Consider the following 57,671-nt stretch of genomic DNA (forward strand, 5'->3'; position numbering starts at 1 on the left):
TGAAATATTGAATACGGAGTAATAATCTTCAAATTTATATGAAGATATTTTTTCATTATTAGTTTTAGCCCAAATGTTTGGAATTCCATATGCATCTGCAACTATTAGAGGATGCATTGCAGTTGAAATAAGAGCTCTACTTTGAGTTAGTTTCTTTATGAAGTAAATAGGATCAGCTTTGACATCGATAATAATACTATTAGGTATGTTTTTCTTAATTTCTAAAATTAAATCTGAAGAGCTATCAAAAAAGTGAGCTACTATTGCTAAATCATATTTTTTTGTTTTACTTCCTTTAACCATTCTATTAAGTAATAACCCAGGATCTCCAAGTGGAAATGTATCCGGCAGTTGTTTTCCTGAAATTTTTTCCATCCGAGCTTTTGATGTTTTTCCCCTTAAAGCTAAGAGGTTCACATCACGGATTAATTGTTCAGGTATTACAGTATCTGGTTGCTCGATATGCTTTCCTGATTCAAAGTGAATACCTGAGCCCCAAACATCGATTGGCTCGGAGGAAAAGAATGTTTCATTTTTTGTATGAGCACCTTGGAATAACCTCTCTAAAACTGAGCCAAGCGCTAAAATATCGGCAGTGTTACTTTGACTGTAATTTGTGTTTACTCCAAAAGCTTTAAAGATATATGGATTTAAAGCGTCTCCAAAGTTATCAGAATCCCACCATGCTAAGTTCTTTGTATTCATGTTTTCCCTAATATAAGTTGCTTTGGTTGTCTTGGTTTGTAATTTATACAATGATATTAACTAAATATTTTACAATTTAAATAGTGTGTTATTGGCTTTGCAATAACAGCTAGTCAGGTAACTTTACATCAACCACTTGCCCAGTATAGTTTGAAGCTAGAACCGCTAATGACTTTTCTCCAACCATTTGAGAGCTTAGTAAGCTATTGTCAGGTTCATTGCCAAAATTTGCTATACGCATTGGTGTTTTAGTACGTTGTGGGTTTATGCAGTTAATTTTAATACCTTTATGTGCCCATTCTTCAGCCATTGCCTGAGTAAAATTAACAACGGCAGCCTTACTAGATGAATATAGGGAATAATGCGCTCTTCCGCGAGTGTATGAACTAGATGTGAAAAGTAATAAACTACCTTTGGATTCCTCTAAGTATGATTCTGAAGCTTTGGCAATGTTCACAACCCCTAAATAGTTAACATTGAGTGAATCTAATACTTCTTTGTGAGACATACTTTGTAAAGGTTTTTTGATTAGAATCGCTGCAGTATTGATAATATAATCAATTTTTCCTGTTTCATCATAAACCTGTTTTAAAGCTTTCGTAACTGAAGAAGAATTTTCAATGTTTGTATTCGTAGTGCTGCGACTAAAAGAAAATACCTTAGCGCCAAATTTTTCTGCGATAGTGGCACAATCATTACCTATGCCATAACTTCCCCCAAAAACCACCAGAACTTTACCAGCAAAAAACTTATGGTTAAACTCATCAGATCTCGTGTTGTTCTCTTGTATGGTTTGTAATTGAAATAGACGGTCAGCAAGAAAGATATCTTGTTCGTGAGTTATTTTAATATTTTCTTCTTTACCACGAACCACATAAATTGGCTCATCTGGTAGGTACTTAAATACTACTCCACAGTCATCTGTAGTTGTAAAGTTTTCATCTAATATGGCAAGTTGATAAGCACTTTTAATGGTTTTTAATTTAAAACCTTGAGGCGTTTGCCCCCTTCTTAAATTACTGCGTACAGGAATGTTGGTGATTAAATCGTTTTCGCATTGAATTATTGTGTCTGCGGTATCAATGGCAACATCTATAGCGTTGTAATGGCTTAGTGCATCAACGCATCGTTGAATAATAATATCATCAACAAAAGGGCGTACGGCATCATGAAATAAAATATTGTAATTGCCTGAATCTTTTTCTAATGATAAAGCGTTGATTGCAGCTAAAGAAGAGTCGCTGCGCTCTTTACCACCCAGTAGTATTTTTGAAACTTTATGAAAAGCCTGCTTGTTGGTAATTTCTTCTATTTGAGTTTCATAACCATCTTTAATAATTATGATTATTTCATCAATATAATCTGAATCATTGAATGCTTTTATTGTATGGTCTATTACGTTGAGACCGGCTAACTTTGCAAATTGTTTCGGTTGGTTTTGACCGAAACGAGCTCCCATGCCTCCAGCTAAAATAACGGCAATTGTTTTCATTTTTTACTTCCTTTTGCTAATTCTAGGTATTCTAATGTGACTAAATGCCAAGAATATTTATTATGTATCAACGATTTTAAGTTTTTTGAATATGTTGATGTATCTAGTTTCTCATAGTCTTTAAAAAGCGCATACCATGAATTAATATCGTTTGGGTTTATTAACACACCTGTTTTTTTATGTTCAATAAATTCAGGAATCCCCCCAGTATTATGAGCACAAACCGGAACGTTGACAAAACCCGCTTCTAATAAAACGATGCCAAAAGGCTCTTCTCTAGAGGGTAATACGAAAAGTTGTGCATTACTAATTGTTGCCATCGTATGTTGGTGCGGTACGTTAGTAAATATTTTAATATAGCTCTGGGCATTGTGTTTGCTTATTTGTGCTTCTAACTGGGTCAAATAGCTTGTATCTCTTCCTATTAATACAAGGGAAAGAGGGCTTTCAGGTTGACTTTGTCTATATTGGATAAAGGCATCAATTAATATATCTTGCCCTTTTTTATGCTCAAAAGTAGCGACATTTACAATATAAGGGGTGGATTCTGTAAATACCGACTTTCCAGATAATAACTCAGATTGAAGTATGTCAGCATCAATAGCATTGTGGATGTAGGTAGACTTATTGGCACTATATGGAAAGTGTTGCAAGAATTTTGATTTTAAGTAATGAGAACAACTAACAATATGATCGGCTTGTTCAAAAAAGCATCCCCAAGATGGATTACCCTTGTTGTCTATGATGTCTTTAACATCTAAACCGTGAAGAGAGATAATGAGTGATATTTTGTCACCAAATATTTTTTTTAACGTGCTAAAAAAGGTGGAGGAACCTGTCGGGTAATGCACATTAATGACCGTGATGTTGTGTTTTTTAATATAAAAAAACCATGTTAATAACATTTTAGGGTATTGAAATAAATAATATTTTATTTTTGATAAAAAATTATTTGGCTTTTCGATTAATGGTGATATTAGTTGAGGGTATTCCTCAGTAGAAGCGCATTTGTGCCAAATATTGTTGTGCAAAACAGGTTGAATGCCTTCTACTTTAGATAGTTGACACAACAAATTTTTGACCACTTCATTTACTCCGCCTGCATGAGTTAATTGCCAAGGCAGAGATATTAAATAGCCACTTTTTTTTCTACTTCTGTTCCGCATTGTTGCCGGGTAACCTTAATTTTGATTGTAGTAGTGTGATAAATTTATCAAATAGTTTTCTTTCTGCGGAGTCTGGTTTGCCAGAAAATATCCACAATAGTATTAGCGTACTTACATAAATAAATATGCCTAATATAGTGTAGAAAAAAGTATATCCAATTAAAGGTAGGGTATCAATTTCAAACCAATTGATGTGCTCGTTCATCCCAAATTTGAGACCAAAAAACATTAATAAGCTTGAGAGTAATGGCCGTATAATTATTTTTGGATAATGAGTTATTTTTAGGTTCATTTGTTTACAGGCAACAGTTACCCCTAGAATAAACATAACGCTAGTAATGCAAAGTTGAGCATATACAGCACCAACTAAACCAAAGTGTTGCAGGAAAACAAATAACAAAGGGATATAGAGTATCAGTCTGAAGGTGAATAGTGCTGTAGTGATACGTGGCTTATTTAATGCCATATATACATAACCGTTGTTGGTGTTTAAGGCACCAGTGATACTCGAAATGGCCATAAACTGAATTAATATCACAGTAGCTTGCCATTGTTCTCCTAGCATTAATGGCACCAGTAAAGGAGCTAATATAGATATGCCAACACCAGCTGGAATAGCTAACAATGCGATTGATGATACAATGTTTAGATATAAGCCCTGTAATTTACTCTTATCAGAAGATACTTTTGCATAACCAGGGAAGGTTGCTCTGTTTATAGGGGCAATTAATTCTGTAGTCGTTAATGTGGCAACTTCCCGGCTGACTGTGAAGGTACCAACTGCTTGAGGATTGATCATTTTACCTACAATTAAATCTTGCAGTCGACCATTTAAGAAAAAAAGTAAATTATTGATAAGTAACCACTTTGAAAATCTAAAAATCTTCTTCCATTTAATTAATGAAAAACGAGGTCGGTAATCACACATCAAATAGGATAAGACTAAACTCATTAATTTAGATGACAACATGCCTATAATTAGAGCCCAATAAGACTTTAAATATAGGGCCAATGAAATAGTTATTATAGTGCTTATGATCTTGCTGATTAGCTGGTATTTAAACTCAGATTTAAAGTGAAAGTTCTTCCTGAAATTAACAATACCTATATTATTAAACGATTGAATTAAAAATAATAATGCAAGCACACAAATTAAATTAAAGAGCCTTTCGTCCTGAAAGTAATTAGCAACGGGCATTGCAGAGGAGAGCATTAGTATGGTGGCAATGATGCCAAATATTACTTGGATTGACCAAGCCGAGTTGTAATCATCATCTGTCGATTTTTGGTTTTGTATTAGGGCCATATCAAACCCAAATGCATTTAATAACTCAAAAAAAGCAAAAATTGTCATTGCTATTGCAACTAGGCCGAAATCCTCTGGAACGAGAACTCTTGCCAAAATCATAGTGCTAAATAAGCCAATAAACTTGATTGTAAGGCGAAGTAGAACCATTAAGATAGCGCCTGAAAATACTTTTGTTCCTGTTGTTTCAGGCATAGGGGTCCATTTGAGTTATTTTGTAGCAGTATTTTGGCTAAATTCTATCATGTTATTTAGCCATGAGATAGAAAGTAAAAAGTGTGAGCATAAATAAAATCACTGTAATTATTGTTAAATACAGTAAAATAAAAATAAAGCCTAAATGTTTCTTGTGTAAGTTATGATTGTTAAACAGTACTTCTCAAATCAATTAAAAAGATATTTGTTTATTTCGGGAGTATTCTTGCATATAGCTATTGCAGTTTTAGGAGCTTTTAGTTTAAAGACGATTCTTGATTCAAACCTACCGTTACCTCTGTTTGCTGAAAAAACCTATGCAAAGATAAATAAAAACAACCCTAATATTGCCCCTTTCTTAAACCCATTACTCACTTCTGTTTCAGATTGGAAAAAAAATATTAATTATAGCTATGTTGTAGAGCCTTTGAATTGGCAAGGTGTAGGCGCAAACACTATTGAGAGGGATGTTGAGATAGACTCAACAATAAAAGTCTTTTCTACAAAAATGTTACTCAAAGCGTTAGCGGCAGCACAACCAGGTGATGTAATAGAGTTATTGCCGGGTGAATATTCGATAAAACAGTCACGAATAAAAATACAGAATGTTGGTTTGCAAAATGCGCCAATTAAATTAATCGCTAAAAAGCTAGGAGAGGTAACACTGAAATTGCGAGGAGAAGGTTTTTTAGTTACCTCACCTTTTTGGCACTTTCAAAATCTTCATTTAGTGGGTGAATGTGTAAAACATTCTGATTGTGAACATGCTTTTCATGTGGTTGGCGATGGGCATCATGTAACTTTTGAAAATAATATATTTCAGGACTTTAATGCGGCGATTAAAATCAATGGCTTAAAAGGCAGTTATCCGGATCATGGTAAAGTTTTAAATAATACTTTTTACAACACTAGTGCTCGCCGTACTGCTAATCCTGTAACACCTATAGATTTAATGCATGCGGATTACTGGCAAGTTCATGAAAACTTTATTTTTGACTTTATTAAGGCTAAAGGTAACAGAGTGAGTTACGGCGCTTTTTTTAAAGGAGGCTCAAAATACGGTGAATTTTCTCGAAATTTAGTTATGTGTAATGCCAACTTACAGGAAAAAAGTATCGCTATCGGTTTATCTTTAGGTGGTGGTGGGTCTGCTAGAGCAATACATAGAGACAATAATGCTTTTGAACATGCTTATGGGGTTATCAATAATAATATTATTATGAACTGCGCAAATGATGTGGGGGTTTATCTAAATAAGGCCGCTAAATCTAGCATTGTTAATAATACTTTATATAATTCAGTGGGCATTGATGTTCGATTTAAAGAGAGCTCAGCTATAATAAATAGAAATGTTATTTCTGGCCGAATAGCTAAAAGAAATGATGGTGAAATAATTGAAAGCCAAAATAACATTGTATTACCTTTGAAATGGTTAACCGCAGATGACGGCCTAAATGATTATTTTTATGCGCCGGCAAATGGTGATTTTACTTGGATAAATTCAGCCACTAGTTCAAATAAAACTGAACTAGAAAAACAAAGCGTCGGTTTGCCTGAAAAGGACTTTTGTTTGAAAGTGAATATTGAACCCTATATTGGAGCATTTGCAGAGAGAGCCTTTTGTAAGGGCAAAGTTAACTTAACCAATCCTAATCGTAAATTTAAATTTATGGGTAAAAGTGAGTAGTTATATGAAAGCAAAACTATTTAACTACTTTGTTTATACTGGGGTTGTTGCGAATACATTACTTATATGCTTTTTTATTTGGCAACCTAGTATTTTAAGTAAAATTGCCGCGTTACCTGTAAATTATTATTACAACAAATCAGCAGAAATGGAGTTAGAAAAATTTTCTACGGTAACAACTAAACAACAAGTAGCAGACATTATAAAACCATGGAAATCTTTTGAAAACCCCTCTAAAAAACACCAACAAGTAGCCGTAAATGGCATTAATTTTTCTTCGGTAGAGTTGGCTATTAAGTCGTTAAAATCAGGTGACGAACTTCAGTTTTATGATGGGACTTACACTCACCCTTTCGCAATAGATAAAAATGATATAACTATTATTGGTTTTGGACATGTGGTTTTTGAAAAAGCGGCACACAAAGGTAAAGGGTTTATTGTTAGCCAAGGGAATAACTTAACGATTAAGAATATAGAATGTCGTTTCGTTGCTGTAAAAGATAAAAATGGTGCTTGTGTTCGCCAAGAAGGAGTAGGACTTACGTTAGAGCATGTATATTTTCACCATAGTGAGAATGGTATCCTTGAAACAGCTAAAACCGAAGGCTCTATTTATATTAGTGATAGCCGATTTGAGCAACTTGGCAAAGCCGGGAGAGCTCATGGGATCTACAGTAATAAAGCAAGACTATATATACAGAACAGCCTTTTTTTAGCCACTAAAGATGAAGGTCATGCTATAAAAAACCGAGGACAAGAAACTTATATTGCCAATTCTTTGATTAGCTCAATGGAAGAAAATGATAGCAGGCTAATTGATATTTCAAATGGTGGTTTACTGACAGTCCATCACTCTTTTTTACATCAGGGGCACTTATCTGTAAATGGACAAGCGATAGGTTATGGTTTGGAAGGTATTAAGCATGAAGAAAATAAAGTTGTATTAACTGACAATATTATGCTTTTGGAAAGAATTAAAAAAAATATATTGCTAGCAGCAGGTGATATGCAGACAGAGGTAGAAATTAAAAATAACCTGATCGTTAATAAAGACTCAGGTATAGAAGAAGAACAAAATTATTATTTTTCTTCCCGTAGCGAAGCCGAAATGCCGGAATTCCCCTTCTTCCCAGCCTCAATTTGTCAATGGATAACCCCTTGCCCATTACTTAATCACTAGTAATGGTTTTACTGGATTATATTGCTTGTAATAATGATACATAACTCCTTCGTATTGTCCCGTCCACTGCAACCATTTTCCATAGGGTTTAACACCACCTATACCTGATTCAACATAGTTTTTAGCATGTTTAGCATATTTGAGTTGGCTTGTTTCCATTGCAAACCAAATAATGGGGTCAACCAAAGTGAGTGCAGTTCCAGATGCCTTAGTAGGCACCTTGTTATTGGTGGCAGACTTGTAGTAGCTGAATTGACCATATTGATAATTCCATTCAACATAGTTTCTTATAATATTTAGCGTGCTTATATTGTTAGGAAACTCAGTGTATATATCAATGAATGATCTCAATAAAAAACCTAGCTGATAGCCCGCTATTTTTCCTTTAAAACCTCTAACTTGGTGTGGTGGTGATAAATATTTAGCGTGCACTTTTTGAATATAGTTTTCTAAATAATGCTTTAACGATTTATTACCCGTGTATTTGTAGGCTGCCATAGCAATGGCTATCGCTTGACCTTCAGCCCTATGGCTTCTGTCGGGGAAAGGGTCTCTTTCACTGAGATAAATTTTCTTGAATTCACTCATAAATTGGTACCAATCTTTAATCCATTTATTACCTGACATTAAATAAGCATGTTCCATATGATAAAACCAAGCATGTTGATCGTCTCTTGGTCGCGCTGATTGCTTTGTGCCTTCGATGTATTTTCTAGTTGTGGTTGAGTAATTGTGCCCACGAAATTGTCGCCATGAATTACCGCCATATGGGTTGGTCGAAAGTTGCAGTAATTCATAGTGCGTGTTGTCTTGGTAACCAGATAGCCATTGAGGTCGTATATTTAATTCAGCTTTCGCGAAATTTTGCGCGTTATAGTAGTGAGCAGGGTTGCCACTGATAAAAAACTGTTGTTTTGAATACGGCCAACCACCAGTACCATTAGTTTTATGCTTTCTATTTAAATCAATCCCAAAGTTATCCATACCAAATTTATAACTATTAGAGTCATAGTCAGCTTTTGTGTAATGTGGAGTTCTTGATTTACTTTTAGCTATGGAAATTTCTGGAAAAGCTCCATTAAAGGCCAATGATGCTTTAGTTTTCGCGTAATGTTGTTGCGGGATCACTGCTACAGGAGGGTACTGAAACGTTTTGGCTAAATTTGTAGCCATTTCTTTAGTTTGATTTTTGGCAAAGTCGAATAATACTTCCTTGTAAACCTGCTTCATATCATCAAGCCAGTATATATCTGCCTCAACAAACTTATCATTGAAAAATTGCTTTGACCATGAGGGCCATAACTCTACTTTTAGTTGGTTAGCGCTATCTACGGCAAGGCCATTGGGGAATCTTTGCCAAAAATCTTTTAATATTACTGTTGCATTAACCCCTTGAATAACGCCTAAAGGTAATTGGTCAATATTGGTTTTAGGTATGATGTCAGTTTTAATTTCTTGTGGCTCTTTACTGATAAAATTATCCAGTGACAGTGTATGGCCGCTGAAATATAAAGGAGCTGATTTTGAAGTGTTTAGGGCAGAATTTTGTAGTTGAAAATCCATTTTTACTATTGATGAATTGGCATAACTATATATTCTTAAGGCCCAGCCATGTTTAATATCGGTAGGATTATTGTATCGTGTTAAAGCGGATATTTTTAATACGGTGCGCATAGGACCATTTTCTTCAACAGTAAAGCTGATGTTCTCATGGTTGAATGAATGATCTATTGTGTTATTTTCTCTTTGAAAAATTGATTTTAATTTACCTGCGGGAGTCATAATCTCTAATGGATATTTTGATATCTCTATACGGGTAATGTCATTATTTATTATGATCTTATTAGTAGTATCCTTAATGGATACAGGGTGTTTTGGTAATAGGTTTTTTAATTCAATTTTTTTATTTGTTGCAGGTTCACTATTCGAGTACAAACCGTATTCATTGATGCCTGAATTAGGTTTACCAGTAACAAAAGGTTTTATAGTTACATTTAGGTTGACTAATAAATGACGAATAGAATTGTCTTTACCCCACCACCTATTTAAAACTTCAAACTGCGCAGGAATAATATTACCCAACGCATCTAATAGGTAGAAAGAGTCTGTTTTATGGTGTTTCCCATAAGTTACGGGTATAACTGCAGAAATGGGGTAGCTATTTGCTCCCACACTTGCAGACTCTTTAACCTCAAAAGTAGTTAATAGGTTTTTTATAGGGAATAGATTGTTCTTTTTCTTTATTGGAGCAAGTGTTTCGCCATGCCCTTTTGTGGAGGGCATGTTTTTACTATTTATATGTTTGCTAGCCGGAGCGATATTAATAGCATTGGGTGGTGATTTAAAATAATCAGGGCAGTTATTTAGGCTTCTACATTGCTCAAAGATACGTTGAAGAACTGACTTACTGGTTGAAAACACTTCTTTGTTAGCTAGAGTGCTAACCGAGACAGTAAGTAATATAAGAAAAGTGAGATATTTATTCATCAAATTTAACACGACACATCATTTCATCCTTGCTTAATTTTTTATTAACGCAGTTATAATCACACACAGGTGAAAGTAATATAGTGGAAAAGCTTTGTTCTTTTAATGAATATTATTTAAGATGTACGCGTAATTGAAATTATAGCATTTAGTGAGTAATAAAGATCAAATATCAACTCAAGAAATGAGAGATTACATTAGTTTGTTTAATAAGGATAGATAATGAAGGTTACCGTATTTGGTATAGGTTATGTTGGTTTAGTTCAAGCTGCAGTATTAGCGTCAGTTGGCCATGATGTAGTTTGTGTTGATATTGATGACGCTAAAGTTGAAGAGCTAAAAAAAGGTAATATTCCAATTTACGAGCCTGGGCTAACACCTTTAGTGCAAGAAACTTATAAAAATGGGCTGTTAAAGTTTACCACTGATGCTGCTGAAGGCGTAAAACATGGTGCAGTTCAGTTTATCGCGGTAGGAACACCGCCAGATGAAGATGGCTCTGCTGATTTAAAATATGTGTTAGCTGTAGCAGAAACTATTGCTACTCATATGGATGAAGCTAAAATTATCATTGATAAATCAACTGTACCAGTAGGTACTGCCGATAAGGTAACTGATAAAGTTGCTTCAGTGCTTTCTTCAAGAAATCTTGATCTTGATTTTGATGTAGTTTCAAACCCCGAATTTTTAAAGGAAGGCGCTGCAGTTAATGACTGTATGAAGCCGGATCGTATCGTTGTTGGTACGAGCAAAGAAAGCTCTCGCGCTATAATGCGTGAATTATATGCCCCATTTAATCGTAATCATGATCGCATGATTTTTATGGATGTACGCTCTGCAGAATTAACTAAATATGCAGCTAACTGTATGCTAGCCACTAAAATTTCATTTATGAATGAAATGTCTAACTTAGCTGAGTTGTTAGGTGCTGACATTGAAGCCGTACGTCATGGTATCGGCTCAGATTCCCGTATTGGTTATCAATTTATTTATCCAGGTTGTGGTTACGGTGGCTCTTGTTTTCCAAAAGATGTACAGGCATTAGTGCGTACAGCTCATGGTATTGATTATACTCCAGCATTATTGGAAGCCGTTGAAACGGTTAACTATGCTCAAAAACAAAAACTATTTAATAATTTAAATGATTATTTTAAAGGTGATTTAGCCGGTAAAACTGTGGCTGTTTGGGGCTTGTCATTTAAACCACAAACAGATGATATGCGTGAAGCATCGTCTATGGTGTTAATGGAATCTTTATGGAAAGCTGGCGCTAAAGTGCAAGCTTATGACCCTGAAGCAATGGAAGAGTGTCAACGAATTTATGGTGTAAGAGATGACCTATCACTAGTTGGTACTAAAGAGTCTGCGTTAAGTGGCGCTGATGCTCTCGTTGTTTGTACCGAGTGGAGCCAATTTAGAGCGCCTGATTTTGACTTGATAGCTAAAGCGTTATCCCATCAAGTGATTGTTGATGGACGTAATTTATATGATCCTGAGTTATTAAAGCAACGTGGCTTTGCTTATTACGCTATTGGTCGTGGTGAAAGCGTTAAAAAAGTATAATTATTAAGGTATAACAATGAAGTTTTTAGTGACAGGTGCAGCAGGATTTATTGGTTTCTATGTTGCGCAACGACTATGTGAGCAAGGTCACGAAGTTGTTGGTATTGACAACCTTAATGATTATTACGATGTAAATTTAAAGCTAGCACGACTAGATGAACTCGCTAACTTGCCATTATTTACTTTTGTTAAAATGGACTTGGCTGATCGCGAAGGTATAGCTAACTTATTTGCTACAGAGCAGTTTAACCGTGTTATTCATCTTGCCGCGCAAGCTGGTGTTCGTTATTCCATTGATAATCCATTAGCTTACGCTGATTCTAACTTGGTAGGACATTTAACCATTCTTGAAGGGTGTCGTCATAACAAGGTTGAGCATTTAGTTTATGCTTCTTCTAGCTCTGTTTATGGTTTGAATAATAAGGTTCCATTTGCGACAACAGATAGTGTCGATCATCCTATCTCTTTATACGCAGCGACAAAAAAATCTAATGAGTTAATGTCTCATACCTATTCTCACCTTTATGATGTTCCGACAACAGGGTTAAGGTTTTTTACCGTGTATGGTCCTTGGGGACGTCCTGATATGGCATTGTTTAAGTTCACCAAAGCCATCGTTGAAGGTAATCCCATAGACGTATATAACAATGGCGACATGCGCCGAGACTTCACTTATATTGATGATATTGTTGAAGGTATAATGCGCATACAAGATGTTATTCCTAACAAGAACCCTGATTGGCAAGTAGAATCTGGCAGTGCAGCGCAAAGCTCTGCCCCGTATCGAGTTTTTAATATTGGTAATGGCAATCCGGTTAAACTAATGTCTTTCATTGAAGCTTTAGAGAATTCATTAGAGTTAACAGCCAATAAAAATATGATGTCAATGCAGGCGGGTGATGTTTATCAAACCTATGCTGAAGTAGAAGACTTATTTGAAGCGACTTCATATCGTCCTAGTATGGGCGTTGAGAAAGGCGTTGATAACTTTGTTAAATGGTATAGAGAATTCTATAAACAAAAATAATTAGATTAAAAGAGATGGATATGACAAATCGAATTACAAAAGCTGTTATCCCTGTTGCTGGTTTAGGTACAAGAATGTTACCAGCAACAAAAGCAATTCCGAAAGAAATGTTACCTATAGTTGATAAACCATTAATTCAGTATATTGTTAATGAGTGTGTTAACGCAGGTATTAAAGAGATTGTACTTGTTACGCATTCTTCAAAAAATGCTATTGAAAATCATTTTGATAAATCTTTCGAGTTAGAAACAACTTTAGAAAACCGTGTAAAACGCCAATTACTTGATGAGATTCAGGCTATTTGTCCAAAAGATGTCACCATCATTCATGTTCGTCAAGGTGAAGCTAAAGGTTTGGGTCATGCGGTATTAAAAGCTCGTCCAATTATAGGTGATAAGCCTTTTGCTGTTGTGTTACCTGATGTTATTTTAGATGATGCTAGCTACCAATTAAAAACTGAAAATTTAGCGGCTATGCTGGCCCGATTTGAAGATACAGCTTGTAGTCAGATCATGGTTGAGCCAGTCGAAATGGAACAAGTGAGTAATTACGGTGTTGTCGATTGTGGTGGGAAAACTATTGAAGCAGGGGAATCAGCAGCGATGACTGCTGTTGTTGAAAAACCTCCTGTTGATGAAGCGCCATCAAATCTGGCTGTTGTTGGTCGGTACGTATTATCTGCACCTATTTGGGATTTATTAGAGTTTACGCCACCAGGTGCTGGTAACGAAATACAACTTACCGATGCTATTGCCAGTTTAATGAAAATAGAAACAGTTGAAGCCTTTAATATGACCGGAAAGTCGCATGATTGTGGCTCTAAAATGGGTTATATGAAAGCCAATGTTGAATATGCACTACGTCATAATGACTTAGGTGCAGAATTTAAAGAATACCTCAAATCACTGTCACTCTAATTCATTATAAATATGAGTTTTTATTACGCAAAATTACCTTTAAGTGTTTTTGTAAAAGCAGTTAATGGTAATGATGCGTCTATTACTCTTTTTGAGTTAACACCTGCTTGGTTGGCAGCTACTGCCAAATATATGTGTACCAGTAACGAGCAAGTGTTGGTGCATGTTTTAATTGCTGTCAACGAAGATACAAAAGCGAAAACCCTGTTCGCTTGGCCGCTTCTTCATAAAGAAACACCTTATCTTAAAAGTATTAACTCTTTAACAAGCTTTTATTCCTCGGTTACTTCTCCTATTGTTTTTCAAGATGATGTAGCAAATGGCTTGAATGACCTCGTTGATGTTGAGCTGTTGGCAGGTTTTGAAAGTTGTGATGACGAGACCATGGCTACCCCTTTAGATTATTTTTCGCTGCTATTTTCAGCAATTAAACAAAATAATGCTTGGCAGAAAATGCTATTAGGGCCTATTGAAGAGAGTCTTGCAGAGATGATTGCTAACCTGAGTCGTCATCATCAGACTTATGCTATTGCAGAAAATTGGTACAGTGCAAACATAGAAGATTTTCAACACTATGACTCTCAAAGGCCAAGCCAGCTTAAAAACACCATTACACGTAAAGAAAAAAAACTAGCCAAAGCACATGCGTACGAGCTTAAGCTTGTTTCTGAAACTGCAGATTTTGAACGATATTTTTCTGATTATAAACGCGTGTATCAACTTAGTTGGAAAGGTGAAGAAGCCAGTTATGACTTTATTAAACAAGTATGCATTGATGCCTGCAATCAAAATAAAATGCGAATGGGACTGTTATTAATTGATGGTCAAGTTGCGGCTGTGCAATTATGGTTCTTACAAAGTAGTACCGCCTCTATTTTTAAGTTAGCTTATGATCCCGCATACGCATCTTTTTCTGTCGGCTCTATCTTGTCGATGTTTTTAACAAAACATGTTATCGATGATGATAAAGTGACTTGTATCGAATTTGGTATGGGCAATGAAACTTACAAACAAGATTGGATGGATAAAAAGCGTCAACGAGCGACAATGCAGATATATAATGAGCGAAGTTTTACCGGAGCTTTGTTAGCTTTGTATAATAAGCTAGGTGTTAAAGTTAAGCGATTGCTCACAAAAACAGATGAAGGAAAATAATGTCAATACAGCAAGAAACGAAAAGTATTCTAAAAACAGCACTGCAACTAGACGAGGTTGATAGTTGGTGCGATGAAACTGAAATATTAGGCGCTATCCCAGAGTTTGACTCTATGGCTATTGTGGGTGTTTTGACCTTGATTGAAGAGCATTATGGCTTGATCATTGAAGATGATGAAGTGAGTGCTGAGGTTTTTGAGACTTTTGGCAGCTTAACTCATTTTATTCAGCAAAAAGTAGCGTAAATTAATGCTTGCTGGCCATTTTATTACAAGTTCACAGGGGCGAGTATTTTTAACTCAGTTTGGTGACGTGAGAGGCGACACTGCAATATTGTGTCTACCTTCGATTACCGAAGAAATGAATTATTCTCGTGCTGTGGTAGCCAAACAAGCACAACGTTTTGCTAGACAAGCTTTGCCATGCTTTATTCTTGACTATTATGGTACTGGTGATAGTGAAGGGGAATTTGAGCAAACAAATACCGATATTTGGCTTGAGAATATTATTGAGGCTGGCCGGTTTATACAAGAGCAAGGTGTATCAAAAATTATCTTGTGGGGCGTTCGTTTTGGTGCCTTGTTATTATTAAACCATCAAGAGAGACTACACCAGAATTTACCGATAATTAAACAGTTGTTATGGAAACCTGTCACCAACGGTAAATTGTTTGCTGGACAATTCTTACGGCTCAAGCAAGCAAAAAGCATTATGACTAGCCCAACAGAAAAAATTAATTGGCGAGAGCAAATTTTGGAAGGTGAAAATGTTGAAATTGCAGGGTATTTACTCACAAAGGCAATGTTAAATTCAATTGAGTTATTGCAAGTTAAGTCAGGCTTTCAGCCTATCACTGATATTGATTTGTTTGAGTTAGCAGCCAATGAACCTACGCCAGCAATACAACGTCTCATTTCAAGCTGGGATAATGAAAAAATTAATCTTCATTGTGTTGATTGCCCCCCTTTTTGGCAGGTGCCTGAAATTTTCTCCTTACCTGAATTAGAACGATTAACGATGGAAGCGTTATGTTAACAATGCCAGAAACAGCATTAAGTTTTTCAGTTAATGAGCAAGAGCTACTAGCTATTTGCCATGAGGGAGGAAAAGAAATTTCTACTGGGGTACTCATTGTTGTTGGTGGTCCACAGTATAGAGTGGGAAGCCATAGACAGTTTTTACAACTTTCTCGTACTTTAGCCCAGCAAGGTATAAGTTCTTTTCGTTTTGATCATACCGGTATGGGTGATAGTTGTGGTCAGAAAAAAGCTTTTGATGACATAAGTATTGATATTAAAGCCGCAATAGATGCTTTTTTCAATGCCCTGCCGCATTTGCAAAAGGTCGTTATTTGGGGTCTTTGTGATGCGGCGTCTGCAGCATTAATTTATGCTAATCAAGATGCTCGTGTTAGTGGCTTAGTATTACTCAACCCATGGCTAAGAAGTGAAAAGGCGATGGGGAAGACTATGTTGAAATACTATTACCTTCAGCGCCTGAAATCGAAAAGTTTCTGGAAAAAACTTTTAAAAGGTAAAGTGAAACTATCTGAAAGTGCACGTGAAGCAAAAAGCTTTGCAAAAGATAGTAGGCAAATCACAACGCATGAAGCGACAAGCTATCAAAGTCGCATGTTATCAGGGCTAAAAACCTTTCAAGGAAAAAGCTGTTTAATTTTAAGTGGTGCAGATTTAACGGCGAGAGAATTTGATCAGCATACTAAAACTGATAAAGCGTGGAAAAAGCTAAGAAATAAAAGCAATGAAGTACATCGATTAATTGAAGCTGATCATACTTTTTCATCGCATGAGTTTAAAAATCAAGTAGCAAAAATAACTTCTCAATTTATTCAGCGCCTATCAGAATAAATTAGAACACTCCATTTGCAGATTAATACGGTTGATCAAAAATTATTGAAGTGAATGTGGTGTTGTATTCTCTTTTACTTCACGGTTCCAATATAACTTGTCTTAGCTTATTATTGTGCCATTACGTTTTTATCTATATTTAATGGAATATCAATGAGTCAATCGGCATCTTCAGTACAAATTTCACCTGTCATCATGTGTGGTGGCAGTGGTACACGTTTATGGCCACTATCTCGTTCTCAATTCCCTAAACAGTTTTTACCATTGGTTAATGATACCAGTATGCTGCAAGACACTGTGGCGCGTTTACCTGTTAATCATCAATCGCCTATGTTTATTTGTAATGAAGATCATCGATTTTTAGTCGCGGAACAAGTGAAGCAAGTTGACTGTCAACAGGCGAGCATTCTCCTCGAGCCCCAAGGTAGAAATACGGCTCCGGCTGTAGCACTTGCTGCAATTAATGCATTAGCCAGTAATGATGATGCCTTGTTATTAGTTTTGGCGGCTGATCATGTCATTAAAGACACAGAAAAGTTTCATCAATCAGTAAATATAGCCACTGCAGCAGCTCAACAAGGTAAATTAGTTACTTTTGGTATTGTGCCAACCCATGCAGAAACGGGGTATGGTTATATCAAACAAGGTGACACTAAAGGTAATGGTGTTTATCAAGTTGCTCAGTTTGTTGAAAAGCCTAATGCGGAAAAGGCTCAAAATTACATAGAGTCGGGTGATTATTTATGGAATAGCGGCATGTTTTTATTTAAAGCAAGTCGTTATCTTGAAGAGTTAGAAAAATTTAGACCTGATATCCTAAAGTCTTGCCAAGATGCGATGGCAAAGGTAAGTAAAGATTTAGACTTTACTCGCCCCGATAGTGAAGCTTTTTTACAATGTGCTGATGAGTCTATTGATTATGCGGTAATGGAAAAAACTGAAGATGCGGTAGTAGTTCCACTTGATGCGGGTTGGAGTGATGTAGGCTCTTACTCTGCGCTTTGGGAAGTATGTGAGCAAAATTCAGATAATAACGTCATTAAAGGGGATGTTATTGCCCATAATACTAGCAACAGTTATATCCATAGCCAAAATAAATTAATTACTACCTTAGGTGTCGATAATCTTGTGGTCATTGATACACCAGATGCGGTGCTTATTGCAAATAAAGATAAAGTACAAGATGTGAAGGGGATCGTAAACGAGCTGAAAGCAAATAAACGCTCGGAATCTACATTACATCGTGAAGTCTATCGCCCTTGGGGTAAGTATGACAGTGTTGATAATGGCGAACGTTTTCAAGTTAAACGTATTACTGTTAATCCAGGAGCAAAATTATCGGTGCAAATGCATCATCATAGAGCTGAACATTGGATAATTGTTTCAGGTACTGCCAAAGTCACTCTAGATGATGAAACCATTTTACTAAGTGAGAATCAGTCTACTTACATCCCTATCGGTGTTGTCCATGCATTAGAAAACCCAGGTAAGCTTCCACTTGAAATGATTGAAGTGCAATCAGGTAGTTATTTGGGTGAAGATGATATTGTGCGCTTTGAAGATAGGTACGGAAGAGTTAAGTAAGTGAGTTACTATAAACTACCAAGGAGAGTCTTTTGTTTTTAGGATATATTCATTCTTTCAGAGCTCTCGCTATTTTGTTTATTGTCGCAGGTCATGCTATTGATTTTTTTATCTGGCCTGAGTCTAAACATGATACAGAAAGACTTTTACGAATATTTGTAAGTAATGGCTCGGTTTTATTCGTGTTTATTGCGGGTTACTTATTTCAGCATTTAATGGGTAAATATCAAACTAAAAAATACTTTATCGCAAAATTAAAAAATGTAATAACGCCATATTTATTAGTGTCTATTCCCGCCATTATGGTGTTTGTATTTTTTATAACGAGAGATACGGTTTGGAATGGTTTTTATAATAATCCCCAATGGCTGCAAATTGTTTATTTTTATTTAACAGGTTTACATTTAGCGCCTCTATGGTTTATACCAATGATTTGCATATTTTATTGTATTGCTCCATTTCTTGTAAAAGCGGATAAATATAAATACTTTTATTGGTTATTACCTTTCGTAATATTGCTTTCTTGTTTCGTTGGTAGAGGGTTACCAGCTCAGAGTTTTATCCATTTCTTTTCTGTTTATCTACTAGGTATGTTTTGCAGTCATTATAAAGCCAATGTTAATGTCATATTGAGCCGAAATAATATTCTATTATTACTTGCCGCCGCTATATTGATTTTCGCTGTTTGTGAGTATAAATATATGGTTGGCACTATGACTTACCTTAATTATTTACAAAAAATAACTATGTCGCTTTTCTTTCTTGGTTTACTCGTACGTATTGGAGAGAAGTTAGACTATAAACTTATTCACATTATCGCAGATACCAGCTTTGGTGTATTTTTTATCCATTCGTATATCTTAACTGCTAGCAAAATTACTATTGAACATTTTTGGGGTAGTAAGGTGGCTGGAAATGTTATTATGTATGGTTTTTCGGCAATATTATTTTTATTATTTAGCGTTGGCATTATTTATATAATGCAAAGGCTTTTAGGTGCTAAAAGTCGTTACCTAGTTGGTAGTTAATAAACAAAATTCAATTTTAGAGAAGTGTTACATGAATGATTTAAATTTAACCTGCTTCAAAGCCTACGATATTCGCGGAAAGCTTGGCGAAGAATTAAATGCCGATATCGCATATCGTATAGGACGTGCTTTTGCACAACATACCCAAGCTAAGCGAGTAGTCGTTGGCGGTGATATTCGCTTAACGAGTGAAGAACTTAAGCTGGCACTCGCTAACGGGTTAATGGATGGTGGTACTAACGTTATTGATCTAGGCCTATGTGGCACAGAGCATATTTACTTTGCTACTAGTCACCTAAACTGTGATGGTGGTATTGTGGTTACTGCGAGCCATAATCCTATCGATTATAATGGCATGAAATTAGTACGTGAAAACTCTAAACCCATCAGTGGTGATACCGGCTTGTTTGATATTAAAGCGCTAGCTGAGCTCAATGAGTTTGTTGATGTGGCTGAAAAGGGAAAAATGTCAACTCATGACATTAGTCAGGCTTACACTGAGCATTTGTTAACTTATGTAGATGTTAAGAATATAACGCCTCTTAAATTAGTTGTTAATGCAGGTAATGGCGCAGCAGGTCCCGCACTTGATGCTATTGAATCTGCTTTTAAGCAGCTGAATGTGCCGATTGAATTTATAAAAATTCATCATAATCCTGATGGCAACTTTCCTAATGGTATTCCTAATCCTTTATTAGTAGAAAATAGAGCGGCAACTCGTGATGCCGTTATCGAGTACAAAGCTGATATGGGCATTGCTTGGGATGGCGATTTCGACCGTTGTTTTTTGTTTGATGAACAAGGTGAATTTATTGAAGGGTACTATATTGTTGGTTTATTAGCTGAAAATTTCTTGGATAAAAGTGCGGGGAGTAAAATTATTCACGACCCGCGTTTAACTTGGAATACTATCGATATTGTTGAAAAATCTGGTGGTGAAGCTATTCAAAGCAAAACAGGTCATGCGTTTATTAAAGAGCGAATGCGCAGCGAAGATGCAATATACGGTGGAGAAATGAGTGCTCATCACTACTTCCGTGATTTCTTCTATTGTGATAGTGGCATGATCCCATGGTTATTAATTGCTGAATTAGTCTGTTTACGTAATAAGCCACTGTCCAACTTAGTTGCAGAGCGTATTAAAGCCTACCCATCGTCGGGAGAAATAAACAATAAGATAGCTAACCCAAAAGCGGCTATTGAGCGAGTATTCGAATTTTACCAATCCACAGCTCAAGTTATAGATGAAACTGATGGCATAAGCATGGAGTTTGACACGTGGCGATTTAACCTTCGTAGTAGTAACACTGAACCAGTGGTGAGGTTAAATGTTGAGTCTAAAGGTGATGAGTTGTTGATGAAAGATAAAACACGTGAAGTACTTGATTTGTTACTTCAATCGTAGATAACTTTAATCCCTTTTATATTAAGCGGTTCTAAGCGAGACGAGCTCAATATAAAGGGGAATCCCTACCTGAGTCTATTGAATAGCAACTAAAGCATAGCTTGCTATAAATTTATAAATCAAAAGTTTTAATTTCTCTCCTAGAAAGTTATTCGTACAATAAAAAACTACTGCAAAAATCATTTCATCACAGTACACTGTAACTATTGTAAATTTATTGTTTAAAATAGTTTTAAGGACTTAATAATGAAAATAGGGATTATCGTTGGCACCCGCCCGGAAATCATCAAAATGGCGCCAGTTATACGTGAGTGCCAAAATCGAGCCATACCTTATTTTATCATCCATTCGAATCAACATTATTCCGAAGAAATGGATAGTATTTTTTTTAAAGAATTACAGCTACCGACACCACATTATAATCTAGGTGTTGGCTCGGGTTTACATAGTAATCAAACGGGTAATATCTTAATTAAAATGGAGCCTATTTTAATTGAGGAGCAACCCGATGTTGTTTTGGTTCAAGGTGATACTAATACTGTATTAGCTGGAGCTCTTGCCGCATCTAAATTAGATATTAAAGTGGGTCATATAGAAGCCGGTTTGCGTAGTTATGATCGTACTATGCCAGAAGAAACGAACCGAATCATGACAGACCACATTAGTGAGTTTCTATTCGCTGTAGGTCCTAATCAGCATGCGATTTTAGCAAAAGAAGGTATCGATGCGGATAAAATTTACACGGTTGGCAATACCGTTTCAGATTCATTATTTCAGCATTTAGACATTTCAGCCAATACCAGTACGATTCTTGATGATTTAGGTGTTAAATCAGGTGAATTCTTTTTAGTGACTGCACACAGAGCTTCTAATGTCGATGTGATGTCTAATTTGTTAGAGTTACTGGCATTATTTGATAAATTGCACTCCAAATATAGTCAGGCTATTGTCTGGCCGATTCACCCAAGAACACAGGCTAAGCTTAAAGAGTTTAGTATTGAAGTGCCGAGTTATTTAAAGCTAATTCCACCTATTGGTTATTTAGATTTTATTCAACTACAAAAGCATGCCCAGTTAATCCTAACTGATTCAGGCGGTATTCAAGAAGAGGCGTGCTTACTAGGTGTGCCTTGTATTACGTTGAGAGAAAATACTGAGCGTCCAGAGTCAATTGAAGTGGGAGCAAATGTTTTGGTTGGTCGTGATGCTGATAAAGCTATAGCAGCGGCTGATAAATGGTTATCTACAAGTAATGCTAACTTTAACTGGAAAAACCCTTTCGGCGATGGTCATGTTGCAGAATTAATTTTAGATATTATTACAAATACGCAACCAAGCAGTGTTGATCAACCTATTGAAGCAAAAAATGAAACCCTTTGTGTGGTTGGTATGGGCTATATGGGATTACCAATAGCTAGCTTGTTAGCGCAGGCAGGTTATAGTGTTACTGGTATAGATCTTAATAAAGATAAAGTAGATGCAATTAACCGTGGTGAATGTCCATTTGATGAAGCAGGGCTTCCTGAGTTAATTCAACAAGTTGTCAGTCAAGGCTTTTTAACTGCCAGCACACAAATTCCTTCTAGTGAAACCTATTTAGTCGCCGTGCCAACGCCACATAAAGATAATAGTTGTGATCGCTCTTATGTGTTTAGTGCGGTAGATGCCATTGCCAAAGTAGCCAAAAATGGCCAGACTGTGATTGTAGAATCAACGATTTCACCACAAACCAGTTTAGCGGTAGAGCAAAGATTTAAAGACGCAGGTCTGAATATCGATGTAGTTCACTGTCCTGAACGTGCCATTCCTGGCCAAACATTACATGAACTAGTTCACAATGATCGCATTATAGGGGCAAGTAGTGAATCTGCTCAGTTGAAGGTTAAAGCCGTTTATCAGAGCTTCGTTAAAGGGGAAGTATTCTTAACTAACTTAACTACTGCAGAGTGTATCAAGCTGGTAGAAAATACCTCTCGTGATGTCGGTATTGCATTTGCTAATGAACTATCACTGATATGCCAAGAGTTAAATGTTGATGTTTATGAAGTGATACGTTTAGCTAATCGCCATCCTAGAGTTAACGTTTTAACACCGGGGCCAGGAGTTGGTGGACATTGTATTCCAATTGACCCTTGGTTCTTAGTTGAAAATACTCAAGCAGGTGAGTTTGTACGTTTAGCTCGTGCCATTAACGATAAACGCCCAAGTATTGTTGCTCAACAAGCACTAGATATCTTGGGGAAAGATGTTAAAAATAAGAAAGTGGGTATTTTAGGTGTGGCATATAAAGCCAATGTGGATGACTGTCGAGAATCGCCAGCTGAAGCTATTTTGACTCACTTTAATCAGGCAGGTGTTCAAACGAGCTATCACGACCCTTACGTTGAGCAGTGGGATTGCCCTCGCATTAATACCATTGAAGAGATGGATAAGTGGGCTGATGTCATCATTTTAGTCACTGATCATGAGTGCTATAGTAATTTATCTCTCACTACCGATTTACTAAATACTAGAGCCTAATTGAATAAAGCCCATAGTTGAATGGGCTTTTTTCGTTTAGGAAGCGCTCTAAAGACATGAATAAGAATAAACCGTTAAGGAAAATAATAATGAAATTTGTTAAAGCCACAGCTTGTTTAAGTGTTTTATTAGCATTAGGCGCTTGTAGTGAAAAAGAAACGGCAGACTCTCATCTGACCAAAGCAAAATTATATAGTGAAGAAAAGAAAACAAATGAAGCGGTAATAGAGCTGAAAAATGCGATTCGAGCTGATGTGAAAAGTGGCGAAGCGAGGTTCTTATTAGGGAAAACTTACCTGAAACAGGGAAATGGTGTCGATGCGGTAAAAGAGTTAGAGCGTGCTCAAAGTTTAAAATATGATAATGAACAATTAATTCCACTGTTAGCACGTGCCTATATTTTAACTGATGCAGATGACGATGTTATTTCTTTAGCAGAGCCGGCAAAGAAATTAACAAAAGATGCAGCAAGCCAGTATTTAGCCTATAAAACACTAGCCGCATTACGTAGTGAGCAAGTGGAAATTGCCCAAGAGAGTGTAAAACAGGCTAAAGCTAGCAATCCTAAAGGTATTTATAGCCAGTTAGCTGATGCTTATTTAGTGTTTTCTGAAAATAACTTCGAGCAGGCTATTGCTTTAGTGAAAGTAATTTTGGCTGCTTCCCCTCAAAACGCAGATGCTTTAATGTTACAGGGCCAAGTATCAACTGCAATGAAAGATTATCAGCAAGCGGCTATTAGCTTTAAAGCTTATTTAGCCATACAACCTAAATCAGGCATTGTTCAGTTGCTGTTGGCGGACTCTTTATTGAAGTCACAACAATATGATGAAGCCGAGCAATATGCCGACGCAATTTTAGCATCGGTAAGTACGCAACCATTCGCTCATTACATCAAAGCAATGGTGCGTTTTCAAGCCCAGGATTATAAGAAAGCCAGTGAGCATGCCGAAGCTGCTTTATCGGCTAACTTTAACCAATTTAATTTAAAGCTAGTAGCAGGTGCCAGCGCCTTTCACATGAAAAACTGGGAGCAAACGAACCATCATTTAAGTGCTATCGTGAAATATTTACCGGCTGAGCATCAAGCGCGCAGAATGTTAGCCGTAAGTCAGCTTGAGCTAGGTTTGGTAGATAATATTAGTGATACTTTGCATGACTTTTCTGCAACTAATGAGTCAGATTCAGAGTTTATAGCCTCATTAAGTTATAAACTTCTAGAGCTTGGTGCAGTTGATGAAGCTAAAAAATTAGTAGAGCAAAGTGGTGAAATTGTTAACCCGAACGCGAAACAAAATGCTCGCCAAGGGATCTTGAAATTAATGATGAATGATCCATCAGGCATGCAAGATTTACAAGATGCCGTTAAGCTTAATCCTGAGCTGATAGAAGCCGAATTAGCGTTAGCATTTTCTGCCGTACAAACGGGTGATATTGAGCAAGCAACAGCGATAGCGCAAAAGTGGGAAAAGCAGTACCCTGAAAAAGCAGGTGCCTATAATTTAATGGCGACTATCCATATAAAACAAGAAGAATTTGAAAAAGCGGAAAGTGCTTTAGATAAAAGTCTTACTGTTGAGCCAGATAATGCTTTCGCCTTAATTGAACGAACTAGGTTAGCAGCATTTCAAAAAAATGAACCGCTGGCGAAGGAGAGAGCTGATTATCTTATCAAGCTTTACCCAAATAATAATAAGGCGCTTAGGTTATATTTTGGCCTACATAGAAATGAAGCCGCTTTGCAAACACTAATGACGTCATATCAACTTGATAAAAGTGATTTGTCAAAAGGCTTGTTAGTAAGTGAAGCGTTAGTTCATTTAAATCAAATGGATAAAGCTTTACAAGTTTTAGGCTCTTTTGAGAAAAATTCGAAATTACCTAAACGTTATTGGCAGTTATTAGCAATGATTTATAAGCGCCAACAAGATGCAACTAATGTACAGTTAACATTAGAAAATTGGCGGAAAATAAGCCCGTTTCATTTAGAGCCTGTTGTACTACTTGCTGATTTTCATACGAATAAACGCAATTATGAGAGAGCATTAGCGGTTGTTAATAGTGGTTTTCAGAATCATCCAAACAACCTGACATTACAATTAGTGAAAATGCAATTACTCTTGAGTGATAAAGAAGTATATCAAGCGAAGGAACTATATAGAACGTTGGCTGAACGAGATATAGATGAAGCGCTAAAAGATGGCTTGAAAGGTCGTATTTTCTTACTTGAGAAGAAGTACAAACTAGCTATCCCTAAGTTAGAAACGTTATATAACACTTACCAGAGTAGTCAAAATGCACTGTATTTAGCCTCGGCGCATCAAGGTGATGATAACATCGCTGAGTCTATTAGTATTTTAGAGAAATATTTATCAAAGCATGACAAAGATGATCGAGTAAGAGCTATTTTAGCAGGTATGTATGTATCTAATGACAAGAACAAAGCCATTGAAAGCTATGTAAAAATAGCAGAGACGCAGCCAAATAGCGTAGTAGTCAATAATAATTTAGCCTGGCTCTATATGGATAATAATGATTTAGATAACGCACTAATTTATGCTGAGAAAGCTTTTGAATTAGCTCCAGAGGTAGCAAATGTCGTAGATACTTATAGCCAAGTATTGTTGAAGAAAGGTGATAAACGCGACGCGTTGAAAAAAGCCAGTAAAGCTTCTGAGTTAGCCGAAGGTAAAGATATCGATATCCAACTAAATTATATTGAAGTACTTATTGCTAACGCACGTAAAAATGAAGCCAGAACATTACTAGAGCAAACAGAGCCTTCTACTGAAGAACAAACCACTAAGAAATCACAATTAGCAAAGTTATTGTAAACAGGGAATAGAGATGAACAAAACAACAATTATAGCATCAGCTGTTGCTTTAGCTCTTGGGTTAAGTGCTTGTAGCGAACAAAAATCATTAGAGCAGTTATTAGCATCGGCCAATGAGTTTAGCGCACAACGAGACTTTGGAAGCGCGGTTATTGAATTAAAAAATGCAGTTAGGATTGCGCCGAAAAGTGCTCAGGCACGACTGGCGTTAGGTAAAGCTTATCTTGAGCAAGGAAATTATATCTTTGCTGAAAAAGAGCTAGAAAAGTCGCAACAGTTAGGCGTTGAACAAGCAAATGTTCTTCCTTTTTTAGCGCAGGTAAAAGCAAAATTATTTAAACCTGAAGAAGTTTACCAATTAGTTGAAGTGAGCTCAGATCTTAATGACGACGATTATATTATTGTATTAACTTATGCGGGTATAGCCGCGTTAGCTGATGGCGATACAAATAAAGGGCAAGATTATATTGGTCAAGCTATCGCTATCAGTGAGAATTCTACTTATAGCCAAATAGGTAAGGCATATTTAGCTCGCTCTGAGCAAGATTACAGTCAAAGTTTAGTCGATATTGAAGATATTTTACTGACTAATCCCAACCTTTCAGAAGCACTCCTTTTAAAAGCTCATTTACTTTTTGCATTAACTGACTATGAACAAGCTGCGGGCTCATTTGCGAGTTATTTAACGCAACATCCAATGGACTATAGTGTTAGGTACTTCGAAATCAATAGCTTAATTAAGGCTGGGTTATTTGAACAGGCAGAAGTTATTACGGATAAGTTATTAGAAAAGTTTGAGAATGCACCTCTAGCGTTACAATATAAAGCGCAATTACAATATCAAAAGAAAAACTTTAAAGAGTCCCAAAGCTATGCGGAAAGGGCAATTCAAGCAGGTTCTACAACAGCAAAGTCTAAATTAATTGCGGGAGCGAGTGCTTTTCAGTTACAAGAGTATGAGCAAGCCTACCATCAACTTAAAAGTATTGAAGCATATTTAACACCTGAACATCCTGCTACAAAAATGCTCGCAATTGTTAATCTAAAATTAGGGTATATATCAGCTGCTACAGAATCATTTTCTGCATTAGATGGAGAAAGCGCTGAAGAACTTACCTTATTAAAAGCGGCAAGTTTTGAATTATCTCACATACAACAATATGAAGCTGCGGAAAAACTATTAATACAAGCAGAAAAATCAAACCCAAAAGATGCCAAGCTAATAGCTCAAAAAGGTTTGTTGCAGTTACAGCAAAATGATGTCGCTGGTGTTAATTCATTAGAAAGTGCATTAGCTTTAGATGGCAGTTTAATGGATGTTGAATTGACATTGGCAATGCAGTATTTACGTACAGGAGAAGACGATAAATCGCAGGATATTGCAACGAAAGCTATTAATTCTAATGAATATAAAGCCGCAGGCTATTTGCTGCAAGGAATCATTGCTACTAAACAGGATAAGGTTGAACAAGCAAAAAGCAATTTTAATCAAGTATTAACGTTAGAGCCTAATAATGTTTCAGCCCTGTTTAATTTAGCCGTTTTTGAAGAAAATGAAAATGACATTGCATCGGCTAGTGAATATTATCAACAGGCTTTAACGGCAAACCCAAATCATACTGAGAGTTTAAATCGTTTTACTGCGATGCTATTGACTGAAAATAAGATAGAAAAAGCAGTTAGTTTTTTAACGGAATTATTAGCATTAAATCAAGAATCTCTTAATACTCGCCTAACTTTAGCGAACTTATTACGTAAAACTGGTGATGGTCAACAAGCGATAGCTGTAATTGAACAACATCCAGAAAAGGAACTTAAAACAGGTTTATATTGGGTGATGCTAGGTGATAATTACTTAAGCTCAGGTAATAATTTAAGAGCTAGTGAGGCATATAATAGAGGGCTTAATAAGCACCCCAATTATTACTTACTACATTTAAGAAGTATAGGGTTACTTGGTCAGGACAAAGATTATGTTAATGCTTTATCTGCAACAGAGAATGCATATTCATTATTCGTCGGAGATGTACGCTTACAAATGTTACTTGCGCATTATCTTTTATTAAATGGTAATGAGATAGATGCGAAATTGCATGTTGAACAATTGCAAGCAAAAGGTGTGAATCATCCTTTATTAACATCTGTTTTGGCTGATTTAGCTATGACAAGAAAGGATTACACGGCAGCTCGAGAATTCTATAACGAAATGTATGAGCAACAGCCAGAAGACAAAACAGCGATTGATCTTGCTAGGGCATTGAAGTTTGATGGTCAATCGGAACAAGCAGAAAAACTACTTGAAACACATTTGCATATTACTTCGAACAAACAAGCAATTCGTTTAGTATTAGCGAGCTTATATAATATTGAAAAACCAGAAAAAGCATTACAACAATATCAATTATTAGTGGATGAAATTCCTGATAATGCAGTGTTATTAAATAATCTAGCTTGGGCACAATATAAAGCTGGTAAGCACTCTGTGGCGTTAACAAATATTGAACGTGCTTTTCAACTTGATAGCGAACAGTTAGCTATTATTGAGAGCTATGGTGTGATTTTAGCTTCGAATAAAGAATATGGACAAGCTGTTGATATTTTAGAGTTAGCAATCGCAAAAGGATCATCGGATATTCAAGTAGAAGAAAGTTTAATTAATGCAAAGATAGAAATTAATCAGTAACTGATTTTGCAACTTATAGTTATTTTAAAGATATCAAATACAAGTTTTGAAGTGTCATTATTAACCTTATGATTACTCAAAGCTTGTTTAATAGCTATATCTCCAAGAATAGGGTTTAATTCTACTTAAATCCTATTCGAGTAGTGACCTTTATAATTATTATTGTATTCGGGTTAATCTTCATACTGTTTAGTTGAAATAACCAAATTTGTATCCGTACTCCCCCTCTTAAGTCTTTTATATATTTACCTTAGTTAGCTCCGTTACTGTTATATTTTTCAGTGTATAAAATTCTGACATTGATAATACAATGGTATTGTTAGTAATAAACAACAAGCATAAAAAAACCACTTCAAAGGAAGTGGTTTTTAGGTAACTTAACAATTCAGCTATCCTTGCTTATTATCTCTGATAAATAACAAAGAAGTCTCTTTGTTATTAAGACTTACGCTTACGAGCGCCAGCGAAACCTAATAGACCTAAACCAAGTAGTGCGATAGTTGAAGGCTCTGGAATAGAATCAGCATTGAAACGAGCACTACCAGTAGCAGTTGGTGTGTCAATGTTAAATCCTAAAGACATGTCAGCGAATTCACCTGTTCCGTTAACTTCTTTTGTTTTCAAGTTATAGAAGTTACCTGTTGCAAGTGCCGCTGGATCATCAATAACATTTAAGAAAGCGCTAGCTGAAGCAAAGCTACCACCAATAGTACCAAAGCTTGTTGCTTCAACACCACCACCAAGGTCAAAACCTTCAAGTGCAAGCCATAAATCGCCACCAGTTTCTATAGCGTTATGTTGATCAATTGAGCTACCTAAAGATAAGGCCGCATCAAAATCACCGTCGTCGACAACCCAAAAATCAATTGAAGCGTTTCTAAAGAAAGCTTGAATTATATCACCTGGGTTAGTACCAGTACCTGTGATTGGAACAGTTAGAGAAGGATCAAAGTCATATGAATAAGTAAAAACTAATTCACAATTACTTGAATCACAAAAATCAGTGCTGCCATTTATTTTTGTAATTTCACCCATACCAGTTGTTGTAGATGGAACTGAGAAATCAGTAATTGGCTGTGTAATAACAAAGTCAGAAGACGCAAACCAATCACTAAATGTTCCTGTAGCTTCTGGATCCCAAACTACGCCACCAACATTAATGTCAGAAGCTTGTACTGACATCGACATTGCAAGTGCTGCTGCACCTGCGAATAAACCTTTTTTAAATGTATTCATTGTAATACTCCAATTATAAATTTGTTTGTTAAGTTTCCGTGCTCAGACTAATGCAGAGCTTGTGCCAACATGCATAAATAATTATAAGTCATTGTTATTTATTGTATTTTGATTTGTTTGTGATTGTTGGTTTATTGAGTGAATCATGGAGTGTAAAAAAAGGTGACACTTATTTTATCCAGCTTTTTCAATATAATGATCTTCAAGGATCTATATGGATCTTATCATGTGATGATATTGAGAGGCTTTGAAAGTATACGAGTGAGCGGCATGTGCCCATTCTTTAATAATACTCAGTTAATTAGTATTATTAAAGGTTAAGATAAAGGGAAATATGTTCAGCGTTTCACATAATTTCCAAGTGTTAAACGTTCGCAGTATTGAACAGATAAGTTAGAAATATAACTCGATTGAGCAAGTTACTTAGTAAATGAACTTGCTATACGCCTATTAGTTCTATGCTCAACAGGCTTGTTATAACCTATACGTAAAAACATCAAGCCATAATGGTTAGTAGAGTAAGCTTTTTCATTAACTAAGCTATGCATTTGTTTGGCTATTGCTTCTAACTGAGGATTAAACTCATGCTCACAAGCGATATAGCCTAATGAAAAGATTCCCGGTGCAGCATAAGGTTGAACAGATAAACCTTGCTGGCTAGCTTGTAACCATACTCTTTGTATAGCTCTACCAGCTTTGATCACACTAAGACGATCTTTATTTGGCATAGTGATCAATACTAGCGCAGGAGAAAATAAAATAGGAATACGAACGGAGCGAAAACCTAGCATGGCTGCGCCACCTATTTTATTTACAAAGCTCATCACCGACCATTTCTTCATTTGTTTAAAAAGAGGTTGTGCTGGTTTTTCAATTGCCAATACAGAAATTGGCATACCTTCTTTTGCGTTAGCATCATCAAAATTTACAGTAGAAAATAGCTCTTGGTGGAGAGTTTTACTTTTAAAGCGAATAGTTTCAGCTTGTTGAATAATAGGAAGCACGCTTTTAATGGATTTTTTACAAGTGTAAGTTAGTAAATCACATTCATGCTCTTTAGCAGCATCAGCTAATGCTTCGATAGATTCAGGTTTTAATGGCCCTTTAAAGGGAAAGCGTCTATCAGTGCAACGCTTGGGAATTTCATTAGCGAGATTATTGGTGTCATTTACCACGTGATCAGCAGGTAAAAAGTAAATACTGGCAACAAATAACTCTGTTTGAGTTTCGTCAGGAAAGTAATCTATTTGGGTCGATAGCGGTAAACTTTCAGCACAAATAGAGATATTTTCTATGACTGCACCAAGTGCAATATCTGATAGAACATAGCGATTATCTGAGGCTTTACCTGAACGTTCTGGATCAATCCATAACTCAAGAGTATTGTCATTCTGCCAATGGTATTGAAAAGGTTGGCTATTATCTGCAGACGGGGCAAGGATAGCCGCATCAATTAAACGTTGCTTTTGAGATTCTGATAACATAATTAATTTCTACTTAAGTGATGCCCATTCTTTTTTTTCCAATACTAAAAGCAAGCTTTTGAATCAGATTGTTATTGCCACCAGGACGCCAAGTTTTTTTAAACTTATTACAGTAAGCATCAAAGTGTAATCCCCAAGGTACATTAAGTACATCTCCGCGATTAAGAAATATCTTTACTACTTGAGCAGCAGCAACGCCGCCGGCAAGTTGGCAGCCCATTATGGTTGATGGACCTTTTTTATTAGCTAAATCTAATCGGGAAGGGTCAACTAAATATGCTTGCTGTAAAGCTGCGGGAGTTAACCCCAGAAAAAACTTTAAATATTGTTCGTTTTCAGAACATCCCTCTAAACGAAAGTACTCTTCGAAAGTCATTTTTCCGGGTAAAAAGTTTAGATAAGCGGTACCCATGCCTATTGGGGCTGCAGTGGTTGCAGCGATAGATTTTTCAGCACATTTTTGAAAAACCAGTCTGCGAGCATTCATTACAAAGAAGTCTAGGGAATCAACGTAACAGTCTACATCGTGCAAAAACTCATCCGTATTCTCTGCATTGATACCAAGGGGAAAAGTATTGATTTCAAGCTCTGGATTGATGGCTAGTGCCATATCAACCATGGCATCGAGTTTTTTCACGCCATATGTATGCGTTGTTGCACCTGCCTGTCTGTTGGTGTTTTCACACGCATACTCATCAAAATCAGCCAAATTAAATTTAGCAATACCAAGGCGAACTAAAGTCAGTAAATGCGTACTACCTACACCACCTAAACCAGCGATTGCTACGCGTTTGGTTTTGAGTAAACGTTGTTCTTGTTCCGTAACCCAGCCAATATTTCTAGAAAAAGCTAGGTCGTAGTCAAATGTAGTGGTCATGATTATTTGCCTATACCGTAGGAAAGGTATTATTTGTCAGTTGTATTTGTATGTGGAACTAATACGATCTGCTTGAATAAATCATCGTAAATTAAATTATAAAGCTCAGCCAGTTCAGGTTTTAAGTTTGCACTAAAATCTTCTCTAGATAAGAAAAACATTGCTCTAAGGCCGTGATAATCCATTTCATCACCAATTTGTTGAAAATTGAGACCAAAGCGATTCAACCGACGATTTAACCTCGGCTCCATCATAACAAAAGCACCCATATGATTGCATATTTGAGCTAAGGCCACTGCGGCTATATATAAACCCATGGCAATATTTGGGAAACTTCTTCGCTCTACTTCAGTAAAGACTGTTTCAGGGTTTATCTGATTAAGTACAAATGGGACATTTTTTTCTTTTTCACGTCTCCTGAATGAAGACAATACAGCTAAGCGAGAAATTTCTCCGAAACTCCCTCTTGAGAGTTTGGTTGGGTCCATCACTTCAAGACGAGCGCTTTGCAAGCAGTTTTGTTCAAAAGGTAATTTCAAATCTGGCTGTGTAACAGGAGGAATAACTAACCTAACACAGCCTGCAAATACTCCGGTACGTCTATGCTCTAGTAAACAATGAAAAGAGTAATCATCGCACTCATCGGTTTCCATTTTACTTTCATTCTCAGGCTCCCAGCCGAGCTCGTCACTATAGACTCCGTAGCGTATTTTGAATGCTTCTTGTCTTAATTCTTTGGTGTTGGCAAATCTAATCTTGAAGTATTGATTAAAATGACCAGCAACTGAATATTCACTCATTTTGTGCCCGTTTGATCATGATGTTAAGTATTAGTATAGCTAGTTATCATAAATAGCCATACATAAATGTTAATTTAACGTGTATGCCGTTATTTTTAAAGCAGTATTTCACTTAATTCTGGTTGGCTAAGAAAATCTTTTGGACTGGCTGAAGCGCCATAAGCCCCTGATTGATAGACAACAATGTAATCTCCGATTTTACATTTAGGTAACATAACCTTATCGGCTAGAATATCAAGTGGGGTACAAAGTGGGCCAACTATATTTACCAACTCTTCATCACTTTGAGTAACGGGGAGTAACTTATTTCCAATGGCTACAGGATGATTTTTTCTAATGACTTGGCCAAAATTTCCAGAATTAGATAAATGATGATGCAATCCGCCATCGCAGATCAGATAAATAGTATCTCGAGAAATCTTCTTATCAATCACTTTACTGACATATACTCCCGCTTCACCGACTAAGTATCGACCAAGCTCCATAATTATTTCAATGTCATCGAAATCAGACTGATATAGATTTAATAAAGTAGCTAGGTTTGTGCTTATTTCAGTGAGGGTTAAAGCTTGCTCACCAGGAAAATAGGGTATGCCCAAACCACCGCCAATGTTGATATAACTAATTTTTACTGGAGTTAACGAAATCAGCTGCTGAGCAAGAGAGAAAGTTTTCTCATGCACTTCTATGATGGCTTCTGCTTTTAAGTTTTGTGAACCAGCAAAGATATGAAAACCTTTGAAGTTCACTTGTTCATAAGGTAACTCGCTTAATAGTTTAGGTAATATCTCTTCATCAATTCCGAAGGGTTTTGAACCACCACCCATTTGCATACCTGAGGCTTTTAATTCAAAAGCAGGGTTAACACGAATGGCAATGTTAGGCTTAATGGCAAGGTCTACTCCTGCTTCAATAGCACGGTTCAATTCTGTTTCAGATTCAATATGCAGGGTTATCCCTGCTACGATTGCTGCACGGATATCATCATTGGTTTTACCAGGCCCGGCAAAGCTAATATCCTTAACAGACATACCTGATTGTATTGCTAGCAGCATTTCTTTTTTTGAAGCAACATCAAAACCATCGACATGGTTTGTCATAAAGTGCACTAAACTTGGGTGAGGATTAGCCTTAATTGCATAATGTAATTGGATTTTATTTGGAAAAATTGATTTTAAATTAGCGACTTTATTGGCAATTAAGGATTTATCATATGCATAAAAAGGTGTTCCACCAACGAGGGTATCAATTTGGTTAAGTGTTTTATCACCAATGAGCAACTCGTTATTTTTACTGACAAAGTGGTTCATGTCTGCATGTTTTAGCGTTTTTCTGGGCGATTGTTTTGTCATTATATTCTTCTTAATTATTCCAACATTAACCTTAGCTTTATAGTTGCTTTTAAATCGAGCTTAGATTAGCTATAAAAATTTATATATTTTCTATTAAGGCTATTTCTATCTATTTTACCGTTAGCATTATGCGGCAATGTAGTTAATACAATAATTTGTTTTGGTACCATATAATTAGCAAGTTGTTTTTGACAGTATTGCAAAACAGATTTTGTCACCAAATTAATATCTTCTTGGCTATCAACACATATAATAGCCAATATTGCTTGCCCTAAATCAGCATGAGGTACGCCAATAACGGCAGCTTCGGTTATTTGTTCGTGTTGATATAGTATTTCTTCTACTTCCAATGGGCTTATACGATAACCCGAGGATTTTATCATTTCGTCACTTCTCGTAATAAAATATAAAAAACCATCGCGATCTTTTTTTACTGAGTCACCAGAAAAAACGGCTATTTCGGGGTGCATAATACCTCTAGGTTGCCCCGGAGCTGGTCTAAATCTCTCAGACGTTTTATCGGCTAAGTTCCAATAGCCTAAACTGACTAATGGCCCTTTATGTACTAGTTCACCTACTTCTTCAGCGTCACACTCGCTGCCATCTTCGCGAACTACTATTACCTCAGCATTGGGAATAGCTTTACCCATAGAGCCTATTTTATTATCGACTTCATCTGGGTCAAGGTAAGTTGAACGAAAAGCTTCAGTTAATCCGTACATTAAAAAAGGTTTCGCTTGCGGCATTAAAGAGCGCAATTTCTGCAAACTCTTGGTTGATAATGCACCGCCAGAGTTTGTGAAGTAGCGAATGGATTCACCTGCATGTGCTGGCCAGTTACTTTTACAAAGCTGCGACCATAATGGCGGTACAGCAGCGACTCCGGTAATTTTATGCTTAATTATTGCTTTAATAACGTCATTGGCTAGTAAGTAATCTAATAAAACACATTCAGCAGCGACTAAAAAACTTGTGGTTAATTGGCTTAAACCATAATCAAAACTTAAAGGTAAAACCGCGAGGATTTTATCTTGCTCGGTATTATGTAAATACTGCGCTACAGATTGCGCTCCTAAAACAATATTATTATGGGACAATACTACACCTTTAGGCTTACCTGTACTGCCAGAGGTATATAAAATTGCTGCCATATCGCTTCCGGTTAATGGCTTCAATGTTTCCGAGTCACAATGTAGGTTGGCAAATGCTAACCACGACATGATAGTGACGTGCTCTAATGTTTCGGTACTATCCTCATCGGAATCAGTTAATATTACAGTCGTTAGTTGAGTTAAGGTGGTAAGTATTGGTTTTAAAGCATTAAAGCGAGCTTTATTAGTAATAATTATTCTTGTATTACAGTCGTTAGCGATATGTTGTACTTGAGTTGCTTTAAGTACTGGATTAATCGGTACAAATACTGCGCCTACTTTACTACAAGCAAACATAGCGACTACATTTTCAATCGTTTTAGGCAAATATATGCCTATGCGTTGATATCGCTCAGTTTTTAATGCGTGGAAACTATAGGCAATATTATTAACACTCTTATTAAGTTCATTATAAGTTAGCTGCTGCTCTTTTAAAGTCAGCGCCTTATTTAAAGGTGATTTTTTTGCGCTTTGGCTTAGTAAATCATGAACAAAGGTCAGCATTAATTATCCTGAAAATTACTTATAAAGCAGCAACTTCACAAGTAGTTTCTACAAGTTTGTATGAAAAATGGAGTAAGTCTATTATTGCAGTGAAAGGTGTTCTCAAGCAAGTTGCTTAGCGGAACTTTTTAAAGCTTCACTTTTAATGGAATTATTTCTTTAGCGGTTTGGTAGCCAATATCAAACAACATATTTTTCTCATCTTGAGACATTTTAAAATCAACACCTGAGCATTCACCGGTATTGATAACAATGGTGTTATGCCAAAAGTTCTCGTTAATGTATTCTCGAGAAATAGTTGTCATAAAGGCCCTGATCAGTAAAGTAATGTAGTTAAAAATAGGAAACATACCTGAAGTTTTTATTTCATCGTATTCATTTTCACTACGTAAGCGAAAACATAATATGGGAGTGCCTTGATGATCCCAGTCACGGTGTAATGCATCTTCTGACAAGATGCTACCATCTACCATAATATGCTTACCGAAAGATTTAAAACTGAAAACTAAAGGAATAGACATAGAAAACCGAACTGCTTTTGATACTTTCATATCAGGGGTATTTTCTTTGTTAAATATTACCGGCTTGCCGTTAGTAACATCAGTAGCAACAATATGTAGATCTTTTTCTAGTTCACTAAAAGTTCTTCCAGATAACTTGCGATCTACCCATTTTTCGAAAATATTACCTGAGCTTAAGCCACCATGACGAATAAGTTTAAGTAATGAGAACTCCCTAAATTGATTATAATCTGTTTCAAAGGCAATTTTTCGACTGTCTTCTAATGATAATCCTGCAGCATGAAAGCTCGCGACGATACTGCCACCTGAAACCCCCACCAAACTATTGAAGTGAATATCTAAATCTTTAAGTGCTCTTAAAACGCCTAAGTGTGCGGGGAGACGCGTGCCGCCACCAGCAAAAACGGGAATTATATTGCTGTTCATTTATCACTCTCTAGATGACAGTTTATTAGCTCTAAGTATGGTCAATAGTTGAAATTTTGCGAATATTCGATCTTTAATTTATTTCAGGTAAACTAGAAAAATTATAACTTAGTCGTTAATCTTTACCGTTGTTTGAATTGTTGTTATTGATAAATATCAAGGGAATAGTGACATAGAGTTCATCAAACCATCTTAATAAGGAACCACATGAAATCAATACACGGATTACTATTTGGCGTTTTAGTCTTTTTTACCCATTTAGCCCAAGCAGAATTTACTGATGTTGTCGCAAAAGTTAAACCTTCTGTAGTGGGAATCGGTATTCATACGCCGACGTCACAACCACAAAATATTTTGCGAGGTACAGGCTTTGTTATTGGTGATGGACATTATATTGTCACTAATGCACATGTATTACCCACTGAGCTTGATGAAAGTTTATTACAAAAAATGGCGGTTTTTATTGGTTCGGGTAAGCAAGCTAAGGTCAGGCAAGCAGAAATAATAGTCACCTCTGACTTATATGATTTAGCGATTTTGAAAATATCAGGTTCACCATTACCTGCAATGTCATTAGCAGATAGTATATTTAGACAAGATGGTAGTTTTATTGCTTTTACCGGCTTCCCTATTGGCTCTGTGCTAGGTTTATATCCAGTAACTCATCGTGGCATGATTGCTAGCACAACACCGACAGTTATTCCTGTTCAGTCAGCAGGTCAAATGACCCTAAAAATGCTGAAAAGAATGCGTAATCCGTATCTTGTTTATCAATTAGATGCGACCGCTTATCCGGGCAATAGTGGCAGTGCCATGTACGATATGAAAACAGGTAAAGTAATAGGTATTATCAACAAAGTCTTTGTACAAGAAACCAAAGAGGCGGTGATTAGCAAACCCAGCGGTATAACCTATGCTATTCCGGTGAAATACCTACATCAAATTATCAAAGAAAATAATATTAAATTATAAATTACGATATTTTTTATCCTGAGTTTGTCTATGAATTGATAAACTCAGGATGAATGGAAATAACTTATTTAGCGGTGGTTAAACTGATCACTGCCTCAGCAATTTCAGTTTGTTCCTTACCTTCTTTGGTTAATTTCTTTTGTTTTCTAACCAAGCCACGAGTTTTTGCTACCGCTTTACTGCGCTTACCTGCAATCACATGATATGTACCATCAAAAGTGGTGCTAGGTAGCATTGCTAGCGGCTTTTTAGTGGCTGAAAACAGTTGCAGGCTTTCATTACCAAAAGGAGATTGAGCTTCAAACTCACCAATCACAACCCACTTGTTTACCTCATCAATGCCAAGATATGAGATAAATTTATCATCGCCAGGAGCATCGTTTAAATCGAGTAAGTAACTGAGTTTTTGTTCATCATTATTGGCATGTCCGACAATATAAAAATAACTTGGTTTGTTCACTTTAACGAGTAATTGTATGGTTTCATTCTGTCGAAAAAGTAGATCTCGTTGGCCCTTGTTAGTGGTTAATTTAGCGGTAAAAGAGCCGCCGATAATTTGTCCAGAATAAAGTAACCTTTCGAAATCCATTTGTTTTGGTTGATGAACAAATTGCGCTACAGATGCTTTGTTGATACTGATGACAGCTGCCGTAGCAATATTACCTTGGCTATCGATTAATTGTGCTTCTAAATTGATATGTTTTTCAGTTGCTTGATATTTACCCTGCAAAAAATAACTAGCATCTTTATCTAATAACACTGAGTTTATTTGACTACTCAATTGAGTTTGTAAGGCCGTGGAAAACGGCGTTATTTCTGAAGAGTCATAAGGAGTGAATGGTTTAACGAGAACTTTTGCTTTTGCTAAGGTTTTATTGTTTATCAAACGTTTACTTAGTAACAAGGTTGCCATTGGTAAACCATTCGCGACTTCTTCTAAGTGCAGCATCGCTTGATTAACATCGGCAGAATTGATGGTGGCAGAGCCAATATCACTGCTTGGCGCAATAATACTTAGCACCAAAGTAAGTTGTTGTGTTTCTTGGATTAATGTTAACAACTTTGCCAATGCTTGATATTTTATTTGCGGGTTATCGATACTTTTGGTTTTTTGCCATTGGCTGTCGATGACTTTTTGTTTTTGAATAATCGCGGCTTGGTACATTGGAGCACTTTTATCCGTGTTAATACTTGCTTCACATTGGGTAACATCATAAGCAGAAAAACAGTCGGTTTGTGCACCTAAGATAGGCAGTGTCGAGGAAAGCTTACTGGTGAATTTAAATACATCTTCACTTTTATTTGATTGATGAGTTTGGGTTAAACTTTCAACATTGACATATAAATTTTGCTGTAAGTCAGCAATGGCATGCTGACGGGCTTCATGTTCATTTTTGTGTAAGGCTTGACCATGAAAAATTTGCGCAGACACTAGATTTGAAAACGGCAAAACTAGTAGAGTCAGCAATAAAAAAATAGTTTTATTCATGTGCAATCCTTTTCAATGTTATTGTTATTCACTAATTTTAGTTAGTGCTTGATCAGCTCTTTCTGGTTTATATAAAACAGATAAGGGAACTAACTTTATATTATTTTGCGCCAATGTTGGAATTAATTGTTTTAAAGCAAGAACGGTTTCTGGATGTGGGTGTGCAATCGCAATAGCCGACTGTTTGTTTTTAGCGTATTGAATTAATAACTGAAATTGCTTGCTGATGTATGCCTGTGTTAATTGATTATCAAGAAAAATATGTCGACGTTTTACTGGAACGCCCAGTGTTTTTGCAATATTACCTGCTTTTGAGTTAGGGCTGGTTTTACTGTCTAAAAATAATAAATGATGTTGCTTTAAAAAACTCATGGTCCATGTCATTGGGTTGTCTAATTGCGTTAAACGACTACCCATATGGTTGTTAATGCCAATAGCAAAAGGTATTTCAGCTAATGAGGCATCTAAACTCGCAAAAATCTGCTCTTCATTCATTGCACTCGTAAGTGCTCCGGGGCCTAATTTTTTACCATTTTCGGCTTCCATAGGGATGTGTAATAAAACATCTCGTTGTTGTGCATTAGCTGCTTGGGCCAGTTTTTTACCGTATGGAGTGTGAGGTAAAATGGAGTAGGTGACAGCGCCAGGTAAAGTTAAAGCGTGCTTGTCAGTATAGCGGTAACCAATGTCATCAATAACAATTGCGACGAGAGCACTTTCCGCATGGAGAGGCTTGGTGTAAAAAATGGAAAAAAATAAAAAAACGGAAAGAATAAAAAATTTCGACACTGCAGAAATCATTTAAAGTATTATCATGTATAGGGGGGTTATAAAAGCATAGCATTTAGCCCCTTTTTTTTGTAGTTAAAATAGTGATTACCTTGATAATTAATATGATAATCAAGCCATAGTTAAATATTTTAGCTAAATTTATTTACACCAAAGTTTAGGATTAACGGCTTTACCTTGATGGCGAATTTCAAAATATAAACCTGGCTGATTTTGGCCACCACTTTGCCCTATTAAAGCAATCGGCTCACCTGTTTCAACTCTATCACCTACTGATTTAAGCAAGGTCTGATTATGAGCGTATAAACTCATATAGCCATTACCATGATCGATCACCGTTAATAAGCCGTAACCTTTTAACCAGTCTGAAAATAAAATGGTGCCATTATGAATAGTACGAACTTGCCGACCTATAGGCGCGCCTAGTAGTACGCCTTTCCATTTTAGGTGACCTTGTTTTCTACTGCCAAAACTACGCAGTAAGCGACCTTTAACTGGCCAAGACAGCTTATTTTTTAATTTACTTAAGCCAGTTAAATCAATCTCTGCACGTATGAGAGCTTCTAATTTTTGTAAAGCAGCAGCTAGGTTGGCTTCTTCAGCTTTTAACTTTTCTAATTGTTGAGTACTAGATAATAATTTTTTATTTAATTCAGTTATGGTCTTTTTACGACTTGCTTTGTTTTCGCTTAATTGCAGTTTTTGTTGTTGTTGAGACTGTTTTAAGGATTCTAAGTTAACAATTTCTTCTTGATGCTCTGTGGTGACTTGCAGTAATTCTGAGATAGTTGTCTGAAAATTATCAATTTCTTCAATGCGAGCTTTATTGAAATATTGATAATAACTAATGGTTCGTTGAATTTTCTCACTTTGCTCTTGGTTTAAAAGCAGCTTTAAGTAGTCATGTTGCCCTGTGGTATAAGCAGAGCGTAATTGTTTAGCGAGTAATTGCTCTTGGTGTTTTTTTTGAGTGGTTAACTGTTGTTTTTCTCTGCTTAGATTGATGATTTTTTGTTGCGTAGCTTTGAGGATTTTATCCGTATCATTAATCGCTTTGGCTACGGTTGAGATAGCTAAATCATCTTGTTTTAATTTAAGCTCTAATTTTGCGCGGGCTTTATTAGTGTTAAAAATATTAGATTCTTGCTTGGCAATTGCTTGTTGCACATCATTGAGCTTGGCATTACTTTGCGCTTTATCTTTTTCATGGCTAGTATTGTTTGCTAGGCTAGCGATAGACACAAATAAGCAGCTTAGTATTAGTAAGCTGCTTATTATTTTTGTCTGTATCTGAAATGGTAACGGCATCGGTAATAGTATTTTTATTAATTTAATCAACCGACTCCAGTGTGCCGTATTAATCCAATTGCATCAACTTAATTGCATTAAAATGGAGCCTGTCATTTCTTCAGGTTGTTCCATTGCCATTAAGTGCAACAATGTTGGTGAAAGGTCGCTTAACGCACCAGTATTTGCTGGTGTTGCATTTCTTCCCACATAAATAAGTGGTACAGGCTCACAAGTATGAGCGGTATGTGCTTGACCAGTGCTTTCATTAAGCATTAGTTCTGCATTACCGTGATCGGCAGTAATTAAACATTCACCACCTGTTTCTTGTAAGGCATTAACAACACGTCCCATACAAACATCAACCGCTTCACACGCTTTTACTGCGGCATCAAAATCACCAGTATGGCCAACCATATCGCCATTAGGGTAGTTACAAACAATAAAATCATGTTCACCACTTTCAATAGCGGCGACAAGTTTATCTGTAAGTAAACTTGAATTCATTTCAGGTTGTAAATCGTAAGTTGCTACATCAGGAGAAGGTACTAAAATACGCTGCTCGCCTTCAAATTCATCTTCTTGGCCGCCACTAAAGAAAAAAGTAACATGGGCGTATTTTTCAGTTTCTGAAATGCGTAATTGCGTTTTATTGTGCTTAGCTAACCATTCACCCATAACGTTATTTAGTGGTTCTGGTGCAAAGGCACTTTTAGCATCAATATCGGCAGCATACTGAGTCAACATAACAAAATCACTGATAGCAGGAACTTTTTTACGCTCAAAACCACTAAAATCATTTTCGGTAAAGCATCGGCTAAATTGGCGAGCACGATCTGCTCTAAAGTTCATAAATACCAAGGCGTCGCCGTCATCAATCTCAATCGTGTTGCCCGCTTGATTTACGATGGCGCTGGCACTAACAAATTCATCATTTTCATCACGGGCATAAGCTGCTTCAAGAGCACTAACCGCATCTGTATATTGATATTCACTGTCACCTGACACCATAACATTGTAGGCTGCTTCAACACGATCCCAGCGTTGGTCTCTATCCATTGCATAGTAACGTCCAATGACAGAAGCTACTTGTCCATTACCTTCAGGGAATAATTGCTGGAATTTTTCTTGTGCTTTTACTAAGGAAGCTTTCGCGCTACGAGGTGGAGTATCACGACCATCGAGAAAGGCGTGTAAGTAAACTTTATTAGCGCCTCGAGCTTTTGCTAATTCAATCATGGCAAAAATATGATCTTCATGACTGTGCACGCCACCTGGTGACATTAAACCAAAAATATGGACAGCTTTATCTTGTGATACAGCTTTGTCTACAGCCTGACATAAAGCTGGGTTTTGATTAAATTCCCCGTCTTCAATGGCTTTAGTGATGCGGGTAAAATCTTGATAAACAATGCGACCAGCACCAATATTGACATGACCCACTTCTGAGTTGCCCATTTGACCATCAGGTAAACCTACGGCCATACCTGAAGTTTGAATTAACATATTAGGGTAATCAGCTCTTAGTTTATCTAATACTGGTGTATTTGCCGCCTGTATTGCATTAGCACTACTGCTTTCTCGGTAGCCCCAACCATCCAATATAATTAACACCATAGATTTTTTCTTCGTATGCACCATTGCTGCTGTACCTTTACTGTATCTGATTGAATTGCCGGTATTGTACACTTAAGCGGTCGTTTATTTAAGCAAGAAATGATTCACCCCTAGTTACCAAATGGTATTAGCAAAAAAACTAATAATCTGTATACTGTCACGGTTTTTATCATTCAGCTTTACTGCGTACTCAAAGGGTCAGCATCTATGGAACAATTTATTACTTTTGCTAGCAACAATGGCATGTTAAGTGCGGTTTGGGTTGCCCTTGTCGTGATGATTATCGTGACAACGATTAGAATAAACCTGTCACCGGTTAAACAAATTAGCCCACAAGACTTAACTTTTTTAATGAATAGAGAGCAAGGCGTAGCGCTTGATATTCGTAGTGAAAAAGACTTTAAAGCCAATCATATTCTTGATGCGGTTAGCCTTTCAAATGAAAAAATCAATAAAAATGGTCTTGGCAGCCTTGAAAAGCATAAAGAAAATCCCATCATTGTTATATGTAGTGCGGGCATTAGTGCAGCTAAAATAGCCAACGATCTACACAAGCAAGGCTTTGCTCGTGTTAGTGTACTAAAAGGCGGCATGAATGCTTGGACTGGCGCTGGCTTACCAGTAACCAATAAGTAATATTCAATAGGTATAATCATGGCGAAAGTCGAAATCTACACCAAGGCATATTGTCCTTATTGTATGCACGCACTAGCTTTACTGGCAGAAAAGTCAAAAACATTTCCTGAGCTTAATCTTCAAGAAATTAAAATTGATGGTGATATGGCATTACGTGAAGTAATGATAAATCGCAGCCAAGGTAATTATACCGTGCCGCAAATTTTTATCGATGATGCATATATTGGCGGCTGTGATCAACTAGTCGCACTTGAAAGGCAAAATAACTTAGACACATTGCTTGCGAAAGCTTAAGCAAATACCAAATTAAATTTTAGAAAAGATAATATAGGAATTCTTATGAGCGACGAAAACCAAAATGAATTAAATGCAGCAGCAAAATCTGACGCACAATTTGCTATCCAACGTGTTTACACTAAAGATGTTTCATTTGAAACACCTAACTCGCCTGCAATTTTTCAAAAAGACTGGAAGCCTGAAATTAAATTAGATTTAGATACTCGCTCTAATAAATTAGCTGACGATACATATGAAGTTGTATTAGCGGTTACGGTAACAGCGACAGTTGAAGGTCAAACTGCCTTTTTAGCTGAAGTGCAACAAGCAGGTATATTCACCATTGGTAACCTTCCAGAAGCACAATTAGCACATGCTATTGGTGCATTTTGTCCAACAACATTATTTCCATACGCAAGAGAAACAGTGGCTAGTTTAGTAAATCGAGGTTCATTCCCGCAATTTAATTTATCGCCAGTTAACTTTGAAGCTCTATTTGCTTCTTATGTTCAGCAACGCGCTGCTGAAGCTAAAGTAAACGCACCTGAAAGCCCTGAAACTCACTAAGTTTAACTTAGTTATTTGAGTAATGAGAAAGTTATGACTGTTTCTGCCGATATCACCGTATTAGGCGCAGGCTCTTACGGCACTGCACTAGCTATTTGTTTAGCGAGAAATGGTCATAAAACTCTCCTTTGGGGACGTGATAGAGCGCAAGTTGATGACATGATCAACGCGCGTGAAAATACGAAATACTTAGCAGGATGTCCTTTTCCTGAAAGTTTAACACCCATTAGCGATCTCTCCTCAGCGGTGCAAGCCAGTGATAATGTTCTTGTTGTAGTACCAAGCCATGCCTTTGGTGACATGCTAAAACAAATCAAACCTTCACTTAAAAAGAGCGCAAAAGTTGCTTGGGCGACTAAGGGCTTAGACCCTCAACACGGTGACTTATTGCAAGATGTCGCACGTGAGATTTTAGGGGATGATTTAGCCTTGGCTGTGCTTTCTGGGCCAACATTTGCTAAAGAGATGGCAGCAGGATTACCCACCGCTATTTCATTATCTTCTACTGATGAAAGTTTTGCCCGTGAACTTGCTGATTTACTGCATTGTGAAAAATGTTTTCGTGTTTACCCAAATAAAGATTTCATTGGCGTTCAATTAGGCGGGGCAGTGAAAAATGTTATTGCTATTGGTGCCGGTATGGCTGATGGCATAGGTTTTGGCGCTAATGCTCGCACGGCATTAATCACGCGTGGTTTAGCTGAAATGACACGTTTAGGTATGGCACTTAATGCCGATCCTGCAACCTTTATGGGCATGGCTGGATTAGGCGATTTAGTCTTAACCTGTACTGATAATCAATCTCGTAATCGTCGTTTTGGTTTAGCCCTAGGTCAAGGCGCAGGTGTTGAGCAAGCAATGTCTGATATTGGTCAAGTTGTCGAAGGCTATCGAAATACTAAAGAAGTGCATATGTTAGCCCAACGAATGGATGTCGAAATGCCTATCGTTGAGCAAGTTTACCAAGTTTTATATAAAGGTAAGGCAGCTAAATTAGCGGCGGCTGATCTATTATCTCGAGACCAAAAACAAGAATAATTAAGCTGAGCTTAATTATTCAAGGGCTATTTATTGCCTAATATTACACCGCATCAACAAAACCTAATTGACGCCATGCATCGTAGACGATAACGGCAGCAGCGTTAGATAAATTCATACTACGACTATCTTTTAACATTGGAATACGAATTTTATCCTCGTCAGGAATTTTTGACCTAACCTCTTCTGGTAAACCCGCCGTTTCAGAGCCAAACAATAAATAATCACCGCTAGTAAAGTTCACATCACCATAATAGTTTGTGGCTTTAGTGGTAATCGCTAAGATACGTTTAGGCTGCTCTTGCTCCACAAAGGCATCAAAGTTCTTATGACGTTTAATAGCCGCAAATTCATGATAATCAAGACCCGCACGACGAAGTTTCTTATCGTCGAAGTCAAAGCCTAGTGGCTCAATTAAATGCAAACGAAAACCTGAATTAGCGCACAAGCGAATAATATTGCCAGTATTTGGCGGGATTTGTGGTTGAAAAAGAACAACATCTAACATAATGATTTAACAACTCTAGATTGAGTACAAAGAACAATTGTTGTTATTATAACGATAATGTTCACGCAAAGCCTGTTTTTTCATGACGGATAATAAGCAATCAATTAACTCGGCAAGTAAGCCATTAAATAATAACGAATATGCTTATTGGGTGCGCTTAGCTGCCATTACGTCTTCTTCTGTTGCGCTAGTGCTGATCATTATCAAGTTTTATGCTTGGTTAGTCAGTGATTCTAGCGCCATGTTAGCCTCCACCACTGATTCCGTATTAGATCTATTTGCTTCTGTAATGAATATCGTTATTCTTCGTTTTGCCTTAGCTCCTGCGGATGAAGAGCACAAATTTGGCCACGGTAAAGCGGAAAGCTTAGCAGGTTTAGTGCAAGCGGCATTTGTGCTGGGCTCTGCAACGTTATTGATTTTTAATGGCGTAGAGCGAACACTTAATCCAAGAGTTATAGTACAAAGCAATTTAGCTATTGGTGTAACAATTGTCGCGATTTTACTTACTTTGGCCTTAGTTTATTTTCAACGATATGTTATCAAGCGCACTGGCTCGGTGGTGATCAGCGCTGATGCTTTACATTATCAATCTGATTTATTAATGAATTTTGGCGTTTTGTTAGCGATTGTTCTTAGTCAGGGGATTTGGTTGCAAGCAGATGGTGTTTTTACCATAGCAGTGGCATTGTATTTGTTGTTAGGTGCGGGAAAAATTATTTACCAAAGTGTTTATCAGCTGATGGATCATGAAATAAGCAAAGAAGAATTAGCGCAAATAAAGAGCATAGTGTTATCTCATGAACGTGCTTTAGGTATACATGAATTGAGAACACGGCAATCAGGGCCTCAACGTTTTATTCAGTTTCACTTGGAATTAGATGATGATTTGTCTTTATTAGAAGCCCATACGATTAGTGATGAAATAGAAGCGAATATCTGCCAAGCATTAGCGCCTTGTGAAGTGTTTATTCATCAAGACCCTAGCTCTGTAGTAAAAAAGCATTAATATAGCAAAAAGAGTAATTTAATGAACTATCTTGTCGCAGCTGTTTTATGAATGGTCCTCAAACCATTCAATAACAGCTGTTAACGCTTGGTTGCGCAGTTCATCACGTTCAAAAAATAATTCATGGTACGCACCTTCAATTACTAAAGGTTTGCCATGTGGGCAAGATTTAGGATTATGCGCATGTAATTGCTGGCAAAAATCATCTTGCGCTTGATTATCAACAATTTTCTCACAGCTTGCTTGTAATACCAACGTCGGAGTTGAAATGTTATCAACTCGGTTAAACAGGGTTTTTAAGGCGGATAAAGATGAAGTTAGCCATGTTGTTGTTACACCTCCTAATTGGATCTCAGGGGTGTTTTCATATAACTGAGTAAATATTTTATAGCGTAATTCAGAGTGCATTAATGAGTTGCTAGGAAAATCATGCTGAGAAAAATTATCATGACCAAAAAAATACCAAGGTGTTTTACTTAGGTAACGATTTAGACCGCTGGTGACTTTTATTACCATATCAGCAACCGAGGCTGGCAGGCCGCCACTACTAAAACCTAACATAGGCGAAGATAACACCGCGGCTTTTATATTTTCTGGAAAGTCTTGTAAATATCGAGCGGCAATAGCCCCGCCCATAGAATGCGCTAATAAGTAAGGCTTACTTTGGCAGTGCGTTTTAACTATGTTATCAATAAAGTATGCCAAGTCATCGACATAAAATTGAAAGTCTTCAACATAGCCTTTATGAGAGTTGGCTAGCATTCGCTCAGAAAGCCCTTGGCCACGATGATCTATCAGAAAAACATTATAGCCTAAGTTAAATAGGTCAAAGCTAAGCTCTTGATATTTTAAATAACTTTCACTTCGACCAGAGGATATAACTAAGCACTTATTCGCTGAATTTAGCTTGCTATCAGCATGAATAAAACTAGCGTAATTGATGCGCTTATTATTTACCCCTGCAAAGTGGTCGAAATAACCTTGTTGCCAAAAATCACTAATTTCGTTAGTTATTCGACTGGCTAGTTGCTGCTCAGAGGTGAAGCTATTATCAATTATTGTCATAACGCCTACTAAGATAAGTTAATAAGGAGTTTTAAGTTACTCGGATGTAGCAGCATCTTGCTCTAATTGAGCAATGCGAGATTCCAATTCAGTGAGCTTAGCGCGTGTTTTAATTAATACTTGTGTTTGCACATCAAATTCTTCACGAGTTACCACATCGAGTTGCGATAACTTACGTTGTAATACCGTTTTGGTTTTATCTTCAATGTCATTAGCCATGGACTTTAAACCCGGCGGGATTGCTTCAGTTACTTGTTTCGCTATTTCTTCAATCTTTTTTGCATTGATCATGGTATATCCTAAAAAATTCACTTGATAGCATTGTAACTGTTTTGCTGTTGAGTAAAAACAGGTAAAATCAGCGTCCTTAAAAATTATTATCTTTCATGGCTACCTAGGTTGGAATTCAGTCCTAACAAAGGACAAAAACCGATTGAAAAGAGATAAAAGTTTTCCGAGTAATTGGCTAAAAGATGAATTGTTAACATGAAATTAAACCCCGGACAAAATGAAGCAGTTAAATATGTCAGCGGACCATGCCTGGTATTGGCAGGAGCTGGCTCAGGAAAAACTGGGGTTATTTGTCAAAAAATTGCTTATTTAATACAAAAATGTGATTACAAAGCACGTAATATTGCCGCGGTAACTTTTACCAATAAAGCGGCAAGAGAGATGAAAGAGCGTATAGTGAAAATGCTCGGTAAGGACTTAACACGCGGGCTTACTGTTTCTACATTTCACTCTTTAGGTTTAGATATTGTTCGTCGTGAAATTAAAACCTTAGGCTATAAACCTGGCTTTACCCTTTTTGATGATCAAGACAGCTTATCTTTATTAAAAGAATTAACCATAGATGAATTAGATGGTGATAAGGATTTACTCAGCAAACTACAAAGTATGATTTCCAACTGGAAAAATGACTTATTGCTGCCTGATGCTGCGTTAAAATTAGCATCCGATGCCGACACGGCCGAATATGCTGAATTTTATCAGCGCTATCATCAACACATGAAAGCTTATAACGCCCTGGATTTTGATGATCTAATTCTTATTCCAACCTTATTGTTAAAAAATTATGCTGAAGTACGAGAGCGCTGGCGTAATAAAATTCGCTATTTGTTAGTGGATGAGTATCAAGATACCAATGCTAGCCAATATGAATTAGTTAAACTAATTGCTGGCGAACGTAAGCGTTTAACCGTGGTAGGTGATGATGACCAATCTATATATTCTTGGCGTGGCGCTAAACCTGAAAACTTGGTGTTATTAGGTAAAGATTTCCCTGAATTAAAACTGATAAAATTAGAGCAAAATTATCGCTCAAGTGGTCGAATATTAAAATGTGCCAATATTTTGATCGCTAATAACCCGCATGTTTATGACAAGTCATTGTTTAGTGAATTAGCCTATGGCCCTGAGCTTAGGGTGGTGCAAACCAAAAATGAAGAAGATGAAGTGTCTCGCATAATAGGTGAATTAATTGGTCACCGCTTTATGAATCGCAGCAGTTATAAAGATTACGCGATTTTATACCGAGGAAATCACCAGTCACGCTTACTAGAAAAAGCACTGATGACCAATCGCATCCCTTATAAAATCAGTGGTGGTACTTCGTTTTTCTCTCGTGCAGAAATTAAAGATGTGATGGCTTATTTACGTGTATTGGTGAACCCCGATGATGATAATGCTTTTTTACGTATTGTTAATGTGCCTAAACGGGAGCTGGGTCCGGCGACATTAGAAAAACTAGGTAATTACGCTAATATGCGTCAAATTAGTATGTTTGCCGCCAGTTTTGAATTAGGTTTAGAGCAAACCTTAACCGGACGCGCTTTAATGAAAATGCAGGCCTTCACTCAATGGCTAGTGGATGTTGCCGACCAAACGGAGCGTGGCGATACCGCAGCAGTGCTTCGCTCAATGATCCGTGAAATTAATTACGAAGACTTCCTTTACGATACTTCGCCTAGTGCTAAAGCTGCTGAAATGCGCATGAAAAATGTTACTGAGCTCTTTAGCTGGGTAACGCAAATGCTTGAAGGCTCTGATGATGAAGAGCCAATGACTCTGCCACAAATTGTGACTCGTTTAACACTGCGTGACATGATGGAGCGTAATGAAGAAGAAGATAGTAGTGATCAAGTGCAGTTGATGACGTTACATGCTTCAAAAGGTTTAGAGTTTCCTTACGTATTTTTAATTGGCATGGAAGAAGGCTTATTACCCCACCAAACCAGTATTGAAGAAGACGGCATTGAAGAAGAGCGTCGCTTGGCTTACGTTGGTATAACTCGTGCACAGCGTGAGTTGATATTCACTTACGCGAAGGAACGACGTCAATTTGGCGAGCTTTCACGCACCGAAGCGAGTCGCTTCTTACATGAATTGCCTCAAGATGATTTGAACTGGGAACTAGGAAAAGAGAAAAAAACGGATGCCCATAAAGAGCAGTCTAATAAACAGGGTGTGGCAAATCTACGTTCACTTTTTGCTAAAGATAAAAAATAAAACTCTTCAGCTAGAGGGCTAGGTTAGCTGTTAACTGTGCTCAATGGGCAGAGAGTCATTACTGCCCCAATCGGACCATGAACCATCATATAATACCGTTTGTGGGTGGCCGGCAATATGTGCCGCGACCATAATAATACAAGCGGTAATTCCTGAGCCACAACTGAGAATAATTTGCTTCTTATTATCTACGCCTAGTTGGGCAAAAACTTCAGCTAATTGTTCTGCATTCTTAAAGCAATGATTATCCAAGGTTTGCGCAAAGGGTAAATTAATTGAGCTAGGAATGTGCCCACTGCGTACGCCAGTTCTTGGCTCAGGCGATTTCCCGGAAAATCTTGCGCTTGAACGAGCATCAAGTATCGCGATGAGTTCGCTTGTTAACTTACTCTCAATATAGGCTGAATCACACACTAATGTCGCATCAAATGTACCGATAAAATCACCTAGTTCCAGAGGTGCTGATTTTAGCTCAGATACGGTTACTCGCTGCTCTAATTGCCACTGCGGTAAACCACCATCTAGAATAAATACATTATCAAAACCCATGGCTTTAAATATCCACCATGCCCGCGGTGATGAGTATATGCCTTGGTTATCATAAAGCACGACAGTGCTGTTAGTGTTGATTCCCAGCTGTTGAGCGGCTTGGTTAAATTGTGTTTGCGTTGGGAAGGCATTACTTTGTGATGAGGTTAGATTGCAAAATACATTTTCCAAATCAAAACGCTGACTTTGCGGTATGTAAATAGGGCTCGGGTATACTATCGACTCTTTACCCACAACTTTATTCATGCTGGTATCAAGCAATAATAGGTGTTCATCCTCTAGGTGTCCGGCTAGCCAAGCGGTAGATACTATCGGACTTTTCATTTGTTATTCCACCAGAGGTTATTTAGTTAGCGCGCCTAAAAAGCAAATCAAGGCTGCAGCGGCAGTTATTGATGTCAGTATAATATTTGGTTGATTGATTAGTAATGCCGAGCTTACGAATAATCCCGCGGACAGCACACCAAAAACAAGGCGCTTATTATTGGCTTGTTGTTGCTGAGTTAATTGCTCAATCAACTGTGCTTGCTGAAAATGGGTTTCTTTGCCAGCTTTTAAATAATCATAAATAAGATCTGGCATTTCAGGCAGCTTTTCATTCCAAAACGGCAGGTTTTCTTTAATCTTGGTAAAGACAGCTTTGACACCCATTTGTTCTTTTACCCAGTTCTCTAAAAAGGGCTTCGCTGTTTGCCATAAGTCTAACTGTGGATACAACTGCCTACCTAGTCCTTCAATATACAGCAAGGTTTTTTGTAGTAATACCAACTGAGGCTGAACTTCCATATTAAAGCGGCGGGCGGTGTTAAATAAGTTGACCAAGACCTGACCAAAAGAAATTTCTGCTAGTGGTTTATTGAAAATTGGCTCGCAGACTGTGCGAATGGCAAATTCAAATTCGTCGACACTGGTATTAGCTGGTACCCAACCTGAATCCACGTGAAGTTGTGCAACTTTGCGGTAATCACGGTTAAAAAAGGCGACAAAATTTTCAGCCAAGTAACGCTTATCTTCTCTATTTAAGGTACCAACAATACCGCAATCTATCGCTATCCAAGTTGGATCAGCAGGGTTAGTAGCATCAACAAAAACATTACCTGGATGCATATCGGCATGGAAAAAACTGTCACGAAAAACTTGGGTGAAAAATACTTCTACCCCTCGTTCAGCCAGCAATTTCATATCGACACCTAAACCCGTCAAGGTGTCAATTTCGGCAACGCCAATACCGTAAATACGCTCCATAACTAAAACGTTTTTATGGCAGTATTCACTATATATCTCAGGTACGTACAGTACTTTGTCGTATTCACGCCCTTGTTCGAAGTTACGTTTAAGCTGAATTGCGTTAGCGGCTTCTCGGTTGAGATCTAATTCATCTAAAATGGTTTTCTTGTATTCTGCGACAACTTCTTTAGGTCTTAAGCGCTTACCGTCAGGTAGCCAACGTGCCACAACGCTGGCGAAACTAGACATTACCTTAACATCCGCCAAAATAGTTTTACCTATTTTAGGACGCAGTACTTTAATGACGATCTTTTTATCGTCGCCATCATTAATGAGTGTTGCTGTATGTACTTGAGCAATGGAAGCGCTAGCCAGAGGGGTTAAATCAAAGTCACTAAAGTGTTGTTCAAACATCTCTTGACCCATGGCTGAAATAATCAGCTTTTTAGCCGCTTCACCATCAAAAGGGGTGACTTGATCTTGTAGCAATGCTAATTCATCTGCAAAATCAGCAGGTAACAGATCTCGACGAGTAGAAAGCATTTGACCAAATTTAATAAATACTGGGCCAAGCGTTTCAATGGCTAAGCGAAAACGCAAAGCGACGGGCTTATCTTTGTGCTTGTTTCTTATCCAAAACAGTGAAGTACGTGCAAGTTTTACATACCAAGGCAACATCTCACGCGGCACAATGTCATCTAAACCATAATGAAGAAACGTTTTAATAATGCGGTATAAACGAATGCTGCTCACGAATTGAAATTCCTTAAGGTTTTGATTGCTCAGTTAGGCGAGCAATACGCACTTCTATAGCGGTTACTTGCGTACTAATTTGGTTAACGCTTTTATTAAAGGCGTTTATTTCACTACTTGTCACCACTAAACGTTGTTCGTGTACTATATATTCGCTAGCGTCTGCTTGAACTTGTGTCGTAGCAAAATTGAATTTTTCGGCGATTTTCTTACCAAGTTGTGACAGCTTATGTGTGGGCACATCACCTATATGATTAGCTAATTCACTCTGCCAATCAATATCCAGCTGTTGGCCAAAAGTTGCAAACTGTTGAGCAACTTTAATATCGCCACTGACATCCAACTTATTTTGTTTGATAAGCTCAGTTAACTGCTGATTTTCCTGTAATTCACGTAAGGTTTTTATGCTTGTTTCAATGGTGCAATCAGCGTGTTCAACCAATGAAGTAACGAGCATTGCTTTATGATCAGATAAGTCTGCGTTGACAGTGAAACTTAGTGGAAAGCCTAACTCAGCTAAGCTGAGAGTTAAGGTTTTTTGTGCTAACTTTTCTAATGATCCCTTGGCGGAATCAAAAGATAGCACTTTGTTGATAATCAATTCTACGCTTGCAGCAACTATTTGTGGCCACATTAATTGCGAACTTAGCTGCCCTTTAGGTGAATTCATAATGATTAAAACTTATAGCCTTTATGCAAAGCGACAACGCCACCGGTTAGGTTTTTGAAACTTGTTTGTTCAAAGCCGGCATTATCTAACATGGTTTTTAAGGTTTCTTGATCCGGGTGCATACGAATAGATTCAGCAAGATATTGATAACTTTCACCGTCTTTAGCCACTAATTCACCCATTTTAGGTAGAATATTGAAAGAATAAAAATCATAGGCTTTATTCACAAGCTCGTGTTCTGGTTTTGAAAACTCTAGTACTAACAAGCGACCGCCAGGTTTGAGTACTCGATAGATAGAGCGTAATGCCATATCTTTATCGGTAACATTACGTAAACCAAAGGCAATAGTGACAATATCAAAGGTATTGTCTTCAAATGGCAAGTATTGAGCGTTGGCTTGCACGTATTCAATATTTTGCACTAGTCCTTTATCGCGTAGCTTATCGCGACCTACGTTGAGCATTGAACTGTTAATGTCTGCCAACACGACTTGACCCTGCTTACCAACAAGCTGTGAGAATTTTGCGGTTAAATCACCGGTGCCACCCGCTAAATCTAGCACTTTATTGCCAGGGCGGACGCCACTTGCATCGATAGTAAAACGTTTCCATAAGCGATGAATACCAAATGACATTAAATCATTCATTATGTCGTATTGTTTAGCAACAGAGTGGAAAACACCGGCAACCATAGAAACTTTCTCATCTTTATCAACGGTTTGAAAGCCAAAATGAGTTGTACTGTCGGTTGAGCTATGCGCTGTGTCTGAGGATTGATTATTATCTGTTGCTGACATCTTTTATTCGCTAATAGTAAATAATGAAAAAGTTACCGCTAGTTTACTGTATGTGGCTTGAATCAACAAATACCTAGTACATTTAATTGATGTGAAATTAACCGCTTAAGGTGGCATGTTTGATAATTCATGAGGCAATATTTAGGCTTTGTAATATAATTCCTTTGGACAGCTTATTTTCGTATCGACTTTTGGTTTTTTATTCGTTTTTTGTGAATTTAAATTCGTTATTGTGTATTTTTATAACTGTTTTCAATATAATTACTACCATAATGGGTAATATCTAACTCATTAGAAATTTTAATATAGGGAACGTCTACAAGTGAACTTTTCACATTTTTCATTTCGAAATAAAATCTTAATTCTACTAACTTTACCCGTGCTGGGCTTTTTATGGCTTAGCATCAGTACTATTTTTTATAGCATGACAGTAAAAAATGAAATGTCGGCTATTTCCACTTTAACTGAGTTATCTGTTGTCTATAGTGAATTAGTTCATGAAATACAAAAAGAACGTGGTTTGACTGCTGGTTTTCTAGGCTCAAAAGGAGTGAAGTTTAAAAACGAATTAACGAAGCAGCGAAGGGGCACTGATACAAAACGTGAAAAGTTAAATAACCTTTGGCAAGAAAGTGATATCCAATTTGCCCAGTTACAATCTTTATATACAACGATTAATCAAGATTTGAATCAACTAACTGCTATACGTAAGCAGGTAACAGAGCAATCTGTGTCGCTTGTTGCAGTATTATCTTACTATACACAACTGAATGAACATTTATTAAGCGTAGCAATGTTTAATGCCGAAATGAGTACTGATGCGCTCATAACAAAAGAAACTATTGCTTATTATAATTTTCTTCAAGGCAAAGAACGAGCAGGTATAGAAAGAGCTGTATTAAGTAATACTTTTGCAAAAGGTGAATTTGCGCCAAATATGTATGCTAAATTCATCACATTAGTAAGCGAGCAAAATACATATTTTTCTAACTTTTCCTTGCTAACCAAGCAAGAAAATCACGACTACTTTGAGCAACAACTATCAACCGATGCAATACAAGAGGTGGAACAGTTAAGGGAGCTGGCGAGTAATAATAGCGATGATTATAAAGTAAAACCTGAATACTGGTTTGCTAAAGCAACCGAGCGTATAGGACAGCTTAAAAGTATTGAAAACAGACTAGCACAAGAAATTTTAAAGCTTGTACATGATAAAAAATCTCAGGCGCAAAACTCATTAATTATTAATGTTGTTGCTTCGTTACTCTTGGTGGCATTGGCTATAATTATTAGTTTTTACACTATAAAAGATCTGACTGAGCGAGTAACTAATTTAACATCGGTAATGAGACAAGTAAGACATAATAATGATTTAACAGTGTCTAGCCCTTATGAAGGTGAGAGTGAATTAGGCCAAATCGCGATTTCATTAAACAAGACTCTGCTGCAGTTTTCGAGTGTGATAAAAGATATTTCAAGCTCTAGCGTAACGCTAGCTTCAGCAGCAGAAGAAACTTCTCAAACCTGTGATTACAATGCTAAATCATTAACTGAACAGCAAGATGGAATTGCGCTAATTGCTACAGCTGTTGAAGAAATGTCTGCAACAGTGAAAGAGGTGGCTGAAAGTACACAGCAAACAGCCTCCTCAGCGGAAGAAGCAGATACCAAGGCTAATAATGGTTTAAAAACAGTGCAGCAGTCTTATCATGCTATTGAAGTGTTAGCCGCTGAAATTGATGGTTTGGCAAAACAAATCAATAGCTTACATGAGAGTAGTCAGAATATTACTAGTGTTGTTGATGTTATTAAGTCAGTGGCAGAGCAAACCAATTTATTAGCACTAAATGCTGCTATTGAGGCAGCAAGAGCAGGAGAACAAGGGCGCGGATTTGCCGTTGTTGCTGATGAAGTGAGAACTCTAGCACAACGAACTCAAGAGTCTACAGCAGAAATAGAAAGCTTTATTTTATCATTACAAGGGGATGCTAATGCCGCTTATAGTATTATTGAAGCAAGTCAGACAAAAGCAGAGCAAGCAGTTAAAGACTCTAAAAATGTTGAAATTGTTTTGGAAGATATTACCGCGTCGGTTAGCGATATTTTTGCCATGACTGATCAAATTGCTACTGCAATTGAAGAGCAAGCTACAGTTGCGCAGGATGTCGCGCAAAACGTTGTTTCAGTAGAAGAAAAATCAATGGAAACTACGACCGGAGCTAATCAAATTTCTGTTACCGCTAAAGAACAAGCAAAATTGGCTATCTCACTACAAGATATAGCGAACACATTTAAAGTATAAAATTGAAAATGATAACTTAATAACGTTAGAGTTATAATGAAAACGAAAAGCCAAACTCAGATATGATTTTGGCTTTTTTTTACTCATTCGATAACTTTTATGGATAAAAAGAACATAAATGTAATTTAATTACATTTAATGCTTGCGTTGTTAGAGCATGTACTCTATAATTCTTTTCGTTCCCCTTATGTGAACGCTTGTTGTAATAATTGAATATTCTAGCTTTCCTCATAGCTAATACGCCGATAGCATTGTTATCGGCTTTTTTTTGCCTGAAATATTGTTACAGTTTTATGAAATTCTGATCACATTACCTGTTCTAACTCACTAATTGCGTCATTAATATCATCGATTTTGCTAGTTAAGATTGCTTGTGCGTCAAATAAGCCTTGATTGTAAATGTGGCCTGCTAATTCTTTAGTTAAAAATTCAAGGAAGAACTCAACATCAAATTGTCCG

General features: G+C 37.0%; 47 protein-coding genes (1 of these 47 running past the window's edge). 23 read left to right on the forward strand and 24 right to left on the reverse strand.

The features are described from left to right. The 4 genes from AC27IF_RS16215 to AC27IF_RS16230 all read right to left on the reverse strand — a co-directional run. A partial coding sequence (locus AC27IF_RS16215; protein ID WP_487055386.1) for a polysaccharide pyruvyl transferase family protein occupies positions 1 to 705 on the reverse strand: 705 nt, incomplete at its 3' end. Positions 706 to 814: 109 nt separating this feature from the next. Further along, entirely contained in the window at positions 815 to 2,197 is a 1,383-nt protein-coding gene (locus AC27IF_RS16220; RefSeq protein ID WP_487055387.1) for an SDR family NAD(P)-dependent oxidoreductase, read from the reverse strand. Beyond that, positions 2,194 to 3,363, reverse strand: coding sequence for a glycosyltransferase family 4 protein (locus AC27IF_RS16225; RefSeq protein ID WP_487055388.1), 1,170 nt, complete (start codon positions 3,361 to 3,363; stop codon positions 2,194 to 2,196). The genes AC27IF_RS16220 and AC27IF_RS16225 overlap by 4 nt, the downstream gene beginning before the upstream one ends. Next, complete coding sequence (locus tag AC27IF_RS16230) at positions 3,347 to 4,864, reverse strand: lipopolysaccharide biosynthesis protein (RefSeq protein ID WP_487055389.1); 1,518 nt, start codon at positions 4,862 to 4,864, stop codon at positions 3,347 to 3,349. Before AC27IF_RS16230 ends, AC27IF_RS16225 begins: the two co-directional genes overlap by 17 nt. A gap of 226 nt (positions 4,865 to 5,090) precedes the next feature. Here AC27IF_RS16230 and AC27IF_RS16235 point away from each other — a divergent pair, with 226 nt between their 5' ends. Both AC27IF_RS16235 and AC27IF_RS16240 read left to right on the forward strand, forming a co-directional pair. Continuing rightward, positions 5,091 to 6,551 carry a right-handed parallel beta-helix repeat-containing protein gene (locus AC27IF_RS16235; protein WP_487055390.1) on the forward strand — a complete coding sequence of 487 codons (1,461 nt, stop codon included), beginning with the start codon at positions 5,091 to 5,093 and terminating at the stop codon, positions 6,549 to 6,551. Between the two features lie 4 nt (positions 6,552 to 6,555). After that, entirely contained in the window at positions 6,556 to 7,731 is a 1,176-nt protein-coding gene (locus AC27IF_RS16240) for a right-handed parallel beta-helix repeat-containing protein (protein ID WP_487055391.1), read from the forward strand. On the opposite strand, the gene AC27IF_RS16245 is transcribed toward AC27IF_RS16240, so the two are convergent. Next, positions 7,717 to 10,218 carry a hypothetical protein gene (locus AC27IF_RS16245; protein WP_487055392.1) on the reverse strand — a complete coding sequence of 834 codons (2,502 nt, stop codon included), beginning with the start codon at positions 10,216 to 10,218 and terminating at the stop codon, positions 7,717 to 7,719. The two genes, AC27IF_RS16240 and AC27IF_RS16245, sit on opposite strands and share 15 nt — an antisense overlap. 222 nt (positions 10,219 to 10,440) lie before the next feature. Here AC27IF_RS16245 and AC27IF_RS16250 point away from each other — a divergent pair, with 222 nt between their 5' ends. The 13 genes from AC27IF_RS16250 (at position 10,441) to prsT (AC27IF_RS16310) (ending at position 28,802) form a co-directional block, all read left to right on the forward strand. Next, positions 10,441 to 11,781 carry a UDP-glucose dehydrogenase family protein gene (locus AC27IF_RS16250; protein ID WP_487055393.1) on the forward strand — a complete coding sequence of 447 codons (1,341 nt, stop codon included), beginning with the start codon at positions 10,441 to 10,443 and terminating at the stop codon, positions 11,779 to 11,781. Positions 11,782 to 11,797: 16 nt separating this feature from the next. Continuing rightward, the gene (locus AC27IF_RS16255; protein ID WP_487055394.1) at positions 11,798 to 12,808 is read left to right on the forward strand and encodes an NAD-dependent epimerase; all 1,011 of its coding nucleotides are present in this window, start codon (positions 11,798 to 11,800) and stop codon (positions 12,806 to 12,808) included. Between the two features lie 20 nt (positions 12,809 to 12,828). Beyond that, positions 12,829 to 13,725: a UTP--glucose-1-phosphate uridylyltransferase GalU gene (gene galU / locus AC27IF_RS16260; RefSeq protein ID WP_487055395.1), complete on the forward strand. Its 897-nt coding sequence runs from the start codon at positions 12,829 to 12,831 to the stop codon at positions 13,723 to 13,725. A gap of 12 nt (positions 13,726 to 13,737) precedes the next feature. Continuing rightward, positions 13,738 to 14,880, forward strand: a complete 1,143-nt coding sequence (locus AC27IF_RS16265) for a GNAT family N-acetyltransferase (RefSeq protein ID WP_487055396.1) — start codon at positions 13,738 to 13,740, stop codon at positions 14,878 to 14,880. Then, complete coding sequence (locus tag AC27IF_RS16270) at positions 14,880 to 15,125, forward strand: acyl carrier protein (RefSeq protein WP_487055397.1); 246 nt, start codon at positions 14,880 to 14,882, stop codon at positions 15,123 to 15,125. The genes AC27IF_RS16265 and AC27IF_RS16270 overlap by 1 nt, the downstream gene beginning before the upstream one ends. A 4-nt stretch (positions 15,126 to 15,129) precedes the next feature. Further along, complete coding sequence (locus AC27IF_RS16275; protein ID WP_487055398.1) at positions 15,130 to 15,915, forward strand: alpha/beta hydrolase family protein; 786 nt, start codon at positions 15,130 to 15,132, stop codon at positions 15,913 to 15,915. Then, entirely contained in the window at positions 15,909 to 16,748 is an 840-nt protein-coding gene (locus AC27IF_RS16280) for a hydrolase 1, exosortase A system-associated (RefSeq protein ID WP_487055399.1), read from the forward strand. Before AC27IF_RS16275 ends, AC27IF_RS16280 begins: the two co-directional genes overlap by 7 nt. Before the next feature lie 153 nt (positions 16,749 to 16,901). Continuing rightward, a complete protein-coding gene (locus AC27IF_RS16285) occupies positions 16,902 to 18,332 on the forward strand; it encodes a mannose-1-phosphate guanylyltransferase/mannose-6-phosphate isomerase (protein WP_487055400.1) in 1,431 nt (476 codons plus the stop codon). Positions 18,333 to 18,364: 32 nt separating this feature from the next. Next, the gene (locus AC27IF_RS16290; RefSeq protein WP_487055401.1) at positions 18,365 to 19,360 is read left to right on the forward strand and encodes an acyltransferase family protein; all 996 of its coding nucleotides are present in this window, start codon (positions 18,365 to 18,367) and stop codon (positions 19,358 to 19,360) included. 31 nt (positions 19,361 to 19,391) lie between these two features. Further along, positions 19,392 to 20,765: a phosphohexomutase domain-containing protein gene (locus tag AC27IF_RS16295; protein WP_487055402.1), complete on the forward strand. Its 1,374-nt coding sequence runs from the start codon at positions 19,392 to 19,394 to the stop codon at positions 20,763 to 20,765. A gap of 246 nt (positions 20,766 to 21,011) precedes the next feature. Then, positions 21,012 to 23,285: a non-hydrolyzing UDP-N-acetylglucosamine 2-epimerase gene (gene wecB / locus AC27IF_RS16300; protein WP_487055403.1), complete on the forward strand. Its 2,274-nt coding sequence runs from the start codon at positions 21,012 to 21,014 to the stop codon at positions 23,283 to 23,285. An 89-nt stretch (positions 23,286 to 23,374) separates the two neighbouring features. Next, positions 23,375 to 26,119, forward strand: coding sequence for an XrtA/PEP-CTERM system TPR-repeat protein PrsT (gene prsT, locus AC27IF_RS16305; RefSeq protein WP_487055404.1), 2,745 nt, complete (start codon positions 23,375 to 23,377; stop codon positions 26,117 to 26,119). A gap of 13 nt (positions 26,120 to 26,132) precedes the next feature. After that, entirely contained in the window at positions 26,133 to 28,802 is a 2,670-nt protein-coding gene (gene prsT, locus AC27IF_RS16310; protein ID WP_487055405.1) for an XrtA/PEP-CTERM system TPR-repeat protein PrsT, read from the forward strand. Positions 28,803 to 29,240: 438 nt separating this feature from the next. Here the strand turns inward: prsT (AC27IF_RS16310) and AC27IF_RS16315 are convergent, their stop codons facing one another. From AC27IF_RS16315 to AC27IF_RS16345, 7 genes are all read right to left on the reverse strand, one after another. Continuing rightward, complete coding sequence (locus AC27IF_RS16315; RefSeq protein WP_487055406.1) at positions 29,241 to 30,038, reverse strand: PEP-CTERM sorting domain-containing protein; 798 nt, start codon at positions 30,036 to 30,038, stop codon at positions 29,241 to 29,243. Positions 30,039 to 30,457: 419 nt separating this feature from the next. After that, the gene (locus tag AC27IF_RS16320) at positions 30,458 to 31,522 is read right to left on the reverse strand and encodes a hypothetical protein (protein ID WP_487055407.1); all 1,065 of its coding nucleotides are present in this window, start codon (positions 31,520 to 31,522) and stop codon (positions 30,458 to 30,460) included. A 13-nt stretch (positions 31,523 to 31,535) separates the two neighbouring features. After that, positions 31,536 to 32,399: a ThiF family adenylyltransferase gene (locus tag AC27IF_RS16325; protein WP_487055408.1), complete on the reverse strand. Its 864-nt coding sequence runs from the start codon at positions 32,397 to 32,399 to the stop codon at positions 31,536 to 31,538. A 29-nt stretch (positions 32,400 to 32,428) separates the two neighbouring features. Continuing rightward, on the reverse strand, positions 32,429 to 33,199 hold the full coding sequence (locus AC27IF_RS16330) for a PEP-CTERM/exosortase system-associated acyltransferase (RefSeq protein WP_487055409.1): 771 nt from the start codon (positions 33,197 to 33,199) through the stop codon (positions 32,429 to 32,431). Positions 33,200 to 33,294: 95 nt separating this feature from the next. Further along, on the reverse strand, positions 33,295 to 34,551 hold the full coding sequence (locus AC27IF_RS16335; RefSeq protein ID WP_487055410.1) for a pyridoxal-dependent decarboxylase, exosortase A system-associated: 1,257 nt from the start codon (positions 34,549 to 34,551) through the stop codon (positions 33,295 to 33,297). 65 nt (positions 34,552 to 34,616) lie between these two features. Further along, positions 34,617 to 36,206 carry an acyl-CoA ligase (AMP-forming), exosortase A system-associated gene (locus tag AC27IF_RS16340; RefSeq protein WP_487055411.1) on the reverse strand — a complete coding sequence of 530 codons (1,590 nt, stop codon included), beginning with the start codon at positions 36,204 to 36,206 and terminating at the stop codon, positions 34,617 to 34,619. A 128-nt stretch (positions 36,207 to 36,334) separates the two neighbouring features. Next, the gene (locus AC27IF_RS16345; protein ID WP_487055412.1) at positions 36,335 to 37,153 is read right to left on the reverse strand and encodes a patatin-like phospholipase family protein; all 819 of its coding nucleotides are present in this window, start codon (positions 37,151 to 37,153) and stop codon (positions 36,335 to 36,337) included. Between the two features lie 207 nt (positions 37,154 to 37,360). Between AC27IF_RS16345 and AC27IF_RS16350 the strand changes: the two genes are divergently transcribed. After that, a complete protein-coding gene (locus AC27IF_RS16350) occupies positions 37,361 to 38,125 on the forward strand; it encodes a S1 family peptidase (protein WP_487055413.1) in 765 nt (254 codons plus the stop codon). A gap of 64 nt (positions 38,126 to 38,189) precedes the next feature. Here the strand turns inward: AC27IF_RS16350 and AC27IF_RS16355 are convergent, their stop codons facing one another. The 4 genes from AC27IF_RS16355 to gpmI all read right to left on the reverse strand — a co-directional run bounded on the left by AC27IF_RS16355 (position 38,190) and on the right by gpmI (position 43,328). Further along, complete coding sequence (locus tag AC27IF_RS16355) at positions 38,190 to 39,614, reverse strand: hypothetical protein (protein WP_487055414.1); 1,425 nt, start codon at positions 39,612 to 39,614, stop codon at positions 38,190 to 38,192. Between the two features lie 24 nt (positions 39,615 to 39,638). Further along, on the reverse strand, positions 39,639 to 40,403 hold the full coding sequence (locus AC27IF_RS16360; protein WP_487055415.1) for a divergent polysaccharide deacetylase family protein: 765 nt from the start codon (positions 40,401 to 40,403) through the stop codon (positions 39,639 to 39,641). A 141-nt stretch (positions 40,404 to 40,544) separates the two neighbouring features. Next, positions 40,545 to 41,645 carry a murein hydrolase activator EnvC family protein gene (locus tag AC27IF_RS16365; RefSeq protein ID WP_487055416.1) on the reverse strand — a complete coding sequence of 367 codons (1,101 nt, stop codon included), beginning with the start codon at positions 41,643 to 41,645 and terminating at the stop codon, positions 40,545 to 40,547. A gap of 129 nt (positions 41,646 to 41,774) precedes the next feature. Then, positions 41,775 to 43,328 carry a 2,3-bisphosphoglycerate-independent phosphoglycerate mutase gene (gene gpmI / locus AC27IF_RS16370; RefSeq protein WP_487055455.1) on the reverse strand — a complete coding sequence of 518 codons (1,554 nt, stop codon included), beginning with the start codon at positions 43,326 to 43,328 and terminating at the stop codon, positions 41,775 to 41,777. A 186-nt stretch (positions 43,329 to 43,514) separates the two neighbouring features. On the opposite strand from gpmI, the gene AC27IF_RS16375 reads away from it, so the two are divergent. The 4 genes from AC27IF_RS16375 to gpsA are packed head-to-tail and all read left to right on the forward strand — an operon-like array spanning position 43,515 to position 45,824. After that, positions 43,515 to 43,943, forward strand: a complete 429-nt coding sequence (locus tag AC27IF_RS16375; RefSeq protein WP_487055417.1) for a rhodanese-like domain-containing protein — start codon at positions 43,515 to 43,517, stop codon at positions 43,941 to 43,943. Positions 43,944 to 43,961: 18 nt separating this feature from the next. After that, the gene (grxC, locus tag AC27IF_RS16380) at positions 43,962 to 44,237 is read left to right on the forward strand and encodes a glutaredoxin 3 (RefSeq protein ID WP_487055418.1); all 276 of its coding nucleotides are present in this window, start codon (positions 43,962 to 43,964) and stop codon (positions 44,235 to 44,237) included. 45 nt (positions 44,238 to 44,282) lie between these two features. Beyond that, complete coding sequence (secB, locus tag AC27IF_RS16385) at positions 44,283 to 44,786, forward strand: protein-export chaperone SecB (protein ID WP_487055419.1); 504 nt, start codon at positions 44,283 to 44,285, stop codon at positions 44,784 to 44,786. A 33-nt stretch (positions 44,787 to 44,819) separates the two neighbouring features. Next, complete coding sequence (gpsA, locus tag AC27IF_RS16390) at positions 44,820 to 45,824, forward strand: NAD(P)H-dependent glycerol-3-phosphate dehydrogenase (protein WP_487055420.1); 1,005 nt, start codon at positions 44,820 to 44,822, stop codon at positions 45,822 to 45,824. Between the two features lie 43 nt (positions 45,825 to 45,867). Here the strand turns inward: gpsA and trmL are convergent, their stop codons facing one another. Next, the gene (trmL, locus tag AC27IF_RS16395; RefSeq protein ID WP_487055421.1) at positions 45,868 to 46,332 is read right to left on the reverse strand and encodes a tRNA (uridine(34)/cytosine(34)/5-carboxymethylaminomethyluridine(34)-2'-O)-methyltransferase TrmL; all 465 of its coding nucleotides are present in this window, start codon (positions 46,330 to 46,332) and stop codon (positions 45,868 to 45,870) included. Between the two features lie 82 nt (positions 46,333 to 46,414). Between trmL and AC27IF_RS16400 the strand changes: the two genes are divergently transcribed. Further along, entirely contained in the window at positions 46,415 to 47,341 is a 927-nt protein-coding gene (locus AC27IF_RS16400; RefSeq protein ID WP_487055422.1) for a cation diffusion facilitator family transporter, read from the forward strand. Between the two features lie 45 nt (positions 47,342 to 47,386). Here AC27IF_RS16400 and AC27IF_RS16405 read toward each other — a convergent pair whose 3' ends face one another. Further along, the gene (locus AC27IF_RS16405) at positions 47,387 to 48,406 is read right to left on the reverse strand and encodes an alpha/beta fold hydrolase (RefSeq protein WP_487055423.1); all 1,020 of its coding nucleotides are present in this window, start codon (positions 48,404 to 48,406) and stop codon (positions 47,387 to 47,389) included. A 36-nt stretch (positions 48,407 to 48,442) separates the two neighbouring features. Further along, entirely contained in the window at positions 48,443 to 48,697 is a 255-nt protein-coding gene (ubiK, locus tag AC27IF_RS16410; RefSeq protein ID WP_487055424.1) for a ubiquinone biosynthesis accessory factor UbiK, read from the reverse strand. Positions 48,698 to 48,892: 195 nt separating this feature from the next. Between ubiK and rep the strand changes: the two genes are divergently transcribed. Further along, complete coding sequence (gene rep / locus AC27IF_RS16415; RefSeq protein WP_487055425.1) at positions 48,893 to 50,914, forward strand: DNA helicase Rep; 2,022 nt, start codon at positions 48,893 to 48,895, stop codon at positions 50,912 to 50,914. A 30-nt stretch (positions 50,915 to 50,944) separates the two neighbouring features. Here the strand turns inward: rep and AC27IF_RS16420 are convergent, their stop codons facing one another. The 4 genes from AC27IF_RS16420 to ubiE are packed head-to-tail and all read right to left on the reverse strand — an operon-like array spanning position 50,945 to position 54,910. Then, on the reverse strand, positions 50,945 to 51,787 hold the full coding sequence (locus AC27IF_RS16420) for a sulfurtransferase (RefSeq protein ID WP_487055426.1): 843 nt from the start codon (positions 51,785 to 51,787) through the stop codon (positions 50,945 to 50,947). Positions 51,788 to 51,805: 18 nt separating this feature from the next. Further along, entirely contained in the window at positions 51,806 to 53,443 is a 1,638-nt protein-coding gene (gene ubiB, locus AC27IF_RS16425) for a ubiquinone biosynthesis regulatory protein kinase UbiB (protein ID WP_487055427.1), read from the reverse strand. Between the two features lie 13 nt (positions 53,444 to 53,456). Then, positions 53,457 to 54,113: a ubiquinone biosynthesis accessory factor UbiJ gene (locus tag AC27IF_RS16430; protein ID WP_487055428.1), complete on the reverse strand. Its 657-nt coding sequence runs from the start codon at positions 54,111 to 54,113 to the stop codon at positions 53,457 to 53,459. 5 nt (positions 54,114 to 54,118) lie between these two features. Next, complete coding sequence (gene ubiE, locus AC27IF_RS16435; protein ID WP_487055429.1) at positions 54,119 to 54,910, reverse strand: bifunctional demethylmenaquinone methyltransferase/2-methoxy-6-polyprenyl-1,4-benzoquinol methylase UbiE; 792 nt, start codon at positions 54,908 to 54,910, stop codon at positions 54,119 to 54,121. Between the two features lie 322 nt (positions 54,911 to 55,232). On the opposite strand from ubiE, the gene AC27IF_RS16440 reads away from it, so the two are divergent. Further along, positions 55,233 to 57,212, forward strand: coding sequence for a methyl-accepting chemotaxis protein (locus AC27IF_RS16440; RefSeq protein WP_487055430.1), 1,980 nt, complete (start codon positions 55,233 to 55,235; stop codon positions 57,210 to 57,212). Between the two features lie 305 nt (positions 57,213 to 57,517). Here AC27IF_RS16440 and AC27IF_RS16445 read toward each other — a convergent pair whose 3' ends face one another. After that, positions 57,518 to 57,671: the 3' portion of a DUF2164 domain-containing protein gene (locus AC27IF_RS16445; protein ID WP_487055431.1), read on the reverse strand. It continues 125 nt past the right edge of the window; 154 of the gene's 279 nt are visible here — the last part of the coding sequence; its start codon lies off the right edge, out of view; its stop codon occupies positions 57,518 to 57,520.

Source organism: Colwellia sp. KS18-150, from assembly GCF_057551365.1.

What these genes read in the sequence shown, in the direction of transcription:
- ubiE (WP_487055429.1), bottom strand. Translation starts at nt 54,910, where the DNA reads ATGTCAGCAACAGATAATAATCAATCCTCAGACACAGCGCATAGCTCA.
- AC27IF_RS16270 (WP_487055397.1), top strand. Translation starts at nt 14,880, where the DNA reads ATGTCAATACAGCAAGAAACGAAAAGTATTCTAAAAACAGCACTGCAA.
- wecB (WP_487055403.1), top strand. Translation starts at nt 21,012, where the DNA reads ATGAAAATAGGGATTATCGTTGGCACCCGCCCGGAAATCATCAAAATG.
- AC27IF_RS16280 (WP_487055399.1), top strand. Translation starts at nt 15,909, where the DNA reads ATGTTAACAATGCCAGAAACAGCATTAAGTTTTTCAGTTAATGAGCAA.
- AC27IF_RS16250 (WP_487055393.1), top strand. Translation starts at nt 10,441, where the DNA reads ATGAAGGTTACCGTATTTGGTATAGGTTATGTTGGTTTAGTTCAAGCT.
- AC27IF_RS16330 (WP_487055409.1), bottom strand. Translation starts at nt 33,199, where the DNA reads ATGAGTGAATATTCAGTTGCTGGTCATTTTAATCAATACTTCAAGATT.
- AC27IF_RS16265 (WP_487055396.1), top strand. Translation starts at nt 13,738, where the DNA reads ATGAGTTTTTATTACGCAAAATTACCTTTAAGTGTTTTTGTAAAAGCA.
- galU (WP_487055395.1), top strand. Translation starts at nt 12,829, where the DNA reads ATGACAAATCGAATTACAAAAGCTGTTATCCCTGTTGCTGGTTTAGGT.
- secB (WP_487055419.1), top strand. Translation starts at nt 44,283, where the DNA reads ATGAGCGACGAAAACCAAAATGAATTAAATGCAGCAGCAAAATCTGAC.
- AC27IF_RS16375 (WP_487055417.1), top strand. Translation starts at nt 43,515, where the DNA reads ATGGAACAATTTATTACTTTTGCTAGCAACAATGGCATGTTAAGTGCG.
- AC27IF_RS16245 (WP_487055392.1), bottom strand. Translation starts at nt 10,218, where the DNA reads ATGAATAAATATCTCACTTTTCTTATATTACTTACTGTCTCGGTTAGC.
- prsT (WP_487055405.1), top strand. Translation starts at nt 26,133, where the DNA reads ATGAACAAAACAACAATTATAGCATCAGCTGTTGCTTTAGCTCTTGGG.
- AC27IF_RS16285 (WP_487055400.1), top strand. Translation starts at nt 16,902, where the DNA reads ATGAGTCAATCGGCATCTTCAGTACAAATTTCACCTGTCATCATGTGT.
- AC27IF_RS16335 (WP_487055410.1), bottom strand. Translation starts at nt 34,551, where the DNA reads ATGACAAAACAATCGCCCAGAAAAACGCTAAAACATGCAGACATGAAC.
- rep (WP_487055425.1), top strand. Translation starts at nt 48,893, where the DNA reads ATGAAATTAAACCCCGGACAAAATGAAGCAGTTAAATATGTCAGCGGA.
- AC27IF_RS16340 (WP_487055411.1), bottom strand. Translation starts at nt 36,206, where the DNA reads ATGCTGACCTTTGTTCATGATTTACTAAGCCAAAGCGCAAAAAAATCA.
- AC27IF_RS16405 (WP_487055423.1), bottom strand. Translation starts at nt 48,406, where the DNA reads ATGACAATAATTGATAATAGCTTCACCTCTGAGCAGCAACTAGCCAGT.
- AC27IF_RS16325 (WP_487055408.1), bottom strand. Translation starts at nt 32,399, where the DNA reads ATGACCACTACATTTGACTACGACCTAGCTTTTTCTAGAAATATTGGC.
- ubiK (WP_487055424.1), bottom strand. Translation starts at nt 48,697, where the DNA reads ATGATCAATGCAAAAAAGATTGAAGAAATAGCGAAACAAGTAACTGAA.
- AC27IF_RS16400 (WP_487055422.1), top strand. Translation starts at nt 46,415, where the DNA reads ATGACGGATAATAAGCAATCAATTAACTCGGCAAGTAAGCCATTAAAT.
- AC27IF_RS16320 (WP_487055407.1), bottom strand. Translation starts at nt 31,522, where the DNA reads ATGTTATCAGAATCTCAAAAGCAACGTTTAATTGATGCGGCTATCCTT.
- trmL (WP_487055421.1), bottom strand. Translation starts at nt 46,332, where the DNA reads ATGTTAGATGTTGTTCTTTTTCAACCACAAATCCCGCCAAATACTGGC.
- AC27IF_RS16355 (WP_487055414.1), bottom strand. Translation starts at nt 39,614, where the DNA reads ATGAATAAAACTATTTTTTTATTGCTGACTCTACTAGTTTTGCCGTTT.
- AC27IF_RS16225 (WP_487055388.1), bottom strand. Translation starts at nt 3,363, where the DNA reads ATGCGGAACAGAAGTAGAAAAAAAAGTGGCTATTTAATATCTCTGCCT.
- AC27IF_RS16315 (WP_487055406.1), bottom strand. Translation starts at nt 30,038, where the DNA reads ATGAATACATTTAAAAAAGGTTTATTCGCAGGTGCAGCAGCACTTGCA.
- AC27IF_RS16255 (WP_487055394.1), top strand. Translation starts at nt 11,798, where the DNA reads ATGAAGTTTTTAGTGACAGGTGCAGCAGGATTTATTGGTTTCTATGTT.
- prsT (WP_487055404.1), top strand. Translation starts at nt 23,375, where the DNA reads ATGAAATTTGTTAAAGCCACAGCTTGTTTAAGTGTTTTATTAGCATTA.
- AC27IF_RS16220 (WP_487055387.1), bottom strand. Translation starts at nt 2,197, where the DNA reads ATGAAAACAATTGCCGTTATTTTAGCTGGAGGCATGGGAGCTCGTTTC.
- grxC (WP_487055418.1), top strand. Translation starts at nt 43,962, where the DNA reads ATGGCGAAAGTCGAAATCTACACCAAGGCATATTGTCCTTATTGTATG.
- AC27IF_RS16295 (WP_487055402.1), top strand. Translation starts at nt 19,392, where the DNA reads ATGAATGATTTAAATTTAACCTGCTTCAAAGCCTACGATATTCGCGGA.
- AC27IF_RS16350 (WP_487055413.1), top strand. Translation starts at nt 37,361, where the DNA reads ATGAAATCAATACACGGATTACTATTTGGCGTTTTAGTCTTTTTTACC.
- AC27IF_RS16420 (WP_487055426.1), bottom strand. Translation starts at nt 51,787, where the DNA reads ATGAAAAGTCCGATAGTATCTACCGCTTGGCTAGCCGGACACCTAGAG.
- AC27IF_RS16240 (WP_487055391.1), top strand. Translation starts at nt 6,556, where the DNA reads ATGAAAGCAAAACTATTTAACTACTTTGTTTATACTGGGGTTGTTGCG.
- AC27IF_RS16430 (WP_487055428.1), bottom strand. Translation starts at nt 54,113, where the DNA reads ATGAATTCACCTAAAGGGCAGCTAAGTTCGCAATTAATGTGGCCACAA.
- AC27IF_RS16345 (WP_487055412.1), bottom strand. Translation starts at nt 37,153, where the DNA reads ATGAACAGCAATATAATTCCCGTTTTTGCTGGTGGCGGCACGCGTCTC.
- AC27IF_RS16275 (WP_487055398.1), top strand. Translation starts at nt 15,130, where the DNA reads ATGCTTGCTGGCCATTTTATTACAAGTTCACAGGGGCGAGTATTTTTA.
- AC27IF_RS16230 (WP_487055389.1), bottom strand. Translation starts at nt 4,864, where the DNA reads ATGCCTGAAACAACAGGAACAAAAGTATTTTCAGGCGCTATCTTAATG.
- gpsA (WP_487055420.1), top strand. Translation starts at nt 44,820, where the DNA reads ATGACTGTTTCTGCCGATATCACCGTATTAGGCGCAGGCTCTTACGGC.